The organism is Pseudomonas sp. TH31 (genome assembly GCF_016650815.1).
Taxonomy (GTDB): Bacteria; Pseudomonadota; Gammaproteobacteria; order Pseudomonadales; family Pseudomonadaceae; genus Aquipseudomonas.
Genome location: NZ_JAEKEZ010000009.1, coordinates 1 through 57,671 on the forward strand (window position 1 = coordinate 1; position 57,671 = coordinate 57,671).

Annotated in this window: 40 protein-coding genes and 9 pseudogenes (1 of these 49 running past the window's edge); 30 read left to right on the top strand and 19 right to left on the bottom strand. The window is 60.3% G+C overall.

Translation table 11 applies throughout. From position 1 onward, the window contains the following. Positions 1–89 precede the first annotated feature (89 nt). From recC to JFV26_RS06545, 6 genes and pseudogenes are all read left to right on the top strand, one after another. Positions 90–3,542 carry an exodeoxyribonuclease V subunit gamma gene (recC, locus tag JFV26_RS06520; protein WP_201190766.1) on the top strand — a complete coding sequence of 1,151 codons (3,453 nt, stop codon included), beginning with the start codon at positions 90–92 and terminating at the stop codon, positions 3,540–3,542. Beyond that, positions 3,539–7,227, top strand: a pseudogene (gene recB, locus JFV26_RS06525) (exodeoxyribonuclease V subunit beta). Before recC ends, recB begins: the two are co-directional and overlap by 4 nt. Next, positions 7,224–9,331, top strand: a pseudogene (recD, locus tag JFV26_RS06530) (exodeoxyribonuclease V subunit alpha). Before recB ends, recD begins: the two co-directional pseudogenes overlap by 4 nt. A gap of 120 nt (positions 9,332–9,451) precedes the next feature. Next, positions 9,452–10,027, top strand: a complete 576-nt coding sequence (locus JFV26_RS06535) for a YfiR family protein (protein ID WP_201190768.1) — start codon at positions 9,452–9,454, stop codon at positions 10,025–10,027. Beyond that, on the top strand, positions 10,024–11,292 hold the full coding sequence (locus JFV26_RS06540) for a diguanylate cyclase domain-containing protein (RefSeq protein WP_201190772.1): 1,269 nt from the start codon (positions 10,024–10,026) through the stop codon (positions 11,290–11,292). Before JFV26_RS06535 ends, JFV26_RS06540 begins: the two co-directional genes overlap by 4 nt. Positions 11,293–11,348: 56 nt before the next feature. Next, entirely contained in the window at positions 11,349–11,801 is a 453-nt protein-coding gene (locus JFV26_RS06545; protein WP_201190855.1) for an OmpA family protein, read from the top strand. On the opposite strand, the gene JFV26_RS06550 is transcribed toward JFV26_RS06545, so the two are convergent. Beyond that, positions 11,798–12,733, bottom strand: a complete 936-nt coding sequence (locus tag JFV26_RS06550) for a LysR substrate-binding domain-containing protein (protein ID WP_201190857.1) — start codon at positions 12,731–12,733, stop codon at positions 11,798–11,800. The genes JFV26_RS06545 and JFV26_RS06550 overlap by 4 nt on opposite strands. A 160-nt stretch (positions 12,734–12,893) precedes the next feature. Between JFV26_RS06550 and JFV26_RS06555 the strand changes: the two genes are divergently transcribed. Both JFV26_RS06555 and mmsB read left to right on the top strand, forming a co-directional pair. After that, entirely contained in the window at positions 12,894–14,420 is a 1,527-nt protein-coding gene (locus JFV26_RS06555) for a CoA-acylating methylmalonate-semialdehyde dehydrogenase (protein WP_201190773.1), read from the top strand. Positions 14,421–14,430: 10 nt separating this feature from the next. Continuing rightward, positions 14,431–15,318: a 3-hydroxyisobutyrate dehydrogenase gene (mmsB, locus tag JFV26_RS06560; RefSeq protein WP_201190774.1), complete on the top strand. Its 888-nt coding sequence runs from the start codon at positions 14,431–14,433 to the stop codon at positions 15,316–15,318. 211 nt (positions 15,319–15,529) lie between these two features. Here the strand turns inward: mmsB and JFV26_RS06565 are convergent, their stop codons facing one another. Continuing rightward, the gene (locus tag JFV26_RS06565) at positions 15,530–15,874 is read right to left on the bottom strand and encodes a cupin domain-containing protein (RefSeq protein WP_201190776.1); all 345 of its coding nucleotides are present in this window, start codon (positions 15,872–15,874) and stop codon (positions 15,530–15,532) included. Between the two features lie 300 nt (positions 15,875–16,174). Here JFV26_RS06565 and kynB point away from each other — a divergent pair, with 300 nt between their 5' ends. Further along, positions 16,175–16,840: an arylformamidase gene (gene kynB, locus JFV26_RS06570; protein WP_201190778.1), complete on the top strand. Its 666-nt coding sequence runs from the start codon at positions 16,175–16,177 to the stop codon at positions 16,838–16,840. Next, the gene (gene kynA / locus JFV26_RS06575; protein ID WP_201190780.1) at positions 16,837–17,691 is read left to right on the top strand and encodes a tryptophan 2,3-dioxygenase; all 855 of its coding nucleotides are present in this window, start codon (positions 16,837–16,839) and stop codon (positions 17,689–17,691) included. The genes kynB and kynA overlap by 4 nt, the downstream gene beginning before the upstream one ends. A 131-nt stretch (positions 17,692–17,822) precedes the next feature. Here the strand turns inward: kynA and JFV26_RS06580 are convergent. The 4 genes and pseudogenes from JFV26_RS06580 to antA form a co-directional block, all read right to left on the bottom strand. Further along, a pseudogene (locus tag JFV26_RS06580) lies at positions 17,823–19,225 on the bottom strand (amino acid permease). A gap of 43 nt (positions 19,226–19,268) precedes the next feature. Next, entirely contained in the window at positions 19,269–20,288 is a 1,020-nt protein-coding gene (antC, locus tag JFV26_RS06585; RefSeq protein ID WP_201190782.1) for an anthranilate 1,2-dioxygenase electron transfer component AntC, read from the bottom strand. 18 nt (positions 20,289–20,306) lie between these two features. Next, on the bottom strand, positions 20,307–20,798 hold the full coding sequence (antB, locus tag JFV26_RS06590; protein WP_201190783.1) for an anthranilate 1,2-dioxygenase small subunit: 492 nt from the start codon (positions 20,796–20,798) through the stop codon (positions 20,307–20,309). A 2-nt stretch (positions 20,799–20,800) separates the two neighbouring features. Then, the gene (gene antA, locus JFV26_RS06595) at positions 20,801–22,216 is read right to left on the bottom strand and encodes an anthranilate 1,2-dioxygenase large subunit (RefSeq protein ID WP_201190785.1); all 1,416 of its coding nucleotides are present in this window, start codon (positions 22,214–22,216) and stop codon (positions 20,801–20,803) included. Positions 22,217–22,825: 609 nt separating this feature from the next. Between antA and JFV26_RS06600 the strand changes: the two genes are divergently transcribed. Next, positions 22,826–23,839 carry an AraC family transcriptional regulator gene (locus tag JFV26_RS06600; RefSeq protein ID WP_201190787.1) on the top strand — a complete coding sequence of 338 codons (1,014 nt, stop codon included), beginning with the start codon at positions 22,826–22,828 and terminating at the stop codon, positions 23,837–23,839. A gap of 188 nt (positions 23,840–24,027) precedes the next feature. On the opposite strand, the gene JFV26_RS06605 is transcribed toward JFV26_RS06600, so the two are convergent. Continuing rightward, positions 24,028–24,501 (bottom strand): Lrp/AsnC family transcriptional regulator, encoded by a 474-nt coding sequence (locus JFV26_RS06605; RefSeq protein WP_201190789.1) that lies wholly within the window; start codon positions 24,499–24,501, stop codon positions 24,028–24,030. A 220-nt stretch (positions 24,502–24,721) separates the two neighbouring features. Here JFV26_RS06605 and kynU point away from each other — a divergent pair, with 220 nt between their 5' ends. Next, entirely contained in the window at positions 24,722–25,972 is a 1,251-nt protein-coding gene (gene kynU / locus JFV26_RS06610) for a kynureninase (protein WP_201190791.1), read from the top strand. A 65-nt stretch (positions 25,973–26,037) separates the two neighbouring features. Then, a complete protein-coding gene (locus tag JFV26_RS06615; RefSeq protein WP_201190793.1) occupies positions 26,038–27,477 on the top strand; it encodes an amino acid permease in 1,440 nt (479 codons plus the stop codon). Here JFV26_RS06615 and JFV26_RS06620 read toward each other — a convergent pair. Continuing rightward, positions 27,418–28,302, bottom strand: coding sequence for a LysR family transcriptional regulator (locus JFV26_RS06620; RefSeq protein ID WP_201190795.1), 885 nt, complete (start codon positions 28,300–28,302; stop codon positions 27,418–27,420). The genes JFV26_RS06615 and JFV26_RS06620 overlap by 60 nt on opposite strands. 218 nt (positions 28,303–28,520) lie before the next feature. On the opposite strand from JFV26_RS06620, the gene JFV26_RS06625 reads away from it, so the two are divergent. Continuing rightward, entirely contained in the window at positions 28,521–29,285 is a 765-nt protein-coding gene (locus JFV26_RS06625; RefSeq protein WP_201190797.1) for a sulfite exporter TauE/SafE family protein, read from the top strand. On the opposite strand, the pseudogene JFV26_RS06630 reads toward JFV26_RS06625, so the two are convergent. Next, positions 29,275–29,588: pseudogene (locus tag JFV26_RS06630) on the bottom strand (putative quinol monooxygenase). The gene JFV26_RS06625 and the pseudogene JFV26_RS06630 overlap by 11 nt on opposite strands. 161 nt (positions 29,589–29,749) lie before the next feature. On the opposite strand from JFV26_RS06630, the gene JFV26_RS06635 reads away from it, so the two are divergent. The 7 genes and pseudogenes from JFV26_RS06635 (at position 29,750) to JFV26_RS06665 (ending at position 34,969) form a co-directional block, all read left to right on the top strand. Next, positions 29,750–30,340 carry an NAD(P)H-dependent oxidoreductase gene (locus JFV26_RS06635; protein WP_201190799.1) on the top strand — a complete coding sequence of 197 codons (591 nt, stop codon included), beginning with the start codon at positions 29,750–29,752 and terminating at the stop codon, positions 30,338–30,340. Positions 30,341–30,493: 153 nt separating this feature from the next. Continuing rightward, on the top strand, positions 30,494–31,405 hold the full coding sequence (locus JFV26_RS06640) for a LysR substrate-binding domain-containing protein (protein ID WP_201190801.1): 912 nt from the start codon (positions 30,494–30,496) through the stop codon (positions 31,403–31,405). A 103-nt stretch (positions 31,406–31,508) separates the two neighbouring features. Continuing rightward, positions 31,509–32,402 carry an NAD-dependent epimerase/dehydratase family protein gene (locus tag JFV26_RS06645; RefSeq protein WP_201190803.1) on the top strand — a complete coding sequence of 298 codons (894 nt, stop codon included), beginning with the start codon at positions 31,509–31,511 and terminating at the stop codon, positions 32,400–32,402. A 30-nt stretch (positions 32,403–32,432) separates the two neighbouring features. Beyond that, positions 32,433–32,591, top strand: coding sequence for an MFS transporter (locus JFV26_RS06650; RefSeq protein ID WP_242487751.1), 159 nt, complete (start codon positions 32,433–32,435; stop codon positions 32,589–32,591). 8 nt (positions 32,592–32,599) lie between these two features. Then, positions 32,600–32,854 carry a hypothetical protein gene (locus tag JFV26_RS06655; protein WP_201190805.1) on the top strand — a complete coding sequence of 85 codons (255 nt, stop codon included), beginning with the start codon at positions 32,600–32,602 and terminating at the stop codon, positions 32,852–32,854. Further along, positions 32,851–33,488, top strand: a pseudogene (locus tag JFV26_RS06660) (YdcF family protein). The gene JFV26_RS06655 and the pseudogene JFV26_RS06660 overlap by 4 nt, the downstream one beginning before the upstream one ends. Positions 33,489–33,514: 26 nt before the next feature. Then, on the top strand, positions 33,515–34,969 hold the full coding sequence (locus JFV26_RS06665) for an N-acyl-D-amino-acid deacylase family protein (protein WP_201190807.1): 1,455 nt from the start codon (positions 33,515–33,517) through the stop codon (positions 34,967–34,969). A gap of 107 nt (positions 34,970–35,076) precedes the next feature. Here the strand turns inward: JFV26_RS06665 and JFV26_RS06670 are convergent, their stop codons facing one another. Then, positions 35,077–35,535 (bottom strand): REP-associated tyrosine transposase, encoded by a 459-nt coding sequence (locus JFV26_RS06670; protein WP_201190809.1) that lies wholly within the window; start codon positions 35,533–35,535, stop codon positions 35,077–35,079. Positions 35,536–36,499: 964 nt separating this feature from the next. Here JFV26_RS06670 and JFV26_RS06675 point away from each other — a divergent pair. Continuing rightward, positions 36,500–36,867: pseudogene (locus tag JFV26_RS06675) on the top strand (glyoxalase superfamily protein). 3 nt (positions 36,868–36,870) lie between these two features. Here the strand turns inward: JFV26_RS06675 and gliR are convergent. After that, positions 36,871–37,899: an AraC family transcriptional regulator GliR gene (gliR, locus tag JFV26_RS06680; RefSeq protein WP_201190810.1), complete on the bottom strand. Its 1,029-nt coding sequence runs from the start codon at positions 37,897–37,899 to the stop codon at positions 36,871–36,873. 211 nt (positions 37,900–38,110) lie between these two features. Here gliR and JFV26_RS06685 point away from each other — a divergent pair, with 211 nt between their 5' ends. From JFV26_RS06685 to JFV26_RS06695, 3 genes and pseudogenes are all read left to right on the top strand, one after another. Next, positions 38,111–39,706 (top strand): FAD-binding oxidoreductase, encoded by a 1,596-nt coding sequence (locus tag JFV26_RS06685; RefSeq protein WP_201190817.1) that lies wholly within the window; start codon positions 38,111–38,113, stop codon positions 39,704–39,706. A 5-nt stretch (positions 39,707–39,711) separates the two neighbouring features. Beyond that, the gene (locus JFV26_RS06690; protein ID WP_201190819.1) at positions 39,712–41,310 is read left to right on the top strand and encodes a glycerol-3-phosphate dehydrogenase/oxidase; all 1,599 of its coding nucleotides are present in this window, start codon (positions 39,712–39,714) and stop codon (positions 41,308–41,310) included. A 369-nt stretch (positions 41,311–41,679) separates the two neighbouring features. Beyond that, positions 41,680–43,246, top strand: a pseudogene (locus JFV26_RS06695) (FGGY-family carbohydrate kinase). Positions 43,247–44,657: 1,411 nt separating this feature from the next. On the opposite strand, the gene JFV26_RS06700 reads toward JFV26_RS06695, so the two are convergent. Next, positions 44,658–46,577, bottom strand: a complete 1,920-nt coding sequence (locus tag JFV26_RS06700; protein ID WP_201190821.1) for a HAMP domain-containing methyl-accepting chemotaxis protein — start codon at positions 46,575–46,577, stop codon at positions 44,658–44,660. Between the two features lie 260 nt (positions 46,578–46,837). Here JFV26_RS06700 and pmrG point away from each other — a divergent pair, with 260 nt between their 5' ends. Both pmrG and JFV26_RS06710 read left to right on the top strand, forming a co-directional pair. Next, positions 46,838–47,509 (top strand): lipopolysaccharide core heptose(II)-phosphate phosphatase PmrG, encoded by a 672-nt coding sequence (gene pmrG, locus JFV26_RS06705; protein ID WP_201190822.1) that lies wholly within the window; start codon positions 46,838–46,840, stop codon positions 47,507–47,509. Between the two features lie 183 nt (positions 47,510–47,692). After that, on the top strand, positions 47,693–48,526 hold the full coding sequence (locus JFV26_RS06710; protein WP_201190824.1) for a phosphatase PAP2 family protein: 834 nt from the start codon (positions 47,693–47,695) through the stop codon (positions 48,524–48,526). 60 nt (positions 48,527–48,586) lie between these two features. On the opposite strand, the pseudogene JFV26_RS06715 reads toward JFV26_RS06710, so the two are convergent. Both JFV26_RS06715 and JFV26_RS06720 read right to left on the bottom strand, forming a co-directional pair. Next, a pseudogene (locus JFV26_RS06715) lies at positions 48,587–48,721 on the bottom strand (DUF6124 family protein); the annotation flags it as partial. 90 nt (positions 48,722–48,811) lie between these two features. Then, positions 48,812–50,249 (bottom strand): annotated as a pseudogene (locus tag JFV26_RS06720) (ArnT family glycosyltransferase). Between the two features lie 165 nt (positions 50,250–50,414). Between JFV26_RS06720 and JFV26_RS06725 the strand changes: the two are divergent. Continuing rightward, positions 50,415–51,467 (top strand): metallophosphoesterase, encoded by a 1,053-nt coding sequence (locus tag JFV26_RS06725; RefSeq protein WP_242487753.1) that lies wholly within the window; start codon positions 50,415–50,417, stop codon positions 51,465–51,467. Between the two features lie 12 nt (positions 51,468–51,479). Here the strand turns inward: JFV26_RS06725 and JFV26_RS06730 are convergent, their stop codons facing one another. The 4 genes from JFV26_RS06730 to JFV26_RS06745 are packed head-to-tail and all read right to left on the bottom strand — an operon-like array spanning position 51,480 to position 55,027. Next, complete coding sequence (locus tag JFV26_RS06730) at positions 51,480–52,046, bottom strand: GNAT family N-acetyltransferase (RefSeq protein ID WP_201190826.1); 567 nt, start codon at positions 52,044–52,046, stop codon at positions 51,480–51,482. A 57-nt stretch (positions 52,047–52,103) separates the two neighbouring features. Beyond that, positions 52,104–53,093 (bottom strand): sensor histidine kinase, encoded by a 990-nt coding sequence (locus JFV26_RS06735; protein WP_242487754.1) that lies wholly within the window; start codon positions 53,091–53,093, stop codon positions 52,104–52,106. A gap of 42 nt (positions 53,094–53,135) precedes the next feature. Beyond that, complete coding sequence (locus JFV26_RS06740) at positions 53,136–54,596, bottom strand: ATPase domain-containing protein (protein ID WP_201190830.1); 1,461 nt, start codon at positions 54,594–54,596, stop codon at positions 53,136–53,138. Further along, a complete protein-coding gene (locus JFV26_RS06745) occupies positions 54,593–55,027 on the bottom strand; it encodes a hypothetical protein (RefSeq protein WP_242487755.1) in 435 nt (144 codons plus the stop codon). Before JFV26_RS06745 ends, JFV26_RS06740 begins: the two co-directional genes overlap by 4 nt. Positions 55,028–55,191: 164 nt before the next feature. On the opposite strand from JFV26_RS06745, the gene JFV26_RS06750 reads away from it, so the two are divergent. Together JFV26_RS06750 and JFV26_RS06755 are read left to right on the top strand one after the other, a co-directional pair. After that, the gene (locus tag JFV26_RS06750; RefSeq protein WP_207203870.1) at positions 55,192–55,587 is read left to right on the top strand and encodes a hypothetical protein; all 396 of its coding nucleotides are present in this window, start codon (positions 55,192–55,194) and stop codon (positions 55,585–55,587) included. A gap of 48 nt (positions 55,588–55,635) precedes the next feature. After that, complete coding sequence (locus tag JFV26_RS06755) at positions 55,636–56,079, top strand: GNAT family N-acetyltransferase (protein ID WP_242487756.1); 444 nt, start codon at positions 55,636–55,638, stop codon at positions 56,077–56,079. Between the two features lie 610 nt (positions 56,080–56,689). Here JFV26_RS06755 and JFV26_RS06760 read toward each other — a convergent pair. Beyond that, a protein-coding gene (locus JFV26_RS06760; RefSeq protein WP_201190833.1) for a DUF2252 domain-containing protein crosses the window boundary here: on the bottom strand, positions 56,690–57,671 show its 3' portion. 425 nt of this gene lie beyond the right edge of the window; the window shows 982 of its 1,407 coding nt (coding positions 426–1,407); its start codon lies beyond the right edge, outside the window — the gene reads right to left on this strand; it ends in the stop codon at positions 56,690–56,692.

Below are 57,671 nucleotides of genomic sequence, written 5' to 3' on the forward strand. Positions count from 1 at the left end.
ACCGCATCTTCAGACGGCTCCCGGCTGTCACAGTCTCCCGACAGTGCTAAGGTTCGGCCCTAGCTTTTGTATTTTCCAAAGGAAGCCTTATGCCGGACGCCGCGTCCCTCAATGCTGGTTTTATGGTGGTTCAAAGCAACAGTTTGGATGAACTGCGTAGCCTTGTGATCAGCGTAATGCGGCACTACCCGCTGGCTCCCCTGGAAAATGAAATCGCCTTGGTGCAGAGCAATGGCATCGCCCAATGGCTGAAGCTTGCACTGGCCGAAGACCCTGAAGATGACGATCTGGGCGGTTGTGGCATTGCGGCGGCCATCGATGTGCAATTGCCGGGCAGCTTCATGTGGCAGCTCTATCGCATGGTCCTGGGTCGTGACGAAATCCCGGTAAAATCCCTGCTCGATAAAGCGCCGCTGACCTGGCGTCTGATGCGTCTGCTACCGCAGTTAATCGACCAACCTCATTTCGAACCCCTGCAACGTTTCCTCACCCACGATACCGATTTGCGCAAACGCTATCAGTTGTCCGAGCGTCTGGCGGATCTGTTCGATCAATACCAGGTGTACCGTGCCGACTGGCTGGAGGATTGGGCAGAAGGCCGACATCAACTACGTAATGGCAGAGGGGAAGCCAAGGCACTAACCCCGGCCAATTGCTGGCAGGCAGAGCTGTGGCGTGCGCTGCTGTTGGATGTAGGGGAACAAGGCATGGCGCAAAGTCGTGCCGGCGTTCACCAACGGTTTATCGAACGCATCAACCGTCTCGACTCGGCGCCAGGTGGATTACCGTCCCGGGTGATCGTTTTCGGGATCTCTTCGCTGCCCGCTCAAGCACTGGAAGCACTTGCTGGACTGGCTCGATTCAGCCAGGTCTTGCTGTGTGTTCATAACCCATGTCGTTACCATTGGGCAGACATCGTCGCCGATAAAGACTTGTTGCGGCATCAATACAAGCGTCAGGCGCGCAAAAGCGGCATGCCGGTTGTACTCGACCCGCAAACCCTTCACCAACACGCTCACCCCCTATTGGCCGCGTGGGGCAAGCAGGGACGGGACTACATCAATCTGCTCGACAGCTACGACGATCCCGGCAGCTATCGTGCGGCATTTCGTGATGGTCGCATCGACCTGTTCAGCGACAGTCAGCCGCAAAACATGCTCAATCAGTTGCAAGACGACATCCTTGAGCTACGTCCCTTGAGCGAGACTCGCGACCACTGGCCGGCTGTCGATTTACACAGCGATCAGTCGATCCGTTTTCACATCGCCCATAGCGCCCAGCGAGAAGTGGAAATCCTTCACGATCAACTGCTCGAGCGTTTCAGTGCCCATCCGGATTTAAGACCTCGCGACGTGATCGTGATGGTTCCGGACATCGACAGCTACGCCCCGCACATCCGCGCGGTGTTTGGTCAGCTGGAGCGCAGCGATCAGCGTTTCATTCCCTTCACGTTGGCGGATCAGGGCCAGCGTGGCCGTGATCCGTTACTGATTGCTGTCGAACACCTGCTCAAACTCCCGGACAGTCGTTTTCCGGTCAGCGAGATTCTCGATCTGCTGGACGTCCCCGCACTCCGTGCCCGGTTCGGCGTCGAAGAGCGTGACCTGCCAACGCTGCACCGCTGGATCGAAGGTGCCGGCATCCGCTGGGGAATGAATGCCGAGCAACGTGCGGGCCTAGGTCTGCCCGAGGCGCTGGAGCAAAACAGTTGGCGTTTTGGTCTGCGACGAATGCTGCTCGGTTATGCGGTCGGTAGCGCCAGTGCCTGCGAAGGCATAGAACCCTACGACGAAATTGGCGGGCTGGATGCTGCACTCATCGGTCCGTTGGTGGCGCTGCTCGACGCGCTGGAGATTGCGCACCAGCAGCTCACGCAGCCGGCGCCTCCAAGAGAGTGGGGCGTACGTTTGCAAGGGCTGGTTCAGCTGTTTTTCAAGGCCAGTAACGAGCATGACGACTACTTGCTGGCTCAACTCGAAGAGCTGCGTGAAACCTGGCTCGATACCTGCGAATCAGTGGGGTTGCAGGACGAGTTGCCGCTCACGGTCGTCCGTGAAGCCTGGCTCGCTGGTCTCGACCAGGGCCGCTTGTCCCAACGCTTTCTGGCCGGTGCAGTCAACTTCTGCACGCTGATGCCGATGCGAGCGATCCCGTTCAAACTGGTTTGCCTGCTCGGTATGAATGATGGGGATTATCCTCGAGCGCAACCGCCGCTGGACTTTGACCTGATGGGCAGTGATTACCGTCCCGGTGATCGCTCCCGGCGTGAAGATGACCGCTATCTCCTGTTGGAAGCGCTGCTGTCCGCCCGTAGTCAGCTTTATATCAGCTGGGTAGGCCGCAGCATTCGCGATAACAGCGAGCGGCCGGCCTCGGTGCTGATTGGCCAATTACGCGATCATCTCGCCAGCGGTTGGCGGCTGGCGCGGGACGCCGATGATTTGCTTGAGGCGATGACACAGGAGCATCCCCTGCAACCGTTCAGCGCCCGTTATTTCCACGAAGGCGATGCTCTGTTCAGCTACGCCAGTGAGTGGCACGTGCTTCATCAAGCCAGTGAGCAAGCCACTGATGTCGAGGTTCTCGAACCCTACATCCAGGAGGAGCCGCTGGGCTTGGGACAATTGCAGGACTTCCTGCGCAATCCCGTACGACATTTCTTCAGCCAGCGGCTCAAGGTGTTCTTTGAAGCGGCCGAAGTCCCTTTGGCCGATGAAGAACCCTTCGTGCTCGACGCGCTGCAACGCTACAGCCTCAGCGACAGCTTGCTCGAGGCCGCACTGAGTCAGCTGGATCACTGCGATTGCGCGTTGCAAGCCCAGGCCATACGCCTGCAAAACAGCGGCCTGCTGCCCATGGCCGGTTTCGGCGAATGTCTTCAACGAGAGTTGATCGAACCACTGCCGGATCTGCTGCAGCGTTATCAGCAGCTCCTGAGGTTATGGCCGACAGCGCTCACCAGTGCCGTGCCGGTAAGTCCGGAACTGCACGGCTTGCGCCTTGAAGGCTGGCTCAGTGGCCTGCATCAGCGCGCAGACGGAGGGTTGCTGTCGGTCACCACGATTCCCAACAGTATCGGCTCAATCAAGACTCGAAAATGGCATCGCCTGACGCGGCCCTGGGTCAATCACCTGGTTGCCTGCGCCAGTGGTCTATCGATGACCACAGCGCTGGTCGCCAGCGACGACAGCTTGTTGCTGGAACCGCTGGAAAAGGGTGCCGCGTTGCAGATCCTCGGTAACCTGCTGCTGGCCTGGCAATCGGGCATGCGCCAACCGTTGCCGATCGCGGTGAAAACCGCCTTCGCCTGGCTCAGTCAAACCGACCCGGTCAAAGCCCGGGCCGCCGCGCGAAAAGCCTACGAAGGCGACGGTCAGACGACCGATGGCGAGCGACGCGAAAGCCCCGCACTCGCCCGGCAATTCGCCGACTACGACAGCCTGATTGCCGATCAGACCTTCCCCGATTGGTGCGACGCCTTGTACAAGCCACTGCTTGAAGCCCCCTGGCGTTCACTGACCGGCGAGGGCGCACGCTCATGAGCACGAAGACACCGCTGGCCCTGGCTTTCCCCCTGCGCGGCAGCCAACTGATCGAGGCCAGCGCCGGGACCGGCAAGACCTTCACCATCTCCGCGCTTTATCTGCGTCTGGTCCTCGGGCATGGCGGCGAGTCGAGTGGTTTCGGGCGTGAGCTGTTACCGCCACAAATCCTCGTCGTGACCTTCACCGATGCAGCCACCAAAGAGTTGCGTGAACGTATTCGCACTCGTTTGGCCGAAGCCGCGCGTTTTTCCGGGACGAGACACCGGCACCGGACAGTCTGATTGCCGAGTTGCGCGAGCAATACCTTCCCGAGCAATGGTCCGGTTGCGCCAACCGCCTCGACATCGCCGCGCAATGGATGGACGAAGCAGCCGTCTCGACCATCCACAGTTGGTGCCAGCGCATGCTGCGTGAGCACGCCTTCGACAGTGGCAGTCTGTTCACCCAGACCCTGGAAACCGATCACAGCGATCTGCTGGGCGAAGTCCTGCGCGATTACTGGCGGCTGTTCTGCTACCCGATGCAGGGCGATGCGCTGAACTGGGTTCGCGGTAACTGGGGTGGACCCGCCGCGTTGCTGCCGCGAGTACGTGGGCTATTCGCCAGCGAACGTGAGAGCGTCGAAGCAAAGGCGCCCGCCGAACTCATTGCCCAGTGCCTCCACGAACGCCGCACCGCCTTGCTCGAACTCAAGCTGCCCTGGCGCCAATGGGCGGACGAACTGCTTGCGATCTGTCACCAGGGCGTGGCGAGTAAAAGCGTCGACGGACGCAAGATGCAGGCGCGCTACTTCGAGCCCTGGTTCGAAAAGATCAAGGCCTGGGCCGAAGACGAAGCCCTCGAGCAACTGGACATCGGCACGGGCTTCACTCGCCTGACCCCCGATGGCATGGCCGAAGCCTGGAAGGGCGATGCTCCCCATCATCCCGGGCTGGATGCCATGCCTGGCCTCAAGGTCAGTCTCGACAGTTTGCCGACGCCTGATGCCGCGGTTCTGCAACACGCTGCTCATTGGGTGGGGGCGCGGTTCGAAGAGGAAAAACGCCGCCGTGCCGAGATGGGCTTCGACGACATGTTGCTGCGTCTCGATGCTGCCTTGCAGTCCGACGGTGGTGAGCGCCTGGCCAGCCTGATCCGTGAACAGTTTCCGGTGGCGTTGATCGACGAATTCCAGGACACCGACCCGGTGCAGTACCGCATCTTCGAAAGCATCTATCGCATCGAAGACAACAACCCCGAGTGCGGTCTGTTCCTGATCGGCGACCCGAAGCAGGCGATCTACGCCTTCCGCGGCGCCGATATCTACACCTATCTGCGCGCCCGTCAGGCCACCACCGGCCGTCTGCATACATTGGGCACCAACTTCCGTTCAAGCCATGGCATGGTCGATGCCGTAAACCATGTTTTTGAACGCGCGGAGTCTCGTGAGACCGGGCGCGGTGCATTCCTCTTTCGCGAGAAAAGCGGCGAGAACCCGGTACCTTTCCTGCCTGTCGAATCCCAGGGTCGCAAAGAAGTCCTGCACCTTGATGGGCAGAGCGTACCGGCGCTGAATATCTGGCATCTGTCCGCAGATCAGCCGCTATCCGGCGTGGTGTACCGACAACAACTGGCTGGCGCTTGCGCCAGTGAAATCACGGCCCTGCTCAATGGCGGGCAACAAGGTCGTGCCGGGTTCACACAGGACGGCAAGGATTTTCGAGGTCTGTTGCCAGCGGATATCGCGATTCTGGTACGCGATGGTAAAGAGGCCCAGGCCGTGCGTGGCGAACTTTCTGCCCGCGGTGTGCGCAGCGTTTATCTGTCGGACAAGGATTCGGTGTTCGCCGCCCAGGAAGCGCACGACCTGCTGACCTGGCTCAAGGCCTGCGCCGAACCGGATGTCGAGCGTCCACTGCGGGCGGCGTTGGCCTGCATCACGCTGAACCTCTCGCTGGCCGAACTCGAGCGACTGAATCAGGACGAACTGGCCTGGGAAGCACGGGTCATGCAGTTCCGCCGCTATCGCGAGACTTGGCGCAAGCAGGGCGTGCTGCCGATGCTTCGACGTTTGCTGCATGACTTCAAACTGCCCCAGGCGTTGATCACTCGCAGCGACGGCGAGCGCGTGCTGACCAACCTGCTGCACCTGTCCGAGCTACTGCAACAAGCCGCCGCCGAACTCGATGGCGAGCAAGCCTTGATCCGTCATTTGTCCGAGCACCTGGCACTGTCCGGTCAGGCGGGTGAGGAGCAAATACTGCGCCTGGAAAGCGACGAACAACTGGTCAAGGTTGTCACTATTCACAAGTCGAAGGGGCTTGAGTATCCCTTGGTGTTTTTGCCTTTCATCTGCTCGGCGAAACCGGTGGATGGCAGCCGCCTGCCGTTGCACTACCACGATGCCGCGGGCACGGCTCAGGTAACCCTGAGGCCCACTGCCGAGTTGATCGCCCAGGCCGATGACGAGCGGCTGGCCGAGGATTTGCGCTTGCTCTATGTGGCGCTGACCCGCGCGCAGCATGCCTGCTGGCTTGGTGTGACTGACCTCAAGCGCGGCAATAACAACAGCTCGGTACTGCACCTGTCGGCATTGGGTTATTTACTGGGCGGTGGTGCGGCATTGGCCGAGTCGACAGGCCTGAGGCGCTGGCTGGAAGACTTGCAACAGGACTGCCCTGCGCTCAATTGCAGCGAGATGCCCGAGGCGACCGGCGAGCATTACCATCCACCGCGTAACGAAGCGACTTTACTCGCGCCGTTGATTCCCAAACGCAAGGCCAGCGAAAACTGGTGGATTGCCTCCTATAGCGCCTTGCGCATCGGCGACATCTTGAGCGTGGGCACTGACGAAGCGCCGGAAAGCCCGCAAGCGCAAAAGCTCTTCGACGACGAACGTCTCGATCCCGAAGCACCACGGGAAGTGCTCACCGGCGGTGCAGACATTCACCGCTTTCCCCGAGGCCCGAACCCCGGCACCTTTCTCCATGGTTTGTTGGAATGGGCCGGTGAAGAAGGGTTCAGCGCGACGCCCAAAGCCGTCGAAGACGCCGTTGGCCGTCGCTGTAATCGCCGCGGCTGGGAAGGCTGGATCGTCACGTTGAGTGACTGGTTGCAGCACCTGCTCAGATCGCCGTTGCACATCGGCGGCGGACAGCCTCCAGTGGTCTTCGAGCAACTCAACCAATACCGGGTCGAGATGGAATTCTGGTTCGCCAGTCACAAAGTCGATGTGCTCAAACTCGATGAACTGGTGCGCCAATACACCCACAACGGCGTGGCCCGAGTGGCCGCTGAGCCGGTAATGCTCAATGGTATGTTCAAAGGCTTTATCGACCTGACGTTCGAGCATGAAGGTCGTTACTACGTCGCCGACTACAAATCCAACTGGCTCGGCGTCGATGATTCGGCTTATACCGAGCAAGCCATGGAACAGTCGATCCTCGATAACCGCTACGACCTGCAATACGTGTTGTACCTGTTGGCCCTGCATCGTCAGCTCAAGGCGCGGCTGCCCGATTACGATTACGACCGACATGTCGGTGGCGCGTTGTACCTGTTCCTGCGCGGAACGCGAGCGGCCAGCCAGGGCGTTTATTTCGCCCGTCCGCCACGGGAATTGATCGAGCGCCTGGATCGTCTGTTCCAGGGCAAGCCGCAACCCAGGGCCGAGCCCGCCTGGGAACAGGGAGTACTGCTATGAGCCGCACCTTCGCCGATTTGTTGCCCACGCCATTGGCGGCCGACAGTCTGGCAGACCTGGCGCCATTGACTCGTGCGGACGACCTTTTGCTGCTGCTCACCCGCTGGGTCGAACGTGGTTGGCTGCGTGCGCTGGACAAGGCATTCGTCGCCTTCCTCCATGAGCTCGCCCCCGATGATGATCCGCTGGTGTTGCTCGCGGCAGCGTTGACCAGTCACCAGCTCGGTCACGGTCATGTCTGCCTGGACGTGTTCGAGACGCTCAAGGCGCCGGATTTCGCCCTGTCGCTGCCACCCGAAGGCGATCTGCAAAGTGGCGCGATGTTGCTGCCATCGCAATTGCTTGAAGCGCTGGACGGCGCTCACTGGTGCAAGGTGCTGGCCGCCAGCAGTCTGGTGGCACTGGCGGTAGACGGTCGTGAAGAAGCCCGGCACAGGCCCCTGGTGTTGTCGGGCAAACGCCTGTACCTGCGCCGCTACTGGGCTTATGAACGGCGCATCGACAATGCCCTGCGTCAACGCCTGGCGGAACATGAAGCAACGCCGGCGGACTTGCTCCAGCGCCTGACCGGTTTGTTCGGCCCCGCCAGGGCCGGTGAGGTGATCGACTGGCAAAAACTCGCTTGCGCCCTGGCCACTCGCGGCGCGTTCAGTATCGTCACCGGCGGTCCGGGTACCGGCAAGACCACCACCGTGGTGCGATTGCTGGCACTGCTCCAGGCGCCTGCCGTGGAGGCCGGCAAACCATTGCGTATTCGTCTGGCCGCTCCCACCGGCAAGGCGGCAGCGCGGCTGACGGAATCCATCAGCCAGCAAGTCCAGACCCTGACGGTAGCCGAGGCGGTACGGGACAAGATTCCGTCCGACGTCACCACTGTGCACCGTTTGCTGGGCAGTCGGCCCGGCACCCGACATTTCCGCCACCACGCCGGTAATCGCTTGCCACTGGATGTGCTGGTCGTCGATGAAGCATCGATGATTGACCTGGAGATGATGGCCAATTTGCTCGACGCGTTGCCGGCCCATGCGCGTCTGGTGCTGCTCGGTGACAAGGACCAACTGGCTTCCGTGGAGGCCGGTGCCGTGTTGGGCGATTTGTGTCGCGACGCCGAGGCCGGGTGGTACAGCCCGCAGACTCGCCAGTGGCTGGAGGCGGTCAGCGGCGAAAGTCTCGAAACCAGCGGTTTGCATGAGGATATGGAGGGTACTCATCCCTTGGCCCAGCAAGTGGTGATGTTGCGACACTCACGTCGATTCGGCGAGGGCAGTGGCATTGGTCAGCTGGCGCGTCGGGTCAATCAGCAACAGCCCGATGAAGCTCGCAAGCTGCTGGCCGAACGTAACTACCAAGACGTGTTTTCCATGCCGCTCAAAGGTGAACAGGATAAAGCGCTGGAGCGTTTGCTGCTGGACGGCCATCACGACGGACCACCCGGTTATCGGCATTACCTGAGTCTGCTGCGCAACCGGCGACCACCCGTCGACTGCGCCCTTGATGACAAACGCTGGACCGAGTGGGCGCGGCACGTGTTGCAAGCCTTCGATACCTTCCAGTTGTTGTGCGCTGTACGCAAAGGGCCTTGGGGGTCGAAGGCCTGAATCTACGAGTCACCGACGCCCTGCTCAAGGCCCGGCTGATCGACGGCGATCAGCAGTGGTACGAAGGCCGGCCGGTGCTGATGACCCGCAACGACTACGGCCTGGGCTTGATGAACGGCGACATCGGCATTGCGCTCAAATTGCCGGAGCGCGAGGGGCCCGAGGCAGGCAAACAGGTACTGCGTGTCGCCTTCCCGCGCAACGATGGCCAGGGGGGCGTGCGTTTTGTTCTGCCGAGCCGGCTCAACGATGTCGAGACGGTGTACGCAATGACCGTGCATAAATCCCAGGGCTCGGAATTTGCCCACACCGCGTTGATTCTGCCGGACGCCCTGAACCCGGTACTGACCAAAGAACTGATCTACACCGGGATCACCCGGGCCAAGGACTGGTTCACCCTGATCGAGCCGCGTGCCGGCGTGTTTGAGGAGGCCGTGCAACGCAAAGTGAAGCGTTTGAGCGGGTTGATGCTGGAGTTGGAGGAGGGAGATAAGTCCAGCCCTTAAAAGGCCAAGCGGTTAACGACGGAATTCTGTCCGAAGTGCCCTGTCCCGCGGTCTCGCGGGTGTTTCGGCGCTGTGCTATCGTTACGGCATCATTCCGTTAAGATCGAAGAGAATCCCTGCATGAAGGTGGCTGTCCGAGCGACAGGGTGCGTGATTGGCTGCAAGCGCGTATTGCTTGTCGGCGTACTCTGTTTGCTGACTGGCGTCGCGTCCGCTCAACCTGAAACCACCGTCAGCATGGCCGATCAACGTGCCAAAGCGGTCACCCAGGTGGTGCTCGGGATTCTCAGTTATGCCCGCTGGCCCGTGGAGCCTGCGCAGTTGCGACTGTGTGTGGTCGGCCCGACCGAATACACCGACGATCTGGTCAAGGGCTCGACCCAGGCCTCCGGTCGACCTGTCACCGTAACCAGACTGCTGGCCGACAACCCGGCAATTGCCAGTGAGTGCGATGCCGTCTATATCGGCAAGCTGACCGTCGATGAGCGCAGTCGCTTGTTCACCTCGTTGACCGGTCGCCCGGTGCTGAGCATCAGCGAAGGCAGCGATCAATGCACCGTCGGCAGCCTTTTCTGCCTGCGGGTCAGCGACGATCAGGTGTCCTTCGAGGTCAACCTCGACTCCGTCGCCCGCAGTGGCGTGCGGATTCACCCCAGTGTGTTGCAACTGTCGCGCCGCAAACCGGCGGCTCCATGAATCTATTCAAATCGGGTAAGCGCCCAACCTTGCGTTCGGTCATCGGTCGCGGTCATTTGATCGTCGCGCTGGTCGGCGTGGCCATGGCCAGCGTCTCGCTGACCCTGCTCGGGGTTCTGGCGTTGCGGGTCTATGCCGACCACAACCTGCACCTGATCGCGCGCTCGATCAACTACACCGTCGAAGCCGCAGTGGTGTTCAACGACAAGGTCGCCGCCACCGAAGCGTTGGCCTTGATCGCGTCCACCGAAGAAGTCGCCGATGCCCAGGTGCTCGACGAGCAGGGTGTGCTGCTGGCCCGTTGGCAGCGACCGGAAACCGGGTTGTTCTCCGATCTCGAAATGCAGATCGCCAAGGCCTTCCTGGAAAAACCCATCAGCATGCCCATTCTTCATCAGGGCCGGGAGATCGGCAGCATTCAGCTCACCGGCCACGGTGGCAGCCTGATGCGCTTCCTGCTCAGCGGGCTGATCGGGATCGTCGTGTGTACGGCCGTCAGTGCCTGGGTCGCGCTGTATCTGGCGCGCCGGCAGCTTCGTGGAATCACCGGACCGCTGCGCAGCCTGGCCTCTGTGGCTCACGCGGCCCGCAGCGAACGTGCCTTCGACCAACGCGTGCCGCCGGCCGACATCGCCGAGCTGGATAACCTGGGCAACGACTTCAATGCTTTGCTCGACGAGCTCGAATCCTGGCAAACCCACCTGCAAAGCGAGAACGAAACCCTCGCTCACCAGGCCAGCCATGACAGCCTCACCGGATTACCGAACCGGGCGTTTTTCGAAGGTCGATTGATTCGAGCATTGCGCAATGCCAACAAGCTCAACGAGCGGGTAGCCGTGTTGTTTCTCGACAGCGACCGGTTTAAAGAGATCAACGACAACTTCGGTCATGCCGCTGGCGATGCCGTGCTGGTGGCCGTGGCCAAGCGGGTCCGTGCGCAATTGCGCGAAGAGGATCTGGTGGCGCGTCTGGGCGGCGATGAGTTTGCTGTCCTGCTGACGCCGTTGCACAAGACTGAAGACGCCGAGCGCATTGCCGACAAGATCATTGCCAGCATGGCGGCGCCCATTTCGTTGCCTGGCAATACCTCGGTGTTGACCTCACTCAGTATTGGCATAGCCGTCTATCCCGATCATGGCGCCACTCCGGGGGCCTTGCTCGACGCCGCCGACGCGGCGATGTACCAAGCCAAGCGCCTGTCCCGAGGCGCACAGCACACGGCCGGGTCGGAGCACCCTGTCGTCCATATTCAAACCAGGAGCTAATTTCTGTGTTCTCAATCCCTCAGCGTTCCCTGCAATTTTTCACGCTCATTCTGTTCATGGGCTTATTGGCATTGACCGGTTGCCAGACCGCGCCACAAAAAGGCCTGACCCCGGTGCAGATCGCCGTACTCAAGCAACAAGGTTTCGAGTTGACCGACGAAGGCTGGGCGTTTGGCCTGTCTGGCAAAGTGCTGTTCGGCAGCGACGTTGAAAGCCTGAATGCGCAGAGTACCGAGATCGTCCAGCGCATCGGCAAGGCCCTGCTGGGTGTCGGCATCGAGCGGGTGCGGGTCGACGGTCACACCGATGCGTCGGGCAAAGAGACCTACAACCAGCAGTTGTCCCTGCGCCGGGCGAAAAGCGTCGGCAAGGTGCTGACGGCTGCCGGGATGAAAGAACAGAACATCAAGCTTCAGGGGCTCGGCAGCAAGGAGCCGGTTGCCTCCAACGACACACCGGCCGGGCGTACCGAGAATCGCCGGGTGTCCATTGTGGTGATCGCCGACTAATCGGCGAACAACATCTCTCCGGTTTTCCCCATCAACAGGCCCTGATTCTGCTCTGTAACCTGACGGATGTAATCCCACAACAGGGTGATCCGCTTGAGCTTGCGCAGGTCCTCGCGGCAGTACATCCAGAACTGCCGGGTGATGTTGATCTCTGCCGGCAACACCGGCAGCAGCCGTGGATCCTGCGCCGCCAGGAAGCACGGCAGAATCGCCAGGGATCGCCCTTGCTGCGCCGCCACGAACTGCGCGATCACGCTGGTGCTGCGCAGGTTGGCGCTGGCGCCGGGCAGCACGTTCGCCAGGTACAGCAGCTCCGAGCTGAACGCCAGGTCGTCGACATAACTGATAAATGAATGTTTACCCAAGTCGGCCGGGCGGCGGATCGGTGGGTGTTTGTCGAGGTAATCCTGGGTCGCGTACAGCTGCAATTTGTAGTCGCAGAGTTTGCAGCAGACGTACGGGCCATGCTCCGGGCGCTCCAGGGCGATGACGATGTCCGCCTCGCGCTTGGACAGGCTGATGAAGTGCGGCAGCGGCAGGATGTCCACCGAGATCGCCGGGTAGGCGTCGACGAAGTGGCTCAACTGCGGGGTGATGAAAAAACTGCCGAAGCCTTCGGTGCAGCCCATGCGCACATGCCCGGACAACGCCACGCCGGAACCGGAAACCTGCTCACAGGCCATGTGCAGCGTGCTTTCAATCGACTCGGCATAACCGAGCAAGCGCAGGCCTTCGGCGGTCAGGACGAAACCGCTGGTCCGGGACTTTTCGAACAGCAACGTGCCCAATGCCGCTTCCAGCGAATTGATGCGCCGGGACACGGTGGTGTAGTCCACCGCCAGGCGCTTGGCCGCGGTGCTGGCCTTGCGGGTGCGGGCGACTTCGAGGAAAAACTTGAGGTCATCCCAGTTCAGCGAACCTAAAGACGTGATGTTTTTTGCATATTGGACCGGCTTTTATGTGCGTTCTTATTAGAAGTTTGCACATCTATACTCCAAAAACAGTCCGACAACCAATTCGCGACACACGCCTCATCTCAAGGCGACTTACCCGCCTTGGCTCCCTGCATAACAATAAGTATTGGAGACCAGCATGAACGCATCGCTCACGCCAAACGAAACCACCGTCCAGACCGTAAAGCTGTTGATCAACGGCGAGTGGGTCGAGTCCCAGACCACCGAGTGGCACGACATCGTCAACCCGGCGACCCAGCAAGTGCTGGCCAAGGTCCCGTTTGCTACCGCGCAGGAAGTCGACGCCGCCATCAATGCTGCCCATCGCGCCTTCCAGACCTGGAAGCTGACGCCCATCGGCGCGCGGATGCGCATCATGCTCAAGCTTCAGGCGTTGATTCGCGAACACTCCAAACGCATCGCCGTGGTGTTGAGTGCCGAACAAGGTAAAACCATCGCTGACGCTGAAGGCGACATTTTCCGTGGCCTGGAAGTGGTCGAGCATGCCTGCTCCATCGGCACCCTGCAAATGGGCGAGTTCGCCGAGAACGTTGCCGGTGGCGTTGATACCTACACCCTGCGTCAGCCGATCGGCGTCTGCGCCGGCATCACCCCGTTCAACTTCCCGGCGATGATTCCGTTGTGGATGTTCCCGATGGCCATCGCCTGCGGCAACACCTTCGTGCTCAAGCCGTCCGAACAGGATCCGCTGTCGACCGTACTGCTGGTGGAACTGGCCATCGAGGCCGGTGTTCCGGCGGGCGTGCTCAACGTGGTTCACGGTGGCAAGGACGTGGTGGACGCACTTTGCACGCACAAGGACATCAAGGCGGTTTCCTTCGTCGGCTCGACCGCCGTCGGGACGCACGTCTACGACCTGGCCGGCAAACACGGCAAACGCGTGCAATCGATGATGGGCGCCAAGAACCACGCCGTGGTGCTGCCGGATGCCAATCGCGAACAAACCCTTAATGCGTTGGTCGGCGCCGGTTTCGGTGCCGCCGGTCAGCGTTGCATGGCGACGTCGGTGGTGGTGCTGGTGGGCGCGGCCAGGCAATGGCTGCCGGACCTCAAGGCACTGGCGCAGAAACTCAAAGTGAACGCGGGTAGCGAGGCGGGCACCGACGTCGGTCCGGTGATTTCCAAAAAGGCCAAGGCGCGGATTCTGGATCTGATCGAAAGCGGCATCAAGGAAGGCGCCAAGCTGGAACTCGACGGTCGCGAGATCAGCGTTCCGGGCTTCGAGAAGGGCAACTTTGTGGGGCCGACCCTGTTCTCCGGCGTAACCACCGAGATGCAGATCTACACCCAGGAAATCTTCGGCCCGGTGCTGGTGGTACTGGAAGTCGACACCCTCGACCAGGCGATTGCGCTGGTCAACGCCAACCCGTTCGGCAACGGCACCGGCCTGTTCACCCAGAGCGGTGCGGCGGCGCGTAAATTCCAGAGCGAAATCGACGTCGGCCAGGTCGGGATCAACATCCCGATTCCGGTGCCGGTCCCGTTCTTCAGCTTCACCGGTTCCCGTGGTTCGAAACTCGGCGACCTCGGCCCGTATGGCAAGCAAGTGGTGCAGTTCTACACTCAGACCAAGACTGTCACCAGTCGCTGGTTCGATGACGACAGCGTCAACGACGGTGTGAACACCACCATCAACTTGCGTTAAGGAGCCGGACATGAAAATCGCTTTTATCGGTCTCGGCAACATGGGCGCGCCGATGGCGCGCAACCTGATCAAGGCTGGCCATTCGCTGAACCTGGTCGATCTGAACAAAACCGTGCTGGCCGAGCTGGCACAACTGGGTGGCAGCATCAGCGCCTCGGCCCGCGAGGCCGCAGAAGGCGCAGAGCTGGTGATCACCATGCTCCCCGCCGCTGTGCATGTGCGCAGCGTCTGGCTGGGTGAGGATGGCGTGCTCGCCGGTATCGGCAAAGGCGTGCCGGCGGTGGATTGCAGCACCATTGATCCGCAGACCGCGCGCGAGGTGGCTGCCGCAGCGGCCAAGCAAGGCGTGGCCATGGCCGATGCACCGGTTTCCGGCGGCACCGGCGGTGCCACGGCCGGGACGCTGACCTTCATGGTCGGCGCCACCCCTGAACTGTTCGCCACCCTGCAACCTGTGCTGGCGCAGATGGGCCGCAACATCGTCCATTGCGGCGAAGTCGGCACCGGGCAAATTGCCAAGATCTGCAACAACCTGTTGCTGGCGATCTCCATGGTCGGCGTCAGTGAAGCCATGGCCCTGGGCGATGCGCTGGGGATCGACACCGGTGTGTTGGCCGGGATCATCAACAGCTCGACCGGGCGTTGCTGGAGTTCGGAAATGTACAACCCGTGGCCGGGCATCGTCGAAACGGCGCCGGCCTCGCGCGGCTATACCGGCGGTTTCGGTGCCGAACTGATGCTCAAGGATCTGGGGCTGGCCACGGAGGCGGCACGTCAGGCGCACCAACCGGTGGTGCTTGGCGCAGTGGCGCAGCAGTTGTATCAGGCGATGAGCCAGCGCGGGGAGGGTGGCAAGGACTTCTCGGCGATCATCAACAGCTATCGCAAACCCCTGTAGGCGCTGCCGAAGGCTCGGGCCGCGTTCGGACGATCTTTTGACAGGCAACACAATACGATTTTTCTCCGGGAATCCGCGTCGGTCGGCTTCCCGGTTTTTTATTCAGGCGAAATGAAAAGATCGTCCGAACGCGGCCCGAACCTTCGGCAGCTCCTACATGGGAATGTGTACACCCTGTAGGAGCTGCCGCAGGCTGCGATCTTTTGCTTTATCAGGCAAACACAAAATACTTACGCACGGTCTCAACCACTTCCCACGTGCCTTTCATCCCCGGCTCGATGACAAAGATGTCCCCGGCGCGCAGATGAATCGGCGCTTTCCCTTCCGGGGTGATGATGCAGTAGCCCTCGCGGAAATCGCAGTATTCCCACTTCACGTATTCCACGTACCACTTGCCTGGCGTGCAGATCCAGGTGCCCATGATCTTGCTGCCGTCTTCGCTGGTGTAGGCGTTGAGGTTGACGGTGTGCGGGTCGCCTTCGAGTTTTTCCCATTTGCAGGCGTCGAGCACCGGCAGCGGGTGGGTGTCGCGAAGAACGGTGATAGGTGTGGACATGTGAACTCCAGACATAAGCAGAAGAACGAAGTCGCCACCCTATAGGGCTTGGCCCGGTATCAGTTGTCTGTACTCGACACTGAGCTATCCAGAAACGCAGCGACCCTTATCAGTCCACGCAACGCTCGGCGGATGAGAGTGGCGTTTGAGCGATCTGTTTTTTCCCGTTGAAATGTCCTCTCGATAAAGCCCTGGATCCTGGCAGTTCCTGCGAAATAACCCGGCGTTTTCGAAGGTTTTCGCAAGAATATTCACCGGTATCACTCGTATCATTCATTTCGGACATGCCGAGAGTTTGCAATGAAAAAAACAAGATCGTGGTGGGACATCAGCCCGCCCTTGAGCGCGGCAACACCGACCTGGCCGGGTGATACGCCGTTTCAGGAAGCGCGCGTCTGGACCTTCGGGCCCGAGTGCCCGGTGAATGTCGGGCGCATTACCCTGTCGCCTCACACGGGCGCCCATGTCGACGCACCGCTGCACTACAGCGCTGATGGTGCGCCGATTGGCGAGGTGTCGCTGGACGTTTACATGGGGCCTTGCCGGGTATTGCATTGCCTGGACAGCGGCCCACTGGTGCATCCTGAACAACTGACGGGGCGTTTGGACGATCTGCCCGAACGTGTCCTGTTGCGCACCTATCGCCAGGCGCCGCAGACGACCTGGGATGCGGATTTCACCGCGGTCGCCAGGGAAACCGTCGACTTGCTGGCCAGCCTCGGAGTGCGCTTGATCGGCATCGATACGCCTTCGCTGGACCCGCAGCAATCCAAGACCATGGATTCGCACAATGCGGTGGCCCGCCATGGCATGGCGATCCTGGAAGGCATCGTGCTCGATGAGGTACCGGAAGGGGACTACGAACTGATTGCCCTGCCGCTGCGCTTTGCCCATCTCGACGCCAGCCCGGTCCGGGCCATTTTGCGTCCACTCAATACACCGCCATGTGAGGAGCCTGCACAATGAGCCAATGTCCGTATTCATCAGGTCACCCGCCAGAAGAATGGCATGACGCCGAGCTGAATTTTTCCGATTCCATGAGCTATGGCGACTACCTGGATCTTGGGCGCATTCTCAGTGCCCAGCACCCGTTGTCGCCGGACCATAACGAGATGCTGTTCATCATCCAGCACCAGACTTCCGAGCTGTGGATGAAGCTGATGTTGCACGAGCTCAAGGCTGCCCGCGAACACCTGCGCCTGGGCGAATTGCCGCCGGCCTTCAAGATGCTGGCGCGGGTTTCGCGGATTTTTGATCAACTGGTGCATGCCTGGACGGTGCTGGCCACCATGACCCCGACCGAGTACCACTCGATTCGGCCATTTTTGGGGCAGTCCTCGGGCTTTCAATCGTTTCAGTACCGTGAGATCGAGTTCATTCTGGGCAACAAAAGCGCGACCCTGTTACGCCCCCATGCCCATCGTCCGGAGCTGTTGCAGGAACTCGAAAAGGCGATCGCCACCCCGTCGCTGTATGACGAAGCGATTCGTTTGATGGCCAGCGCCGGCCTGCAGATTGACCCGCAGCGCTTCGAGCGTGACCCGAGCAGCGCGACGCAGCATGACGCCTCGGTCGAGGCTGCCTGGCGCGAGGTCTACACCGACCCGTCGCGTTACTGGGATCTCTATCAACTGGCCGAAAAGCTCATCGACCTCGAGGACTCGTTCCGCCAATGGCGCTTCCGGCATGTCACCACCGTTGAGCGGATCATCGGTTTCCAGCCGGGCACCGGCGGCACGGAAGGGGTGGGTTACTTGCGCAAGATGCTCGATACCGTGCTGTTCCCGGAGTTGTGGCGCGTACGCTCGACGCTCTGATCCGACACAGACAAAAAAGCCCCGGCATTCATTGAATCCGGGGCATTTTTTTGGGTGATCGCCAAAGATTTTCGGTGCAGACCCGATCCCCGTAGGAGCTGCCGCAGGCTGCGATCTTTTCGGGCCTGACGCTACTGAACGGCTGGCAACCCACGCTCCCGCGCCACCCGCACCCGGTAGAAAACGTAGATGATCAACACCCACACCGGTATCGCGAAGACCGAGGCGCGTATGCCAGGGATCATCCACATCACGCAGATGATCATGGCCATGAACGCCAGGCACAGGTAGTTGCTGAAGGGAAACCAGAACGACTTGAAGCCCGGCACGATGCCTTGCTGGCCCATGACCTTGCGAAACTTCAGGTGGGTCAGGCTGATCAGTGTCCAGTTGATCATCAGCGAGGCGACCACCAGGGCGAACAGCAGCTCCAGCGCTTCATGCGGGGCGAGATAGTTGACCAGCACCGACAACATCGTGATCAGCGCCGATAGGCCCAGCGCGCGCAACGGCACGCCCTGTTTGTTCAGCTTCATCAGCGACTTCGGTGCATCGCCCTGTTCGGCCAGGCCGTAGAGCATACGGCTGTTGCAGTAGACGCCGCTGTTGTAGACCGACAGCGCCGCTGTGAGCACCACGAAGTTGAGGATTTGTGCCGCCGTATCACTGCCGATCAGCGAGAAAATCTGCACGAACGGGCTGCCGCTGTAAGTATCGCCGGACGCGCCGAGGGTCTGCAGCAGTTGATCCCATGGGTACAGCGAAAGCAGTACGGTGAGAGCGCCGACGTAGAAGATCAACACCCGATAAACCACCTGGTTGATCGCTTTGGGGATGACTTTCCTCGGTTCGCTGGCTTCCGCCGCGGTGATGCCGACCAGTTCCAGGCCACCGAAGGAGAACATGATGAACGCCATCGACATCAGCAAGCCGGTGGTGCCATTGGGGAAAAACCGCCGTGGCTCCATAGATTGCTGACCGAAGCCTGGGGGCCGCCCGAGCCGCTGAACAGCATGTAGCAACCCAGAACGATCATGCCGATGATGGCCACGACCTTGATGATCGCAAACCAGAACTCCATCTCGCCGAAGACTTTGACGTTCAGCGTATTGATCAGGTTGACCAGCACGAAGAACACCGCCGCGCTGACCCAGGTGGGAATTTCCGGCCACCAGAACTGCACGTATTTGCCGACGGCCGTCAGCTCTGCCATGCCGACCAGCACATACAGCACCCAGTAGTTCCAGCCGGACAGGAATCCGGCATAACCGCCCCAGTATTTGTGGGCGAAGTGACTGAAAGAACCGGCAACCGGCTCCTCGACGATCATCTCCCCCAGCTGGCGCATGATCAGGAAGGCGATGAACCCGGCAATCGCGTAGCCAAGAATCATTGACGGCCCTGCGGACTTGAGTACGCCGGCCGAACCGAGGAACAGCCCGGTACCAATCGCTCCGCCCAGGGCGATCAGTTGAATATGGCGATTTTTCAATCCTCGTTTGAGCTCGCCCTGTTGCAAGATTTCATCCGCCATCTCGTTCCCTTTTGATTATTGTTGTCAGGTCTGATGTGAAGCGTCAGATATTACTCTCGGTGAACTTTTCGTAATACAGATGAACGCTGTCCAGGGCCTGGGATTGCAGCCAGCTCTTGATCGATTCGACCATCGGCGGTGGTCCGCAGACATACATATCGGCAGGTGCGTCGTGGAGTTCACTGATATCGAAATGTTCGGCAATGTAGCCGCGTTTTCCTGTCCACTGCGGCGACGGATCACTCACCACTTCAGTGTAGCGAAACCCTGGAATGCGCTCGGCATAGGCCTCGATGCGTGCTCGTTCGCACAGGTCGGCAGCGTCCCGCACGCCGTAGTACAAATGCACCGGTTGCGGGCACCCACGCTCGGCCAATTCGTCGAGCATGCCCAGCAGCGCGGAAAGCCCGGTACCGCCCGCCACCAGGATCAGGGGCTTGGCAACGTGACGAAGATAGAAGGCGCCCAGCGGTGCCTCCAGCCCGATTTTGTCGCCCACCTGGCAGCGTTCACGGATGTAGTTGCTCATCATGCCGTCGGGTAACAGTCGAATCAGGAATTGCAGTTGATTGCTGCTGCTCGGTCGGTTGGCGAACGAATAGGAACGCTTGCTTTGAGTGCCCGGGATCAGCAGCCTGGCGTATTGCCCCGGCAGGAAATCCAGTTGGCCTGTCGGGCCAAGGTCCAGATGCAGGATCGCGGTACTGGCCGACACCTGTCGGACTTCAGTGACTGTGCCGCTGAGAGGCTCAGGACCCGATGCGTTGCACAGGCTTGAAGCAAAGTCGAAATAGAACGCTGCGTCGGATTTGACCCGGGTCTGGCAGGAAAGCATTTTGCGTTGCAGCAAGTCTTGGGCGCAGAGGGCTTCCTCGTCGACGTAATCCTGGCTGTAGTCACCCGAGTCGCAGCGACCCTGGCAGGTTCCGCAGACACCTTCGCGGCAATCCAGGGGAATGTTGATGCCATTGCGCAGGGCGGCGTCGAGCAGTATTTCGTTGGCTTGTACGGGAAAGAACAGCGTTTTGCCGTCGGCAAAGCTGAACGCGACCTTATGGTTCATGCCCCGGTCTCCATGGTTTCAGAGGTGATAGAAATCGAGCACCGAATTGATGGTGTCGTTGAGCAGCAGCACATGCTTGCGAGTGATCAGCCAGCTGTCTGCGTGGGGCTTGAGGTGATAGGTCGCGCGGCCGTAAAACTGTTCGGACGTGGCCAGGCGATAGAACAGGGTGTGCCAGTTCAGGCGCACTTCCAGCTCTGCGCCGTCGAGTTCGCTGATCCGCACGTTGTTGATCAGGTGCGAGGTGCGCGGCATCGGCGTCGATGAGGCGGATTTACCGGTACGCAGGCGGAATACCCGGTCTTCCAGCCCCGAACGGTTGGGGTAGTAGATCAGCGACATTTCGCGTTTCGGGTCGCGGGTGTAGACGTGTTCCGAGTCCCATTGCGGCAGGTGAAATTCACTCTGCTCGTCGAACAGGTTGATATAGGCGTCCCACTCCCGGGCATCGCACAGTTCGGATTTGCGGTAGAAAAACTGCTCGATCTGGTACTGCAATTGCGCATTCATGTTCACACCTCACGCAGTTTCAGGGATTTCGCTTCCAGGCCATCGAGCAGGAATTTCTGCCAGTTGCTGTGCTGGTTGACGTAAAGCCCTTCGTGGGTGAATTCGGTGCCGGTCATGGCCGGTGCGATGCCGATGGACTCGCTGTTGGGCGTGGCACCGGTTTCCCAGCGGTGGCTGCCGCGGGAAATATCGCTCCAGCGTTCCAGGCGTGCCTGGAAACCGCGCTGGGCTTCGCGAAACTCCACCAGGTCATCCGGTGTGCCCAGGCCCGAGACGTTGAAGAAGTCTTCGAACTGACGAATGCGGTTTTCCCGATCGGCGTCCGACTCGTTTTTAACCCCCAGGCACTGGCTGATGATCTCGGTTTTGTTCCAGGCCAGCGGGCGGATGATGCGCAATTGCGAGCTGATCTGATCGAGGAAAAACAGGCTCGGATAGATGTTCAGGTTGCGCAGCCGATGCATCATCCATTCGGCTTTTTCCTGGCCGTGCTCTTCGATCAGGCGCGGCATGATCGTGGCGTAGCCGGAGCGCACCGCAGGGTTCGGCATGTCACTGAATAACAGGCTGTGACCATTGTTGAACGCGAACCAGCCGTCATCGGTGTTGGCGTCGCCGGCGCCGAGCTTGCTGTAGTCCAGCGTGCCGCTGGAGCGGGTGCCATTCTCGGTGTCGACCTGCTGGCGGTGCTGCACGGTGGCCACGTAGTTATAGTGGACGGTGCTGACGTGATAGCCGTCCAGGCCGTTTTCATTCTGCAGTTTCCAGTTGCCGTCGTAGGTGTACGCCGACTTGCCGGGCAACACCTCCAGCTCACCGGTCGGCGACTGGGCAACCATCATGTCGAAGAACACCTTGGCGTCGCCGAGGAAGTCTTCGAGGCTGTTATCGGCGTGTACATCCAGGCTGATAAACACAAAACCCCTGTAGCTCTGGATGCGCGCTTTTTTCAGGCCGCGGGTGGCCTTGTCGAAACCTTCGGGGTATTCGCCGGGCGCCTTGACCTTCACCAGGCGGCCGTCGCTTTTGTAGCACCACGCATGGAACGGGCAGGTGAAGGTCGACTGGTTGCCCTTGCCGACGCGGGTCAGCGTCGTGCCACGATGTTGGCAGGCGTTGATCAGGGCATTGAGCTGGCCGTCGCCGTCGCGGGTAATGATCATGGGCTGGCGGCCGGCGCGCATCGTCACGAAGTCGTGATTGTTGGCCAGCTCGCTTTCATGGCAGGCGTAAATCCAGTTCTTTTCGAAGATCAGCTCCATCTCCAGGTCGAACAACTGCGGCTCGGTGAAAATATCCCGGGCGATCCGGAATACGCCGTCTATCGGACGGAAGTCCAGGCAGCCTTCAATAAACGCTTTCCACTGCTCGAGGTTTTTTCGCCACTCATGGGTCTGTACCTTTTTTGTTCGGGGCAATCGGTTGTGCTCATTAGAGGGAGTGGGGAGGGGCGGGGTCTATCCGGTTTGTCGGCGAAGGCAGTCCATAAAATTGGCGGGCAGTGGCGGGTAATGCCGATCAGTTAAGCCGACACTCGATTCTGTAGCAGCTGGCGAAGCCTGCGTTCGGCTGCGAAGCAGTCGTGAAATCCGGCCACGCGGTGTTCCAGAAAGACCGCATGCTCAGGGTTTACGACTGCTTCGCAGCCGAACGCAGGCTCCGCCAGCTGCTACAAAAGTGCGCATTTCGCCCGAAATCTTCTTAACTGATCGGCATTAGGCAGTGGCGGGCCTAAAAGATCGTGCGCGCCGGGTAACAGGCCGGCGTATCAATCGTGCAGCGCCTACCCAAATCCCGCACCAAGCGATAAACGGCCGCACCTGTTTGCAGCATTCAGGTACTGTTTTGTGGGGCGGGTGTGCTGTACGAGGATGCGCCCAAGGTTTAACGCGACTGCTCTATCCACTTAGTCGGTGATTGCTATCCACTGGGTTGGACGGGCGGTTTTGTGGCTTGGAACTTGCTGTTTTCAAGCCGACTACGCGCCGTTAGAGCGCGCTGAAGAAAATGGCCGTGAGTGCACCGTGATGAATAGCAAAACTGATCCGCAGTTTCGCGACATTCGTATTGATCGTTTTGACCTTGAGGGTGCGAGGAACTGGATGTCCGGCATCTGTGGGCCGCATCGTCTCGTGACTGCGACCCCCGAGCGCATTCGCTTTCATCACAGCGCCAATGTATTCAAGTCGATGGCCACCACGTTGGGCACGATCGAATACGGCACCGATGTCACCGTCGACATCGAAGACGCCGAACACTTCAGCAGCTACAGCTTGAGTTTGCCGCTGGTGGGCGAGCAGGAGTTGAGCAAGAACGGCAGCGTATTGAAGTCCAACCGCGATCAAGGCGTGATCATTTCACCGAATGAAAACCAGGTACTGGCGATCTCCGGCGATTGCCGCAAAGTCCAGGTGGTCATCACTCGCGCCGCCATGAGTGAGTCGCTGGAGGGCCTGTTGCAGCGACCGCTGGAGGCGCCGTTGCGGTTCGAGTCGGTGATGGACGCGGTCGACGGCGCATCGGCCTCGTGGTGGCGGATGGCGCGGTATTTCATCGCCGAGCTGGAGCGCAGCAGCGAGCTGTATGAGCAGGTGGCGTTCACCCGGGATATCGAGAGTTCATTGATCAAAGGCTTGATCCTCGCTCAGCCGAACAATTACTCCGAAGAACTGAGGAGCGTGTTGGGCGTGAAGTTGCCGCACTATCTGATCATTGCCCGGCAATACATCCACGCCAACGCCCGGGAAGCGCTGCACCTTGAGGACATCGAAGCCGCGACCGGGGTTTCACGCTTCAAGTTGTTCGAGGCCTTCAAGAAGTACTTCGCACTGTCGCCAATGGTTTACCTGAAAAAATACCGCTTGAACGCCGTGCGCCAGGACATTCTTGAGCATGGTTCGGCGCGCAATATTTCCGAGATCGCCCTGAGCTGGGGCTTCACGCACCTCGGGCGTTTTTCTGTCGAGTACCGCAAGTTGTTCGACGAATCCCCGAGCATGACCTTGCAGCGTAATGAAGCCCGCCGCATGCGCGGTTTCTAGGGCGCAGCAGTTAAGAAGATCCCGAGCGAATGCGCTCTTTTGTAGCAGCTGGCGAAGCCTGCGTTCGACTGCGAAGCAGTCGTAAACCCTGAATGCAAGGTCTTCCTGATGCACCGCGCCGTCTGATTTAACGACTGCTGCGCAGCCGAACGCAGGCTACGCCAGCTGCTACGCATCGCGTGTGGACCTTATTTGCGCACCACCAAATCCAGCAACTCCTCACGTTCCTTGATTTTCTGCAGGACGATTTCAGAGCGGATATCGGTGACGCCGGCGGTGCGGTTCAACTGATTGACGATGAAATCAGAGAAGTGTTTGAGGTTGCGTGCCTGGACCCGCAACACATAGTTGCTCGCCCCGGTAATCACATAAGCGGTGACGACTTCGGGCCACAACTGGACCTTCTTGATGAAGGTCTCATGCCAGTCCTCGACGTCCTGTCGCAACGACACATGGACGATGGCTTCGAGCTCGATTCCCAGCCGTTCGGCACTCAGTACCGCGCGATAACCGGTGATGATTCCCTCACTTTCCAGCAGGCGCAAACGGCGTAAACAGGCCGACGGCGAGAGGGCTACTTTCTCCGCCAATTCCTGGTTACTGATACGGCCATCCTGTTGCAGGTAATGCAGGATTCGCAGGTCTGTCGCGTCGAGAATCATGATTGAATAAATCCGCGTTTATTGGGGTTTGATTCGAATTTCCTGCGAGATAACTACTATATGGCTGGTTACTTTGCACGAAAATTCTCCAAAGCTTCGTTCATTATTTCTCCACCGAGAAGGAGCAGAACCCCCCTGAAAAATGGCACTGGGCACCTTCCCCGACTCGATTATCGCGATCTGCCCGGACGGCACATCCTTGAAAAAAACAGGACACCCGATGACGACAAGAAACGATTGCCTGGCGCTTGATGCCCAGGACGCTCTCGCACCACTGCGTCAGCGATTTGCACTGCCCGAAGGGGTGATTTATCTCGACGGCAACTCGCTGGGGGCACGGCCGGTCGCCGCTTTGGCGCGTGCTCAAGAGGTGATCGCCGAGGAATGGGGCAATGGCCTGATTCGCAGCTGGAACAGCGCTGGCTGGCGCGACCTCAGCGAACATCTGGGCAATCGATTGGCCGGGCTGATTGGTGCGCGTGAGGGTGAAGTGGTGGTCACCGACACGACCTCGATCAACCTGTTCAAGGTGCTCAGCGCCGCTTTGCGGGTGCAGGCCAGCCGGTCGCCGACGCGGCGGGTGATCGTTACCGAAACCGGCAATTTCCCCACCGACCTGTACATCGCCGAAGGTCTGGCAGACATGCTGCAGCAGGGTTACACCTTGCGCCTGGTCGATAGCCCGGAAGAGTTGCCGCAAGCGATTGACCAGGACACCGCCGTGGTCATGCTCACCCACGTCAACTACAAAACCGGCTACATGCACGACATGCAGGCCTTGACCACGCTGACCCACGAATGTGGCGCGCTGGCCATTTGGGACCTGGCGCATTCGGCTGGCGCGGTCCCGGTCGACCTGCATCAGGCGCGTGCCGATTACGCAATCGGCTGCACCTACAAGTACCTCAATGGCGGTCCCGGTTCGCAGGCCTTTGTCTGGGTCTCGCCTGACTTGTGTGATCTGGTGGCGCAGCCGTTGTCTGGCTGGTTCGGGCATTCGCGACAGTTCGCCATGGAGCCGGGCTACGAGCCGAGCAGCGGTATCGCTCGCTACTTGTGCGGCACGCAACCGATCACCTCATTGGCGATGGTCGAATGCGGTCTGGATATTTTCGCCCAGACCGACATGGCCAGCCTGCGCCGCAAATCCCTGGCCCTGACCGACCTGTTTATCGAACGGGTCGAGCAGCGCTGCGCCGCCCACGAACTGACCCTGATCACCCCGCGCGAACATGCCAGGCGTGGCAGCCATGTCAGCTTCGAACATCCCGAAGGTTATGCGGTTATTCAGGCCCTGATCGCCCGTGGTGTGATCGGTGACTACCGTGAGCCGCAGATCATGCGCTTCGGTTTTACCCCGCTGTACACAACCTTTACCGAGGTCTGGGAGGCGGTGCAGATCCTCGGCGAAATCCTTGATCAGAAAACCTGGTCGCAAGCGCAATTCCAGGTCCGCCACAGCGTGACCTGATACATCCGGCCTGCTTTCGCGCGACGTGCTCTCCTCAAGAAAAACAATATTAAGAGGCTGGAAAAATGACCGACAACACCGGTTTTGAAAGCATATCCAAACGTGAACAGGGCCTGCGGCGCCAACTGACTTCGGGCCAGATGAGCATGATCGCCATCGGTGGTGCGATTGGCACCGGGCTGTTTATGGGCAGTGCCTACGCCATTGGTTATGCCGGGCCGAGCGTGCTGCTGAGCTACGCCATTGGTGCCGTCATCACCTTGCTGTTGATGGGGTGCCTGGCTGAAATGACCGTGGCCCATTCGACCTCGGGTTCGTTTGGTGCCTATGCCGAATTCTATGTCAGCCCGTTGGCCGGGTTTCTGGTGCGCTATGCCTATTGGGCCGCGATTGTGCTGGCGGTCGGCACGGAAGTGACGGCGGTGGCGATGTACATGAAGTACTGGTTTGCCAACGTGCCGGAATGGATCTGGATCGTCTCGTTCTCCAGCATCCTGATCGTACTCAACGCGATCAGCGTGAAGACCTTCGGCACCTTCGAGTATTGGTTCTCGACCATCAAGATCGGCGCGATTGTCGGCTTTATCATTCTCGCGGTGTATGTGGTATTCGGGTCTGGCAACCCGGCGTACGGCGTCCACAACTACACCACCCACGGCGGCTTCTTCCCCAATGGCCTGCAAGGCATGTGGATCGCGGTGATCGTTTCCATCTTCAGCTACCTGAGCGTGGAAATGATCGCGGTGGCGGCGGGTGAAGCGCAGGATCCGGAGCAGGCGGTGAAGAAGGCTTTTCGCGCGACCATCGTGCGCCTGGTGGTGTTTTACCTGCTGACGCTGGCGCTGATGTTGGCCATCGTGCCGTGGGTTCAGGCCGGTCACGCTCAAAGCCCGTTCGTGACGGTTATGCAAACCATCGGTATTCCCGGCGCTACCGGGGTGATGAATTTTGTGATTCTGATCGCGGCATTGTCGGCGATGAACAGCCAGCTCTACATCACCACGCGCATGATGTTCAGCCTCTCGCGCGGCGGTTATGCGCCAAAGTCGATGGGCGTGTTGAGCAAAAGCGGGATCCCGCTGAATGCCTTGTTGCTGTCGAGTTCGGGCATCGCCCTGGCCACCTTGCTCAACCTCCTGTACCCGGAAAGCGCCTTCACCTTGATGATGGCGATCTCGATGTTCGGCGCCATTTTCACCTGGTTCATGATCTTCCTGACCCACTACTGCTTCCGTCGCTATCACGAGCGCAACGGTGAGCGAAAACTGTCGTTTCGCATGCGCCTGTTCCCCTACACCACCTTGTTGGGGCTGGTGCTGATGGGGGCGGTGATGATCACCACCTACTTCACCGAAGCGTTCAAGATGACGCTGGTGTTCGGTGTGCCGTTCCTGCTGATTCTCTCGCTGGTCTATGGCCTCTTTTTCAGAAAAGCCAAGCCTGCCTCACACCGAGAGCAAGGCCTCGAGCAAGGCGCTGGCATAACCGGGCAGGCTGCTGAATGAGCGGGCGCACAGCAGCAGCTTTCGCTGTGCCCAGTCGTCTGTCAGGGCAACGCTTCTGAACGATTGATCGACGCCCCGGCGCTGGATCGCGGCCAGCGGCACAATCGCCAGCCCTGCGCCGCGAGCGACCATGCGAATCACCCCGTCGAAACCTTGCGCGCGGATGCGGATTTGCATGCGGATACCGCTGTGTAACGCCTGTTCTTCGAGGTACACCGCCAATGCGCTGTTGGCGGGTAGCCCGACGTAATCGTGAAACAAGGTGTCGCTCAAACCGGGTGTCTGGACGTCGGCCAGGGGATGGTCGCGGGGCATGATCAGCACCAGCGGGTCATCGCGAAAGGGCAGGGTTTCCAGGGTGTGGGTGTCTACCGCATCGGAGACGATACCGAGGTCCGCCGCGCCCTGGCGCAAGGCGTGAGTGATACGGGCGCTGGGCAGTTCCTGCAGGTCGATGTCGAGGTTGGGGTGCTCGCGCAGAAAGTCCGCGAGCAGCTCCGGCAGGTATTCGGTGATCGCGGTGGTGTTGCACAACAACCGCACCTGGCCTTTGACGCCCTTGGCGTAGTCGGCGAGGTCCTGTTGCATGCGTTCGGCCTGTTGCAGCAGAACCCTGGCGTGCTGCGCCAGGGCTTTGCCGGCCGGTGTTGGCGTGACACCACGGCGATTGCGTTGTAGAAACTCGATGCCCAGCGAAGCTTCCATGGCGCGGATGCGTGCGCTGGCGGCGGCCAGGGACAGGTGACTGCGGCCGGCGCCGGCGGTGATGTTGCCGGTGTCGAGGATGTTCAAGTAGAGGCGCAGGTCGGTCAGGTCGAAGTGCATCGCTACACCTTCAGGTTTTTTGTTGTTCCGGCAGGCCTCTTCGCGAGCAAGCCCGTTTCCACATTGGATTTGCGCCAGGCAGAGATCCCCTGTGGGAGCGGGCTTGCTCGCGAAGGCGCCAGTGGCCGTGACGAACTCTTCAAGTCTCTCGTAAAACAAGAGGCACCCTCAGTATATGGCAGATTTCCAACCCAGCCATCCGGGCCCACCATAGCCCCATGAAGACACTCGCCACGTTCTACCAAAACCTCGGCCTGGCCCTGTCCATGCTGGTCATCGCCACCTTCCTGCTCGCCGGGATGATCAAAGGTGTAATAGGCCTCGGCCTGCCGACGATTGCCATGGGCCTGCTCGGTCTGGCTATGGCGCCGTCGCAGGCTGCGGCGTTGTTGATCATCCCCGCGACCCTGACCAACATCTGGCAACTGGCATTCGGCGGGCACCTGCAAGGGCTGATCAAACGCTTGTGGCCGATGCTGCTGGCGATCTTCATCGGCACCGGCGCCGGCACCGTGTGGGTCGGCATGGCTGGCGGTCATTGGGTGGTACGAGGATTGGGCGCGGCGTTGTTGATCTACGCCTTGAGCGGCCTGTTTCTACCGACGATGCGCGTCGGCAGTCGCACCGAGCGTTGGCTCGGACCCTTGTGCGGCGTACTGACCGGTGTCATCACCTCGGCGACCGGCGTTTTCGTGATGCCGGCGGTGCCCTATCTGCAGGCACTGCCGCTAAACAAAGATCAACTGGTGCAGGCGCTGGGGCTGTCGTTCACCGTCTCGACCCTGGCGCTCGCCGCCGGCCTGTTCTGGCGCGGCGCCCTCGGCGGTGGCGAGTTGAGCGCTTCGTTGCTGGCGCTGATCCCGGCGGTGCTCGGCATGTTGCTCGGGCAATGGTTGCGTCAGCGGATCAGCGCCGTGTTGTTCAAGCGAGTGTTCTTTATCGGCCTCGGCTTACTCGGCGGCCACTTGCTGGTCAGCGGCTAGCCGATGACGGGCTGAGCATGTCGATCGGGCGGATGTCGAAATCCTGCTCCAGGTAGTCCATGCGCTGATCACGGAACTGCTGCATGTGCGGCAGGTTCGAGTGCACGTCCAGGTGGGCCCGGACTGCCAGATCTCGTAGAAGATAAACAGCGTCGGGTCCTGCTGGTCGCGCAGCATGTGGTACTCGATGCAACCGGGTTCGGCGCGGCTCGGTTCGACGTAGGCGCGAAACAGCGCTTCAAAGGCCTCGGCTTTTTCCGGGCGGGTCTTGGCGTGCAGGATGAAGCCTTGGACATCATTCATCGAAAATCTTCCTCAAGTTAAGAATCGGCGAAAGTCTATGGCAACAATCGCCTGTTGATTCGTGCGTTTTGGTCAAATGAATTTTGTGAATCCGGCGCTTATTCCGCGCGAGGCGGGTCGTTACTCTGCCGCCATCGAATTCCAGCCTTCCGAGACCTCTCATGAAAAAAGTCCTCCTGCTCAACGGCGGCAAAAAGTTCGCCCACTCCGATGGTCGCTATAACGCCACCCTGCACGACACCGCGCTCGGCGTGCTGGATCGCGGCGGCGTGGATGTGAAGAGCACCTTCATCGACGAGGGCTACGACCTCGCTGAAGAAGTCGCCAAGTTTGTCTGGGCCGACGTGATCATTTACCAGATGCCGGGCTGGTGGATGGGCGCGCCGTGGACCGTGAAGAAGTACATCGACGAAGTCTTCACCGAAGGCCACGGCAGCCTCTACGCCAGTGACGGCCGCACCCGTTCCGATGCGTCGCAAAAGTACGGCAGCGGTGGTTTGTTGCAGGGCAAGCAATACATGTTGTCCCTGACCTGGAACGCACCGCAGCAAGCGTTTGACGACCCGACCGACTTCTTTGAAGCCAAGGGCGTGGACGCGGTGTACTTCCCGTTCCACAAGGCCAATACCTTCCTTGGCATGACCGGGTTGCCGACGTTTCTGTGCGTGGACGTGATGAAACGCCCGGACATCGAGCGGGATATGGCGCGGTATGAGCAGCATTTGACTGAGGTGTTTGGTCTGTCTGTATAAGTTTTCCGGCTGGTAGCCGTCGTAATGGCCGAAAAGATCGCAGCCTGCGGCAGCTCCTACAGATTGCGTACACCCGATGGTTCTCCTTGTAGGCGCTGCCGAAGGCTGCGATCTTGGCGATCCATGCCACGCCGATTCGCAAAGAGGACCCACGTGAAAGCCAGATCCGATGAATTGCAGATTTTCGTCTGCGTGATTGAATGCGGGTCGATTTCGGCTGCGGCCGAGCAGGTCGGGCAAACGCCGTCGGCAGTCAGTCGCACGCTGTCGCGGCTCGAAGCCAAGCTCGACACTACGCTGATCAACCGTACCACCCGGCGCATGGACCTGACCGAGGAGGGCAAGTATTTCTTCGAACACGCCAAGCTGATTCTCGATCAGATGGACGAGCTCGAAGAGCGCCTCAATTCCCGCCAGCAAACCCCCTCCGGGCGCCTGCGCATCAACGCCGCCTCGCCCTTCATGCTGCACGCCATCGTGCCGTACATCGACGAGTTCCGCCGGCTCTACCCGGACATCCAGCTCGAACTCAACAGCAACGACCTGATCATTGACCTGCTGGAACAAAGCACCGACATCGCGATCCGTATCGGCACGTTGGCCGACTCGACCTTGCACGCCCGCTCACTCGGTTGCAGCCCGCTGCACATTGTCGCCAGCCCGGCGTACCTCGAGCAACACGGCACACCCGCCGCCGTCGCCGACCTCAACGGCCACGCGCTGCTCGGTTTTACCCAGAACGAAGGCCTCAACCAATGGCCGCTGCGCCATGTACACGGTGACCGCTGGCCGATCAACGCGGCCATCAACGCCTCCAGTGGCGAGACCGTGCGGCAACTGGCGCTGGAAGGCCAGGGCATTGCCTGCCTGTCGCACTTCATGACCATTGAAGACATTCGCGCCGGGCGCCTGAAGGTGGTGCTGGCGGATTTCAACAGCGGCTATCGCCAGCCGATCAACGCGGTGTACTACCGTAACTCGCAACTGGCCCTACGGATTCAGTGCTTCCTGGACTTCATCCAAAGCAAGTTGGCGGTTTACGCGAACGCAGAGTTCAAAGGCTGATTCGTGACCCCTGCGCAAGAGTGAATTGGGCCAGCGGGACTGTTTCGACCGGGATCGGTCCTTGATACTCGTGGCATCACTTATTCACGCAGGGAGTTTCTCCATGAACGTATTCGTTACCGGCGCCGCCGGTTTTATCGGCGGCTCCATCGCCACCGGTCTGGTCCGCGCCGGCCATAAAGTGACCGGCCTGGTGCGTAGCGCCGAGCAAGCCAAAGAACTGACCGCGCTGGGCATCACCCCGGTGATCGGCACGCTGGATGACAGCGCCCTGCTGGCCGAACAGGCCCGCGCCGCCGACGCCGTGATCAACGCCGCTAGCAGCGACCATCGTCCGGCGGTAGAAGCACTGCTCAATGCGCTGCGCGGTTCCAACAAAGTGTTCCTGCACACCAGCGGTTCGAGCATCGTCGGTGATGCGTCGGGCGGTAAGTCCAGCGACGTCATCTATTACGAAGACAACCTGCCGGAGCCGACTGTCGACAAAGCCGCACGCGTGGCCATCGACAACCTGATCCTCGCCGCCGCGAAGGACGGAGTGAACTGCGCCGTCATCTGCAACACCCTGATCTACGGCCACAGCCTGGGCGTCAAGCGCGACAGCGTGCAATTGCCGCGCCTGCTCAAACAGGCACGCAAAAGTGGGGTGGTCCGCCACGTCGGCACGGGCCAGAACATCTGGTCCAACGTGCACATTGAAGACGTGGTTGCCCTGTACCTGCTGGCGCTGAGCAAAAACGTAGCGGGCACGTTCTACTTCGTCGAAAGCGGTGAATCCTCGTTCGTCGACATGACCACCGCAATGGCGCAGGCCTTGAAGCTCGGCGAGCCGCAAGACTGGCCGCTCAAGGACGCCGAAGCCGAGTGGGGTTATGAAATGACCAACTATGGCCTGGGTTCGAACAGCCGGGTTCGCGGCAAGCATGCGCGTGAACTGCTGGGCTGGGCGCCGAAGCGTACTTCGGTGACCGAGTGGATCCTGCACGAAATGGTGTGAGGTGACCGACGGTATTCCAACAGTGACGCGATGTCGGTGATCCTGTTGGGGCAGTGCCTGCATGCCTTCAGTTTTGCCGCGTATTACTCGGCAATCATGCGGTTTATTCGCGATCAGGCACCGCAGGATATTCAGGTCTTTACTCAGGGCATTTATTGCACACCTGAGGATGCGAAGTTCAACTCATGACACAACGAATGTTTACCGCCGTCTGCTTTGATATGGATGGTGTGCTTATCCAGTCTCGCGAAGTGATTGAGTTCGCCTGGACCACCGTCGCGCGACACCACGGTATTGGCGATGATCAATCGTTGACCACTCACGGCGCCGCGCAGTTGTGTGCCGATTTCTTTGCGCTACCGGTTTCGCTGACCGAGTCAGGTACACACACTTATGCTGACGGCGGCCTGTTCATCGGTCGGCACGCGGCGCAACGGATGGCTTGCTCATGACGCCCACACTGCAACACGCCACCGTCCTCTGGGACTTCCTCGGCGCAGGGCGTCAACAGCGCGATTGTGAGTTGATTGTCGTCTGCGGGTCATACGATTTGCGGGTGTGTGATTACGCCTGTGAGTTGCTGAAAAAGGCGTCGCCCCGCATCTGCTGTTTACCGGCAATACCGGCAACTGGACGAAGCATTTGTGGGAAAGGACCGAAGCCGATATTTTCGCGCAACGGGCCATGGCGCTGGGGGTCTCGGCGGATCAATTCACCCTGGAATCGCGCGCCACCAACTTTGCCGAGAACATCGCGTTTGCCAGGGCGCTGTTTCCCTACGTGCGCCGGGCGACATTCCTGACCAAGCCGAACTCGATCCGGCGCGTGGCGTTGACCTTGCCCGTTCAGTGGCCCGGGATTGAGGCTTGCGTGGATGCGCCGTCGTTCAGCTTTCCCGGCGAGGTCAGCAACCTGATCGGAGTCCTGGGGCTGATCGACGAAATGGTCGGCGATGTGCACCGCATCATGGTTTACCCTTCGCTGGGCTTTCAGGCCGAGCAGGTGATTCCCGAGGATGTCCAGCTAGCCTGGCGCTACCTGGTGGAGCAAGGATTCGATCACCATTTGATCAAGGGCAGGAGCTGACGCCGAGCCGCTGCCGGGAGACTGACATGTTGTACGACACGCTAATCCGCAACGCTCTGATTATCGACGGCAGCAACCGCCCCGGTTATCCCGCTGACGTGGCGATTGTAAACGGGCGCATCGAGCGCATCGGCGACTTGCACGACGCTCGCGCCACTGAACAAATCGACGCCGCCGGCCGGGTGCTGGCGCCGGGTTTCATCGACGTCCACACCCACGACGACACGGTGGTCATCCGCCAGCCGCAGATGCTGCCCAAGCTCAGCCAGGGTGTGACCACGGTGATCGTCGGCAACTGCGGGATCAGCGCTTCACCGGTCAGTTTGCGCGGCGATCCGCCGGATCCGATGAACCTGCTCGGTCCGGCGACGGCGTTTGTTTATCCACGCTTCAGCGATTACCGCGCCGCTGTCGAAGCGGCCAACACCACGCTGAACGTGGCGGCGCTGATCGGCCATACGGCGTTGCGCAGCAATCACCTCGACGACCTGTTTCGCAGCGCCACGCCGGAGGAAATCAGCGCGATGCGCGAGCAATTGCGCGACAGTCTGGCGGCGGGCGCGTTGGGTTTATCCACAGGCCTGGCCTACGCCAGTGCCTTCTCTGCATCCACCGATGAAGTGATGCAACTGACTGAAGAGCTGAGCGCATTCGGCGCGGTCTACACCACCCATTTGCGCAGTGAGTTCGAACCGGTGCTGGAGGCCATGGACGAAGCCTTCCAGATCGCTCGTCATGCCAAAGCCCCGGTGATTATTTCCCACCTCAAGTGTGCCGGCGTCGGTAACTGGGGCCGCAGTCCGCAGCTGTTGGCGTCCCTTGAACACGCCGCGAAAACCCATCCGGTGGGCTGCGATTGTTATCCCTACGCCGCGAGTTCTTCGACCCTCGACCTCAAGCAAGTCACCGACGCGCATCGCATCACCATCACCTGGTCGACGCCGCATCCGGAGCTGGGCGGCCGTGACTTGATCGACATCGCCGCCGAGTGGGGCGTGCCGTTGCTCGACGCCGCCCGGCGCCTGCAACCGGCCGGTGCGGTGTACTACGGGATGGACGAGGCGGATGTGCGGCGAATCCTCGCGCATCCGTTGTCGATGGTCGGCTCCGACGGTTTGCCGGAAGACCCGTTTCCGCATCCACGCTTGTGGGGCGCGTTCCCACGGGTGCTCGGACATTTCAGCCGTGACGTCGGGCTTTTTCCGCTGCACACCGCCGTGCACAAGATGACCGGGTTGTCGGCGGCGCGTTTTGGCTTGAAGGAACGCGGTGTAATTGGCGAAGGGCATTGGGCGGACCTGGTGTTGTTTGATCCGCTGACCATTCGCGACGTGGCGGATTTCCATGATCCGCAACGGGCGGCGGAAGGGATTGACGGGGTTTGGGTCAACGGTGTTTTGAGCTATGTCGATGGGCAGGCGAATGGCAGGAGGGAAGGGCGGTTTTTGGCGCGGGAAGGGGATTTGCGTGTGGGGTTTTAAGATCAAAAGATCGTCCGAACGCGGCCCGAACCTTCGGCAGCTCCTACAGGGGGCGTACACCCGAAATTTAGTGTTGTACGCAGCTGTGATTTTTTGATCTTGACCTTTCAAATCCAAATGGCGTCCCACAAAGGGTAATCACCCACTCGCGTTACTAGCCCCGCACGCAGCGGATTCATGACGATGTAACGTGCCGCATCCTTGATATCTTCATCACGACGTAACGCGCGATCGTAATACCCTCGTTGCCATAACCGGCCTTGACTGCGTCGCACAAGATTGATTGATCGACTGCTTCTGGACTTGATGCGGCACATCAGCTCGGCCAACGTGCCGTGATGCAATTCCACCAACCAATGCAGGTGATCCGGCATCACGACCCAGGCCATGGACGTGATCAACGAGGCTTGATCAGCATGGCGCAGTTGATCGACCAGAAGCCGCCCCAACCGCCAATCAGCGAACACGGGTTGACGTTGTTCCGTGACGGCAGTCAATAGGTAGATACGACCGGATTCAGAAAAACGAGCTTTGCGCAGGTGACATCCATTTGCTGCAACAGGCATTCCTTTGCCCTCCTTGAGGTGTGTTTGCAAATGAACGTTAGTCGATACAGTTCCCGTCGTTGGACGAAGCATTTTCGGAATATTTCCGGCCTTCCCAAAAGATCGCAGCCTTCGGCAGCTCCTACGTGGGGTTGTGTACATCCGCAAATATCATGTTGTACGCGTTCACTGTAGGAGCTGCCGAAGGCTGCGATCTTTAGGCGCCCCCGAATATTCCGAAAATGAAAGGCCAAGATCAAAAGACCGCAGCTGCGTACAACATGAAAACTTCGGGTGTACACAACCCCCGTAGGAGCTGCCGAAGGCTGCGATCTTTAGGCGCACCCGAATATTCCGAAAATGAAAGGCCAAGATCAAAAGACCGCAGCTGCGTACAACATGAAAACTTCGGGTGTACACAACCCCCGTAGGAGCTGCCGAAGGCTGCGATCTTTAGGCGCACCCGAATATTCCGAAAATGAAAGGCCAAGATCAAAAGACCGCAGCTGCGTACAACATGAACATTTCGGGTCTACACAACCCCCGTAGGAGCTGCCGAAGGCTGCGATCTTTAGGCGCCCCCGAATATTCCGAAAATGAAAGGCCAAGATCAAAAGACCGCAGCTGCGTACAACATGAAAACTTCGGGTGTACACAACCCCCGTAGGAGCTGCCGAAGGCTGCGATCTTTAGGCGCCCCCGAATATTCCGAAAATGAAAGGCCAAGATCAAAAGACCGCAGCTGCGTACAACATGAAAACTTCGGGTGTACACAACCCCCGTAGGAGCTGCCGAAGGCTGCGATCTTTAGGCGCACCCGAATATTCCGAAAATGAAAGGCCAAGATCAAAAGACCGCAGCTGCGTACAACATGAAAACTTCGGGTGTACACAACCCCCGTAGGAGCTGCCGAAGGCTGCGATCTTTAGGCGCCCCCGAATAATCCAGCCCAGCTACACTGGGTCTTTTCAATCAGGAGCAACCCATGCGCTTCGGCAAAACCACCCCGATCCTGCGGATCTTCGATGAAAGCAAAGCCGTGGAGTTTTACGTCGACTTCCTGGGCTTCAAGGTCGACTGGCAGCACCGTTTCGAAGCCAACTTCCCGTTGTACCTGCAAGTCTCCGGGGCGAATGCGTGCTGCACCTGTCCGAACACCACGGCGACGCCACGCCGGGTTCGGCCCTGCGGATCGAGACCGATGAACTGGAAGCCTTCCAGCAGCAATTGACCGCCAAGGATTACACCTACGCCAAGCCACAGATCCAGGCCATGCCATGGGGCAGCCAGGACCTGACCGTGACCGACCCGTTCGGCAATCGGTTGGTATTTACCAATGCGATTTGCGTTTGAGTTTCAGCCTGCGTCTGGCGCGCGATGGGTCTGGCGAAACTCGCCGGGCGGCATGCCGCGGCGGCTTTTGAACGTACGGTGAAACGAACGGGGTTCGGTGAAACCCAGGTACTGGGCAATGTCCTGAATCGGCAAAGTGCTGTTGAGCAAGTAATGCTCGGCCAGTTCCTGGCGCAGGTCATCGAGGATCTGCTGGTATGAAGTGCCTGCCTGATGCAGTTGGCGTTGCAGCGTGCGCACCGACACGGCGCACTGCTCGGCCACCTGTTCTTTGCGCGGCAACCCTTCCTTGAGCAACTGGCGCAGGATGTTTTTGACCCGCTGCTGCAGTGACGCGTCCTCCAGCGTGGCCATTAAGCCCAGGGCATGTTCTTCCAGGGTGCGCAGCAATTGCGGATCGGCCTGGCGCAAGGGCATCTGCAAATAGGGCAACGGCACCAGCAGTGCCGAATAAGGCTGGTCGAACAGCACCGGGCAGTCGAAGAACTGTTCGTACTGCGCCAGCGTCGTGTCGGCCGGGCGTGGATGTTCGAGCCAGACGGCGGCCGGCGAGAGCTGGGTATCGGCGATCCAGCGCGCGTATTGCAGCCAGGAACCGAGCACGTTTTCCACCAGGTGCCGGCGGATTCGCGGCCGTTGATGGCGGCAGGTCCAGATCAGGTGCACGTGACTGTCCTGCACCTCGGCGCGGCTGACCCCCATGTCCCCCACCAGCTTTTCGAACGGCATGATGCGGTTCATGGCATCGCCCAGCGTCGCGCAGTTCATGGTGATGTAACCCAGCACGCTCCAGGAGTTGGGCAACACAAAACGCGCGGCGTTGAGGCCGAACAGCGGATCGCCCGAATGTTCGCAGAAATAATCGAGCAACCGTTCATGGGCTTCGCCCGGCAATCGCAGGCTGTTGTCACTCAACTGCCGGGCCTGCAACCCGGCCGCCGCCAACGCCGGCTCGATGGCCACGCCCAGTTGTTCGGCATGGCGCAAGTATTTGAGCAGCACAGGGACCGAGGTGAAGCCCAGGGATTGCATGATCGATGATCCTTTGATCAAGGCCCGCACGTGCGGATGAATGCCCTGAAAGGTAAGTTGAAACCACCGCTAAAGTAAATGGGCGACGTTTGCGCGACATTTGACTCAATTGGCTACTCGAACTGGCCGGATGCGACCGTGACACTTTTCGACAGCTGACTAGTATGGAGTTCTGAAACATCACTGATCAGAACCGCTGAAGGACACACGCATGCGACGCTGGAACGGCTGGGGAGATGCAACCACGGTGGTCGAGCTGCCGGCTCAGGGCGCGGGATTTCTCGCTGAACGGCTCGGTGCCGGTCGAGCGCTGCCCGATGCAACGCTCGAGACGGCCTTGGCCCGCGTGCCGGTCTCGCGATTGCAGGAACATCCTTTGTACAGCGTGGCTGCGCATGAGCGTCTGCTGCATGCGCGCGGTCAGAGCCTTCCGGACTGGCTGGCGTTACGCGAAGGGGCCCCGGGGATTTATCCCGACGCCGTGGCCTTCCCCGAGAGTGCCGCACAGATTCGCCAGCTACTGGCGCTCGCCCAGTCGCAGGACTTGTGCCTGATTCCTTATGGCGGCGGCACCTCGGTGGCCGGGCACATCAATCCGCCGAACTCCGCGCGGCCGGTGGTGACGGTGTCCCTGGCCCGCATGAATCGCCTGCTGGACCTTGACGAACAGAGCCTGCTGGCCACCTTTGGTCCCGGCGCGACGGGGCCGCAGGTGGAAAGTCAGTTGCGCGCCCGTGGTTACACCCTGGGGCATTTTCCGCAGTCGTGGGAACTGTCGACCCTGGGCGGTTGGGTCGCCAGCCGATCCAGTGGCCAGCAGTCGCTGCGCTACGGGCGAATCGAGCAATTGTTCGCCGGTGGCACCCTGGAAACCTTTGCCGGTCCTTTGCACATCGCCACCTTCCCGGCCTCGGCCGCCGGTCCCGATCTGCGCGAGGTGGTGCTGGGCTGTGAAGGCCGTTTCGGGATTATTTCCGAGGTCAACGTGCGGGTCAGCGCGCTACCGGCCGATGAGCGTTTCTACGGAGTGTTTCTGCCCGATTGGCCACAGGCGCTGCGAGCCATTCGCCAATTGGCCCAGGCCCGCGTGCCGCTGTCGATGCTGCGCTTGTCCAACGCGGTGGAAACCGAAACCCAGCTGGCGCTGGCCGGTCATCCGCAGCAAATTGCCTGGCTGGAAAAGTACCTGGCCCTGCGTGGCGCCGGTGTGGGCAAATGCCTGCTGACGTTCGGTGTGACCGGCAATCGCCGGCAAAATGCCCTGTCCCTGAGTCAGGCCCGGCAGCACCTGAAAGCCTTCGGCGGCGTCTTCACCGGCACCTTGCTCGGCAAGAAGTGGGCGCAGAACCGCTTCCGGTTTCCCTACCTGCGCGAGAACCTGTGGAACGCCGGTTATGTGGTCGACACCCTGGAAACCGCCACCGACTGGAGCAACGTCGACAACCTGCTCGGCCTGGTCGAAAACAGCCTGCGCGACGCCCTGGCCGCTGAAGGCGAGCGGGTGCATGTGTTCACGCACCTGTCCCATGTCTATGGCGAAGGTTCGAGCATCTACACCACCTATGTGTTTCGCCCGGCAGCGGACTACGCGGCCACCCTCGCTCGCTGGCAGGCGCTCAAGCAGGCCGCCAGCCAGACCATCGTCGACAACCACGGCACCATCAGTCATCAGCATGGCGTGGGCAAGGATCATGCGCCCTATCTGCTGCGGGAGAAGGGCGCGCTGGCGATGGACACCTTGCAGGCACTGAGTCGGCATTTCGATCCGGCCGGGCGACTGAACCCTGGCACGCTGTTGCAGGAGTGACCGGCATGAGCCTCGACTGGAATGCGGCGTGGCGCCAGCACGTGCTGCCGACGCTGGCGGCTGAAACCTGGGACCTGATCGTCATCGGCGGCGGCATCAGCGGCGCCGGCATCCTGCGCGAAGCCGCACGGCGTGGCTGGCGCTGCCTGCTGCTGGAACAGCGCGATTTCGCCTGGGGCACGTCCAGCCGTTCCTCGAAAATGGTTCATGGCGGTTTGCGTTATATCGCCAAGGGCCAGTGGCGCCTGACCCGCGATTCGGTCCGCGAGCGCCAGCGCCTGCTCGACGAAGCGCCGGGGCTGGTGGAACCGATGAGTTTCCTGATGCCGCATTACCGTGGCGGCTTTCCCGGCCCGCGGCTGCTGGGTGGTTTGTTGAGCGTCTATGACGCACTGGCCGGGCGGCGTAGTCATCGCTTCCATGATGCGCAGCAACTGGGCTATCTCGCGCCGGGGGTGAAGCAAAATGACCTGCTGGGCGGCACCTGTTTTGTCGATGCACTGACCGATGACGCCCGCCTGGTGATGCGCGTTTTGGGCGAGGCGCGGGCCGACGGCGCCGTGGCGCTCAACGGCGTGCGTGTGCAGCAGTTGCTGCGTGAAGAGGGGCGGGTGTGCGGGGTTCAGGTCGAGGACTGCGAGGTGGGTTCGTCACTGCAATTGCGTTGTCGTGTGTTGGCCGTGGCCACCGGCGCCTGGGCCGAACGCTTGCGGCCGTCCGATGCCCCGCATCAGTTGCGCCCGTTGCGTGGCAGTCATTTGTTGCTGCCGGGCTGGCGGCTACCCGTGGCGCAGGCGTTCACCTTCCTGCACGAGCGCGACCGTCGACCGGTGTTTGTTTTCCCTTGGGAAGGCGCCACGGTGGTCGGCACCACGGACCTCGATCATCAAGAGGATCTGGACCTGAGCGCGAGCATCAGCGCCGAGGAACTCGACTATTTGCTGGCCGCCTGTGCCCAGCAGTTTCCCCAGGCTGAAGTGGTCGCCGCCGATGTGTTATCGACCTGGTCGGGCGTGCGCCCGGTGGTGGGCAGCGCGGCGGGTGAGCAGCAGGGCAAACCGTCCAGTGAAACCCGCGAGCATGTGCTGTGGCTGGAGCCTGGTTGCGTGACCCTGGCCGGCGGCAAGCTGACCACCTTTCGCCCGCAGGCCATCGAAGTACTCAAGGCCTGCGCGACCATGCTCGGGCGCGCCTTCAGTGATGACGGCGCGCCGGTGTTTACCGGCGTGCCGCCGCTGGCGATTGCCGGGCTCAGTGGCCGTCAATGGCGGCGCCTGGCCGGACGGCATGGCCGTGACCTGCCGAGGCTGGCGCAACTGATCGCCGAGTTGGGCCATGACAGCGTCGGCGCCACTGACACCTTGTGGGCGGAACTGGCCTTTGCCTGCGACACGGAAATGGTCCTGCACCTGGATGACCTGCTGCTGCGTCGGACCCGTCTGGGCCTGTTACTGCCGCAGGGTGGCGAGGATTACTTGGCGGCCATTCGTCAGCTCTGCCAGCCGCGACTGGGCTGGGACGATGAGCATTGGCAGCAGGAGCTGCAGCGTTACCGGGCGCTGTGGCAGCGCCATCATGGTTTGCCCGTAGCAGCTGTCGAGTGAAACGAGGCAGCGTTCGAGGACGAAGTCCTCGCAATCACGAATTCACGACTGCTTCGCAGCCGAACGCTGCCTCGCTCCGCTCGACAGCTGCTACAGGGTCTACCGTTTTTCAAGATCAGCGCATGCCCATTGAAGAGAGCTCCATGGATAACCACCCGAACAAGCGTTACCTGCTGGCCATCGACAATGGGACCCAGCCTGTAGCAGCTGTCGAGTGAAACGAGGCAGCGTCCGAGGACGAAGTCCTCGCAATCACGCAATCACGCATTCACGACTGCTTCGCAGCCGAACGCTGCCTCGCTCCGCTCGACAGCTGCTACAGGGACTACCGTTTTTCAAGATCAGCGCATGCCCATTGAAGAGAGCTCCATGGATAACCACCCGAACAAGCGTTACCTGCTGGCCATCGACAATGGGACCCAGAGCGTGCGCGCGCTGCTCTTCGACTTGCAGGGCAATCTGCTGGGCAAAGGCAAGGTCGAGTTGCAGGCCTATTACTCGACACAACCTGGCTGGGCCGAGCAGGACCCGGAGTATTACTGGGCGAAGCTGGGGAGGCCTGCCAGCAGTTATGGCAGCAAACCGGCATCGACCGTGCACAGATTGCCGGCGTATCCCTGACTACCCAGCGCGGCACCGTGATCAACGTCGATGCCCAAGGCAAGCCGCTGCGCCCGGCGATCCTGTGGCTCGATCAACGCCAGGCCGAAGTCGAAGGCCGGATCAAGGGGCCGTGGGGCTGGCTGTTCAAACTGGTCGGTGCGCAAGCCACCGTGGATTATTTTCGTGCTCAGGCCGAGGCCAACTGGATCGCGCGCCACCAGCCTGAAGTGTGGGCGGCGACCGACAAGTTTTTGCTGCTCTCGGGGTTTCTCACCCATCGGCTGTGCGGGCGCTTTGTCGACTCGGTGGGCTGTTGCGTCGGCTACCTGCCCTTCGACTTCAAGCGCCTGCGCTGGGCCGCGCCCGCCGACTGGAAGTGGCAGGCACTGGCGGTGCGTCCCGGGCAATTGCCTACGCTGCACAAACCCGGTGAAACCCTGGGCTACATCAGCGCCGAGGCCAGCCGCCACACCGGCATTCCCGAGGGCTTGCCGCTGATTGCTGCCGGTGCCGACAAGGCCTGCGAAGTCGTGGGTTCCGGCGTGGTCGACGCAGACACGGTGTGCCTGTCCTACGGCACCACGGCGACCATCACCAGCACCCGCTCGCGCTACCTGGAAATCGTCCCGTTGATTCCGCCTTACCCGTCTGCGGTGCCGGATCAATACAACTGCGAGGTGATGATTTATCGCGGCTACTGGATGGTCAGCTGGTTCAAGAACGAGTTCGGCCTGCGGGAAATGCAGCAGGCCAAAGCGCAGGGCGTGGAGCCCGAACAACTCTTCGACGCGCTGGTCAACGCCGTGCCGCCGGGCTCCATGGGCCTGATGCTGCAACCCTACTGGTCGCCCGGCATTCGCGAGCCGGGTGTGGAGGCCAAAGGCGCGATGATCGGCTTCGGCGACGTGCATACCCGTGCGCATATTTATCGGGCGATCCTCGAAGGCTTGGCGTATGCCTTGCGTCAGGGCATGGAGAATATCGAGAGGCGTTCGAAGGTCTCGATCAAGCGCTTGCGAGTCGCCGGTGGTGGCTCCCAGAGTGATGCCGCGATGCAGCTCACCGCTGACATTTTCGGCCTGCCGGCCGAGCGTCCGCATGTCTACGAAGCGTCCGGTCTGGGAGCGGCCATTTGCTGCGCGGTCGGGCTTGGGTTGCACGCGGACTTCCCCACGGCGATGGCGGCCATGACCGGGTTGGCGAGGTGTTCATGCCGCAGCCCGAGGCACAGCAGGTTTATGAACGACTGTACAAGGAGGTCTACCTGCGTATGTACCGACAGCTCAAGCCGTTGTACCAAAGCATTCGCAAGATCACCGGCTACCCGGCCTGACGTTTGCTTCGCGCACGACGCAATCCCTTTTGTGCACAACGCACTCCTCTTCGCGTACGACGCAATCCCTTTTGTGCACAACGCACTCCTCTTCACGTACGACGCAATCCCTGTAGGAGCTGCCGAAGGCTGCGATCTTTTGATCTTCGAGACTGTCAGGATCAAAAGATCGCAGCCTTCGGCAGCTCCTACAGGGGGCGGTGTACAGCCGTGAGTGAATACACAAGGAAGCCATCTCGGCGTGGCGCTTTCGGAGAACTTTTCTGGTGAGTGCACAACGCATTCCTCTTCACATACGGCGCCATCCCTTTTGTGCACGACGCACTCCTCTTCACGTACGGCGCCATCCCTTTTGTGCACAACGCATTCCTCTTCGCGCACGACGCAATCCCTTTTGTGCACAACGCACTCCTCTTCACGTACGGCGCAATCCCTGTAGGAGCTGCCGAAGGCTGCGATCTTTTGATCTTCGAGACTGTCAGGATCAAAAGATCGCAGCCTTCGGCAGCTCCTACAGGGGGCGGTGTACAGCCGTGAGTGAATACACAAGGAAGCCATCTCGGCGTGGCGCTTTCGGAGAACTTTTCTGGTGAGTGCACAACGCATTCCTCTTCGCGTACGGCGCAATCCCTGTAGGAGCTGCCGAAGGCTGCGATCTTTTGATCTTCGAGACCGCCAGGATCAAAAGATCGCAGCCTTCGGCAGCTCCTACAGGGGCGGTGTACAGCCGTGAGTGAATACACAAGGAAGCCATCTCGGCGTGGCGCTTTCGGAGAACTTTTCTGGTGAGTGCACAACGCACTCCTCTTCACGCACGACGCAATCCCTGTAGGAGCTGCCGAAGGCTGCGATCTTTTGATCTTCGAGACTGTCAGGATCAAAAGATCGCAGCCTTCGGCAGCTCCTACAGGGGCGGTGTACAGCCGTGAGTGAATACACAAGGAAGCCATCTCGGCGTGGCGCTTTCGGAGAACTTTTCTGGTGAGTGCACAACGCACTCCTCTTCGCGTACGACGCAATCCCTGTAGGAGCTGCCGAAGGCTGCGATCTTTTGATCTTCGAGACCGCCAGGATCAAAAGATCGCAGCCTTCGGCAGCTCCTACAGGGGGCGGTGTACAGCCGTGAGTGAATACACAAGGAAGCCATCTCGGCGTGGCGCTTTCGGAGAACTTTTCTGGTGAGTGCACAACGCATTCCTCTTCGCGTACGGCGCAATCCCTGTAGGAGCTGCCGAAGGCTGCGATCTTTTGATCTTCGAGACTGTCAGGATCAAAAGATCGCAGCCTTCGGCAGCTCCTACAGGATTTATGTTGTGCCGATATCTGCGGCACACCTAAAGCCTGTAGGAGCGAGCGATGCGGCGACCCGACTTGCCCGCGAATGGTTCTGTCATTCACCGCAAAGTGAATATCAGACCCTGAAGTGGCTGACCATCTGCTGCAACTGACCACCCAGCCGTGCCAGTTCAACACTGGATTTAGCCGTTTCGTCGCTGGCGGCGGCGGTCTGTTCGGAGACGTCGCGCACGTTGATGATGCTGCGGCTGATCTCTTCGGCCACGGCGCTTTGCTGTTCGGCAGCGGCGGCGATTTGCTGGTTCATCGACTGGATGTTCGACACCGTGCGGGTGATGTTTTCCAGTGATACACCGGCCTTGCGGGTCAGCGCCACGCTGCTGTCGGTCAGGGCGCGGCTGTTGTTCATCACCGCCGACACTTGTTGGGTGCCGTTCTGCAGACCGGCCACCAGGCCTTCGATTTCTTCGGTGGATTTCTGCGTGCGCTGGGCCAGCCCACGGACTTCGTCGGCCACCACGGCAAAACCACGACCGGCTTCACCGGCACGGGCGGCTTCAATCGCGGCATTGAGGGCCAGCAGGTTGGTCTGTTCGGCCACGGCCTTGATCACGTCCATGACGCTGCCGATCTTGTCGCTTTCCTGTTGCAGCACACTCATGGCTTGCGTGGAGCGCGCGACTTCGGTGGCCAGGCGTTCGATCTGGGCGATGGCTTCGTTGACCACCTTGTCGCCTTCGCGAGCTTCGCCATCCGCAGCGGCGGCTGCCTGGGAGGCTTCTTCGGCGTTGCGCGCGACTTCCTGCACCGTGGCGGTCATCTCGTGCATCGCGGTGGCCACCTGATCGGTTTCGATCTTCTGGCTGTTGACCCCGGCGCTGGTTTGCTCGGTCACGGCCGACAACTCTTCGGCTGCGCTGGCGATCTGGGTGACCCCGTCGCGGATGCCGCTGATCAGGTCCCGCAGGGTCACGCCCATGCGACCAATACCTTGCTGCAACACGCCGAGTTCATCGCGGCGGGTGACGTTGACGTCCTGGGACAGGTCGCCGCTGGCGATACGCTCGACCACGGTCATGGTTTCGCGCAGCGGGCCGGTGATCTGACGGGTGATGACCACGGCGGCAATCACGCCCACCAGCAACGCCAGCAAGGTGCTGATCAACTGCAGGGTGCGGGCCTGGGCGCTTTCGGCGTCACGACGGTCGAGCTGGAATTGATAGAGCTTGTCGCTCAGGTCGACGATGGCATTGCCTTGGTCGGTCATTTCCTTACGCGCCTGCACGGCATCGTTGCTGGCAGCCTTGTAAGCCTGCAAGGCGCCGCGGTAGTTGCTCAGCGCGGTGCCCAGCTGAGTCAGGGCATCTTGCTGGGTGTCGGCGAAATGCACGTTCAGTGGCTTGAGGCTGGCGATGGCCGCGTCCAGTTGGCCGACGGCTTTTTGCTCGGTCTCGGCGTTGGTGCTGGCGGTGTAGCCGCGCACTTCGTAGCGGGCCAGCATGAACGCTTCCTTGGCCGCCGTGATGGCCTGGAATTGTTCGAAGCGCTGATCGCTCATCGGCATTTCCCGCACGCGAGTATCGATCGTATTGATCAGTGTGTTGGCGGCCTCGGCGTTGACACTCATGGCGTCGCGAGCACTGTTGCCGGTGCGGTAGGCGCTGCGCATTTTGTTCAGGGACGTCTGATAGGCGGCAATGGTCGCGGCCTGCTCTTTGAGCATTTTGACGTTTTCAGGGTTTTTGAAGCTGCCCAGCAACGCGGTTTGCTGAGCCACAAAACTGTCGAGGGTGGTCTGTACATTTTGCGCGGCGGTTTCGTCGCCGTTGGTCAGCATGTATTGCAGACGAACCACACGCAGCTTGGTCAGACCGGCGTTGAGCTGGGTGATGTCGCTCATCCAGTTGCTGCGGTCAATCAACCCGCCCAGGCTGGTCCAGCCGGTCAGGGCCAGGACGCAGGTCAGTGCCAGGACCAGGCCGAATCCCAGGCCCAGTTTCAGGTTCACGCTGATATTGCCGAACCAGCTATTCATCACAATTGCTCCAGGAACGTTGTGTTTCTTGATCGTCAGTTGGCTGGAAGATTGTTGTTTTTAGGTGCCAGCAAGGTGTGTTGCAGACCTGTATCGGCAGCAATTGCGAGAGCTGAAAGGTTTTTGTAGGACAGATTCTGTAACAAGATTTTTAGAGGCTTAAGCTTTTTTTCACAATTGTTTCACTTGTCGCTGACGCACGCCTCCCTACCCTCATCGCCTTGAATGGCAGGTGCGGCATGCCGGCGAGGCGGCTTGAGGTGGAATTGAGACTGAGTCTGTTCGGGGTAAAACGCTCGATTAACCTGAGCCGTTTGGCTCGTTATCGAAACACCATCGTCGTGCTGGCAGCTTCGCTATTGGTTATTCCGCTGACCCTCTGGCTGTTGCGGCCCGCCGCCGTGCCGGATCTGGCCCATGGCAATGTGGCCGGCGCCAAGGCGTTGTTATCCGGCTGGGCCAAGGGCGACATGATCGTGCTGGTGCGCCACGTCGAGCGTTGCGATCACTCCACAGCCGCCTGCCTGGGCGGCAACGATGGCATCACCGACCGCTCCCGCGGTGTCGCGGTGGCTGTCGGTTCACACTTCGAACGCCTGGGCCTGGCCAAGGCCGATATCTACAACAGCCCGATGTTGCGTACGGCGCAGACCGCCGGCTATATGTTCAACTCGGTAGGCGTGGGCGAAGACTGGTTGATCAGTTGCAAGGGCACCATGTTGCGCGACGCGCTGGCGCACAAAGTGCCCGGCAGGAACCTGATTCTGGTGACCCACAGCGAATGCATGTCGGAACTTGAAAAAAGCATGAATGTTTCGACGTCCACATTGGGTTACGGTGCCTCGCTGTTCGTTTCCACCGAAACACCTCAAGCGCCGTCCATTCTCGGCTACATCGAGGCCTCTGACTGGCGCTCGGTGACGACCCGATAGGTTGTGCCGATCATGTAAGGTGTTGAGCAGCACATTCCTTGCTCGCGATAGCGGTTTAACATTCAGCAGGTGTGTTGCCTATCAGTGCGCCATCGCGAGCAAGCTCGCTCCCACAGGGTTTTGTGCCTTAACTGATCGGTATTTTCGGTAGGCGGCCTTTATATTTTTGACTCAGGATGAATGATGCAGACGGCTTCTCCATACCGCTTTTACTGGGTGAACTTCGGTATTCCACTGGCCTGCGCGGCCGTGGTTTTCCTGATGTTCGACATGACAAAAATCGACATCACCTTCAGCAACCTGCTGTTTGATCCGCTCTCCCAGTCCTTCCCGCTGGACAAGGTTCACTTCTTCGAAAAGCTGACCCACAAGTGGGCGCGCATCATTCCGAACTGGACGGCTGAAATCGCCTTGATCGGCGCGATCCTGTCGTTTGTCTGGCCGCTGATCAACACGCAAAGGCACCCGCGACTCGGTGGTTTTCTGGAACGCAGCAACGTCGCCCCGGTACTGCGGTTTGCCAACGGGCATCGTCGGGATTTCCTGTTCGTGGTGTTTGCGTTTGCCATTTGCACCGGCGTGATCCATTTCCTCAAGGCGCACACCAGCGTGTACTGCCCGATTGAAACGACCCTGTATGGCGGAAAACTCGCCCACGTGGAGTGGTACAACAACTTCCAGTTGTTCAAGGAAGCCGGCGACGGACGCTGCTGGCCGGGCGGACATGCTTCGGGCGGCTTCACCATGCTCGCGTTGTATTTCGTGGCCCGTCGTTACCGCTGGCGCTTCTCGAAAGCGCTGATGTGGGGTTCGTTGTTGCTCGGCTTCATCTACGGCACTACACGGGTCCTGCAAGGTTGGCACTATATGTCCCACACCTTCTGGGCCGGGATCTTCGTGTGGCTGGCGTGTTTGCTGACGGCACTGGCGTTCTACGGACGAGCGCGGCTGGAGCAGCCGGCGCTGCAAAAGCATGAGCAGTTCGAGCGGGTTGCGCAGCCGCAGACGGCTGGCTGATTCAGACAGCCTGGAACGACAAAACCCGCCATCCTTGCGAGGGATGGCGGGTTTTTAACATCAAAAGATCTTCTGTTGCTGGAGGTTATCCAGCACTCGATTCACCGCCAGTTCTCCCAGCATGATGATCTGTTGAATCTCCAGCATAGTACTGCGCTGCGGACCTTCCAGAAGCCACGCAAAGTCACTCGCCAGCAACTCCCACACGGCTATGCATTCCTATGTGGGAGCGAGCCTGCTCGCGAAGAACGATAACGCGGTATGACTGACAACCGCCGGGAGGACTTACTCCCCTACGAAGTAGTAAGCCTGGCGCCCCACCATCATCACCTTGAGCACCTTCAATGGCGCTGCCGGTTCGCTTTCGCCGGACATCACGGCCACGTTGGTCGGTGATGCCTTCAGAAACGCATGCAACTGTTGCTCGGTGTCCAGCCCCTTGAGCACATGCCGGGTGTAGAACACGGTGGCGCCGCCAAGCCGTTCATTGGCCTGGAACAGGGCGACTTCCTGCCCATTGGTCTGCAGCGTCTGAATCTGCTCGGTCAGCGGCAGGAAGGACAGCTCGACGTCGGCCCGGGGCATGGCCCACTGGGCAGCGGCCAGGTAGCTGGCGATCACCACCGTGAGCAAACCGGCGGCCAACGCTTGCCGGTGTCGGGCGATGCGGCCGAGCAAGGTTGAGGCGCCTTCACGGGCCTTCAGCCGCTCGAACAGGACGCGTGCATACTCCGCCGCAATCACCGCCGCGGCGGGCGTCATCGACATCAGGTACACCGTGCGCTTGCTCGACGCCAACGACAGCATGACGAACTGCGCCAGGATCCACAGGGTGAAAAACAGCAAGTAACGGTTGGCCATCAGGCTTTTGCGAAAGTGCCACAGCCCCAGGTACACCAGAATGTTCCAGGGCAGGAACGCTTCCGGCAGCTTGGCCAGGTAGTAGTAGAAGGGTTCGTAATGCCCGGCTTCGACGAAGGAGCCGCTGAAGCGTCCGACGCTGTTGGTCAACAGCACTTCGCCCAGGGCATGCGCGCCGCCGCGTTGATACAGCACGGCGAGCCAGATCAGCAGCGGAATCAACCCCATCAGCGTCAACAGGCCGGGGCGCAGCCAGTCGGCGATTTTCAGGCGTTTGTCCATCAGGCTCTCGGCCAGCAGAAACGCGAAGATCACCACCCCCGGCATCGCCAGGCCGAGCACGCCTTTGCTCAGCGTCGCAATGGCAATCCCCGCGACGAACAGCAGCGCGTTACCGACCGTGGAGTGTCGTTGCCCCTGGAAAAACGCCAACAGCGCCATGGTCACGCCGAGGGCGAGCAAGGCGTCTTCACCGACACCGCGCACGTTGCTCCAGTAGCTGGCCATGGTCGCCAGCAGGATCCCGGCGGTCCAGGCAATCGCCTTTGGCCGGCCAAACCGGCGCAGCATCGCATACAGCACCATCACGCTGAACAACCCGGCAAACGCCGACGCCAGCCGCACTGCCCACGGCGTGCCGCCGAATACGCGGATTGCCCCGGCATCGAGCCACAGGCTCAGGGGCGGTTTCTCCAGAAACGGTTCGCCGAACAGACGGGGGTCACCCAGTCGTCATCCAGGTGCATTTCCATGGCGATCCCGGCAACCCGGCTTCGGTAGAACCTTGCAATTGATGATTGCCAAGTGCGAAGAAAAACAGCAGACAGCCAAGCAGGAAAAGCAGCGGGGCAGGACGCGACATAAGGTTCTGGCTACCGAAGAAAGAGGGCCGTAAAAAAACGGGCTGGAAAAAGTATACGGGGCGATTTCTTAACAAAGTGTGAACAACCGGTGTGATCTATTAACGCTACACGTTAGCCCGCGCTTTCCCCTTATACCTGGCTGGCCATGCCAAGTGAGCCCTTGATTGAAACGTACCAAGACTTCATCGCCTGCCGCCAGACGTTTTGTTCCCGGCAAAGCCGCTCGCCGGTCAGGCATTGCCGGGGGCATCCTGCTGATCGCCGTGGCGATTGTCGGTTACTGGATGTTCACCCCGCCATCGCCGTATGTTCCGTTGAGTGGCCTGGACCCTTCGGCCGTGTCGATGATCGCCTTGGGTGACCAGGGCAGCGGCAACCTGCAACAGTGGCGAGTCGGGCAGGCCATGGAACGGGTCGCGGCCCGAGACGGGCGGTTGGATATGGTGGTGTTGTTGGGCGACAACTTTTATGGCAAATCGCTGACCAGTACCCACGACCTGAGCTGGCAGATGAAATTCGAGCGCGTCTATTGGGGGAAATGGTTGAGTCATGTGCCGTTCTACGCGGTGCTGGGCAATCACGATTACCCGGTGTCGCAGAAGGTCGAACTCGAATATGGCCAACGGCACAAGGGTTCGGGTCGTTGGCAGATGCCGAGCAATTTCTACGTCAAGGATTTTGGCAACGTCAATGGACGCCCGTTGGTGCGCATGGTGTTCCTCGACACCTCGGCGCCCCGTGAAGCCTTTCAGCAGCAGATCGACCTGCTTGATCAGGCCTTCCAGCAACCTGGGCCGCAGCCGGTGTGGAGAATTGCCGCCGCCCATCACCCGGTGCGCAATCATGGCGAACACGGTGAAGACTCGGACCTGGTCACCACGCTCTTGCCCGCGCTGCAACGCAACAAGGTCGACGTCTTCCTCGCTGGCCACGATCACAATCAGCAACTGCTGTTACGTGCTGCCGAGCCGGCCTGGGTGGTTTCCGGGGCCGGCGGGCAGAAGCTCTACGCCGTTGGCGCCGGCGCGCAGGACACCTCGTTTGCCACTGGCCGCGCCGGTTTTGCCAAACTTGACATGAGCGCCAGCCAACTGCGGTTGACCTACTACGACGACCGCGGCACCCCGGAAACCGGGTATCTCTGGGCCAGGGAGTGCCAGTGGATGGCCAAGGGGTGTTTGTTGCCCGACGTCGCGCAACAAGTCGTCGCGCAATGACACCACGAGCGCTTAGCGGTAGTCGACATTGGTCGACGGATTGACCAGCGCCGTCAGCACATGGTCCTGCCAGCGCCCGGCGATGCTCAGATAGGCCCTGGCATAGCCTTCGCGTTCAAATCCCAGGCGCTCCAGCAGCCGCGCACTGCGTGCATTGCCAGGAATGTAATTGGCCATGATCCGGTGCAGGCTTTGCTGTTCGAACATGTAGCGAATGCCCGCTTCCAGGGCTTCCTGCATCAAGCCCTGGCCTTGATGAGCTTCGTCGATGTGGTAACCGAGGTAGCAGGCCTGAAACGCCCCGCGAGTGATACCGCTGAAGTTGCACGCGCCGATCATCTGGCCGCTGTCCGGGGCCAGCAACGCAAAATGCACCGCCAGGCCGGCCTGGAACGCGCTGGCTTGTACCTCAAGACGCGGGCGGATGTTTTCCGTGCTGTGGTAGTCGGCGGGGCGAATCGGCGACCAGCGGGCGAGATGCCTCAGGTTGCGCCGGTAGAAGTCGCTTTCCAGCGCCGCCTGTTCAGGGTCGAGCACCGCCAGGGTCAGGCGATGGCAGGGCAGGGTCAGCAGCGGCATTGAGGCGCTCCGGGTCGCGGGGTCGAAGCGCAAGCATTGCGTGGCCGGCGGGAAAACTCAAACCGCCAGCGGCAACGTCACGATAAAGGTACTGCCTTGGCCATCGCCGTCGCTCATGCCGACCACGGTGCCGCCATGGGCCTCCACCAACTCACGAACCACCGTCAGGCCTATGCCCAGGCCGGCGCCGTTGAAGCCGACAGCATGAACGTCCTGCACAAACGGTTCGAAGATAAACGGCAGCGCCTGGTCGGAAATGCCAATGCCGTCATCGCAGATGCTCATTTCCAGCACCTGGTCCCTGGCCGTGACCGACAGCGTGACATGGCCGCCCGGTGGCGTGTACTTGGCTGCGTTACCGAGCAAGTTACCGAGAATCTGTGTGAGCCGCACCGGGTCACCGTCCACCGAGAGTGCACAGCTCGGCAGGTCGGCAGTGAAGTGCAGGTGGCGGGTGTTCATCAACGGGCTGCACACGTCGATCGCCCCGTGGATGATCTGCACCATGTCGACGATACGGCGATCGAGGCGCAGTTTGCCGGTGCTGGCGCGGGACACATCGAGCAAGTCGTCCACCAGCCGCGACATGTGCTGCACCTGGCTTTCGATCAACGCCTGCATGCGCGGCAGCTCTTCGCTGGGCACTCGCACCAGCCGCCCGGCGATCATGCTGATGGGCGTCAGCGGATTGCGCAGTTCATGGGCGACCAGCGTGAGGATGTTGCGCTGCTGCGCCAGCGTGTGTTCGGCCGAGGCCTGCAGGTTTTGCGCGCTGAGGGCCGCGACCACCAATTGCGCGTTGGCCTCGCGCATCTCCATGAAGAGTTTTTGTTCTGCTTGTGTGCGCAGGGGTTTTTCCGCATCCGATTGCGCCGTCAGAATCGCCATCACCAATTGCTCATTGGCTTCGACCAGCAGTTCGATTTGCTGGACGCCGACCAGTCGGGTGTTGGTGTCGCGCAATTCTTTTTGCAGGGCCGCCAGCACCGCGCGGGCCTCGACGGTTTTTTGGCCGAGCAGGAACAACTCACGAGCGGCTGTAGCCATCGTTTGTGCGTTCGTGCCATTGGCCTCCGTCATGATCTGTGCTTATGCCTCCTCTTTGCCGAGACGCCGCCGGGTTGGCCGGCCCCCGAGTAACCCTTCCTGATCCGGTAACATCTCGCCGATCTGCAAGCCTTTATCGTCGATGCGGTACAGGCGCAATTCATCGGAGTGAGCGCTGGCCCGCACCTTGACCACGGCCATGATCCGCAACAAGCGGCTCTGCACTTCAATGTAGCGCTGAACGATGATCGCGTCGGTCAGAAACGCGGTGCCGTAAGGGCTGAAACGCAGGTCGGTGTAGCGGTCTTCCAGCTCCGAGGTCATCAAGACGCTGACCCCTGCACCGGTCAGCGCGGTGACCATGCGCGACAGCGACTCGCGAAAGTCCTCGCGAAAGGTCGGTGCCAGCGCCAGTTCGAAGCCCGACAGCGAATCGATCACCACACGAGTGGCTTTCAGTCGGCTGATCTCGCTGAGCAGCAACTGGACGATCTCGTCGATGGACAGATCCGGCGCCCGGCTATCGACCAAACTGACCTGGCCGCTGCGGATCAAACCGGCCAATGTGGCATTTTGTGAGTGGTTAGGCCGTTGCTCGAACACCGCGATCACGCCGGTTTCGCCATTGCGCGCGCCTTCGGCCAGGAAGGTCGACGCCAGAATGCTTTTGCCCGAACCCGACGGCCCGGCCACCAGCAACGAGTAACCCCGAGGCAGGCCGCCGCCGAGCATCTCGTCGAGCTGCGGTACGCCCATTTTCAGGCGTTTGATCGGGAACTCCAGCGGCGCGTCAACCAGGTTGCGTGGCGCCGGCGCGAAGACCTTGATCCCCGACGTGGCGATACGGAAGGTGTGCAGCCCCGGCAATGTCGGCTGGCCGCGCATCTTCATGATTTCCATCTTGCGCACCATCGAGTTGCGCTCGACGCTTTGGCGCAGCCAGATCAGGCCGTCGGCGACGGTGAAAATCGGGTTGGTATCGGTTTCGGTGAAATATTCGCCGATCAGGAAGGTTGTTGCCTGCCAGGTGGTCATCAACATGCCCAGTTGCTGAACGAACTGCGGCAGGTTGTTGTTCGGGTTGTCCTGGGTCTGGCTGGCCAGCACCACGGAGCGGAACGAATCGACAAACACCAGCGACGGGGAGTGCGCCTCCACCTCGCTGACGATGCGCCGCAGCACCTCGTCCAGGTTCCCGGCCAGGGTATCGTCGGCCAGGTTGATATAGCGAATCGACTGATTGATCGCTTCGCTGTCGAAAAAGTCGAATTGCTGCTGATAACGCAGCATCTTCAGCGGCGGTTCGCCGAGTACGGTAAAGAACAGCGCCGGGCGTTCAGGGGTCGCCAGGGCAAACATCATCTGATGCGCCAGGGTGGTTTTGCCGCAGCCAGGCGGGCCGGCGATCAGGTTGAACGAAAACTCCGGCAAACCTCCGCCCAGCACCTCGTCCAGTCCTGGCACGCCGGTGGCCAGGCGGTTGATAGTCACTTTGGTGCTCATGGCGAAATTTCCTGCGAAGGGGTGTCGCTCAAAAAAGGTTCCCACATGCCACGAAGCAAACGTGCGGTGAGCGAAGGCCCGATCAACGTAGTCAGCAACTCGTAAAACGTGGTCAACAGCACTTCACCGAAAAACAGTGCATCGACTTCGCTTTGTTCGACGAGTACGGAGTTGAGGGCAATCAGATCCAGCGCAGCCTGCACACTGTCATAGGTGCCGGCCAGACGCGGATGAGTGGAGGCGCACAGGAGGAGACTGCGGCGGTACAGCGCGACGACCCCTTGCTGGCCGATGATGGGCGTAAGGGCGGCGTCCATATCGTGCAAGGTTGAAACGATCGCTTGTGCAATCCTTGCGGTGTCAGCGTTGGGACCAACACGGTGCGCCAGAGAAGCTACGATCTGGCGGCTCTCTTCGCTTAGCGTGGACATGGCTAACTGATATCCGATTGACAGATATTGATGGTACACCCTATGGAGGATGGGGGAGTGATTTGCATCAGCGATAGCCCAAGGACTCGCACATCGGCATGGCGTCCAGGACACCCGTCTATATCGACTCAACCCCCGTAGGAGCTGCCGAAGGCTGCGATCTTTTGATCTTTACCGATTTCAGCATCGTCGAAAATCAAGATCAAAAGATCAAAAGATCGCAGCCTTCGGCAGCTCCTACAGGGGTCAGCGTCTGGCGGTTGCGGCGGGATTTCAATGGGGCAGGATTTTTCCAGGAGCGCGTCAGACAAAGCAGCACGGCGTCCAGGACACCTGCCTATATCGACTCAACCCCCGTAGGAGCTGCCGAAGGCTGCGATCTTTTGATCTTTACCGATTTCAGCATCGTCGAAAATCAAGATCAAAAGATCGCAGCCTTCGGCAGCTCTACAGGGGTCAGCGGCTGGCGGTTGCGGCGGGATTTCAATGGGTCAGGATTTTTCCACGAGCGCGTCAGACAAAACAGCACGGCGTCCAGGACACCTGCCTATATCGACTAAAACCCCCGTAGGAGCTGCCGAAGGCTCGGGCCGCGTTCGGACGATCTTTTGATCTTTGCGATTTCAGCATCGTCGAAAATCAAGATCAAAAGATCGCAGCCTTCGGCAGCTCCTACGGGGGGCGAGGGAATCAGTGGGCAAAAAAAGCCCGCGGGAGGGCGGGCAAACCGTAGTTTCTTGAATGCGTTAAATGCACGTTTTGCGGCGCATTGCGAGTTTCTGCCTTGGGCCAGGCCTTACATCAGCGAGGATGAAGCGCGGGCTTTCATGTTGCGATCGGTCGATGAGTTCGCCAGCGAAACCGGTGAGCGGCGGTTTTTTATCGTTGCGGATGAAGGGCGGGCGATTATTGGCTGTATTGGCCTCAAGCCTGGCGGTCGCAATCGCTATGTCGTGGGTTATTGGGCCAACACCGAGTATTCGGGGAAAGGCCTCATGCGACGGCGCTGGAGGTATTGCTCGAAAGCCTGCCTGGCAATACGTTTTACCTGACGACAGCTTCGGCCAACGAGCCCAGTCAGCGTCTGGCGGTTGCGGCGGGATTTCAATGGGGCAGGATTTCTCCACGAGCGCGTCAGACAAAACAGCACGGCATCCAGGACACTTGCCTATATCAACTAAAACCCCCGTAGGAGCTGCCGAAGGCTGCGATCTTTTGATCTTTGCGATTTCAGCATCGTCGAAAATCAAGATCAAAAGATCGCAGCCTTCGGCAGCTCCTACAGGGAGCAGCGGCTGGCGGTTGCGGCGGGATTTCAATGGGTCAGGATTTTTCTAGGAGCGCGTCAGACAAAGCAGCACGGCGTCCAGGACACCTGCCTATATCGACTAAACCCCCGTAGGAGCTGCCGAAGGCTGCGATCTTTTGATCTTTACCGATTTCAGCATCGTCGAAAATCAAGATCAAAAGATCGTCCGAACGCGGCCCGAGCCTTCGGCAGCTCCTACGGGGGGCGAGGGAATTAGTGGGCAAAAAAAAGCCCGCGGGAGGGCGGGCAAACCGTAGTTTCTTGAATGAGCGAGGGCAATGTACCGTTTGATAAGGGCGCGTGGGGTGAAGAAAAATTTATCTGCCTCAACGCCCAGCGTTCCATCGCGCTGCCTATGGCAAATGATCCGCCGCAAAGTCGGCCTCCGAACGCGCTCGCAAACGGCCCTTGCGGCAAGCCTGCTGGAAGCGCTCGAAATCCTGCTCATTCTGCCTGGTGTAGCCTTCGGCATACTTGAAGAGCGCATCGGCCAGCGCCGCGCTTTTGCCGATGTAACCGCTGATTTGCGCGGCTTGCCCTGACGATTTGGCGTGGGCACGGGCCAGGGCGCGGCCGCAGGTTCGTCCATAGGCGGCGAAGGTTTGGGCGTCGAATGTCTCGATTTCCGCCGAGACTTTCATATCGCGCAACTGACGTACATAAAACTGGCGACCGCCGGGGCCGGTCGTCCAGCCGAGAAACAGGTCACTGGCCGATTGCATCAACCGTTGGCCGTTCACCACCCGCTGACCGTTGTGCTGCACCCGCGACTTGCTCTTGACGTAACCGGCGAGCACCGAGCACCGCGCCTCCTTGAATTGCAGGAACAGCGGATTTTCCTGGTCGTCGGTCAACAGCGCCACCAGGCAACGCGTGCCGACACTGCCGACGCCGACCACTTTGAACGCCATGTCGTGGGCATGAAACCGCGACAACAGCTCACGCCGGTCAGCTTGCAGCGTGGTTCGATAGTCGCCCATGAACGTGTCGTAAAGCGGCTTCCAGTCCGAGAGTCGCAGCCAGTCATCGTCGGCATCCAGCAGCGTCGTGGCGGTGTGCAGGTGAAAAATTTCCGGCAAGTCATCGCGAATGGTCAGACGGCCATCGGCGTCACGTTCGCAGATTTTCGGCAGCAACTCGGCATGCGTGCGCCGCTCGGCTTTCTCGATGGCCCGCTCCACGTGTTCCAGCGTGGCTTTGCTCGCTTGCTCCAGCAAATCGTCGTAACTGATGGACCCGTACCAGGTGTCCAGCGCGCTCTGTTGGGCGCACTCGGCCATGGTCTTCTGATAGGCCGCGACCACCTGGCGGCAAACGTCTTCCTCAACCGTCTCG

Coding starts and splice junctions, on each gene's coding strand:
- JFV26_RS06655 (WP_201190805.1), top strand. CDS start 32,600: ATGTTTACCGCCGTCTGCTTTGATATGGATGGTGTGCTTATCCAGTCT.
- kynA (WP_201190780.1), top strand. CDS start 16,837: ATGAGCCAATGTCCGTATTCATCAGGTCACCCGCCAGAAGAATGGCAT.
- JFV26_RS06600 (WP_201190787.1), top strand. CDS start 22,826: ATGAATAGCAAAACTGATCCGCAGTTTCGCGACATTCGTATTGATCGT.
- mmsB (WP_201190774.1), top strand. CDS start 14,431: ATGAAAATCGCTTTTATCGGTCTCGGCAACATGGGCGCGCCGATGGCG.
- JFV26_RS06615 (WP_201190793.1), top strand. CDS start 26,038: ATGACCGACAACACCGGTTTTGAAAGCATATCCAAACGTGAACAGGGC.
- JFV26_RS06730 (WP_201190826.1), bottom strand. CDS start 52,046: ATGCCGCTGCTGACCCTGCCCTGCCATCGCCTGACCCTGGCGGTGCTC.
- JFV26_RS06740 (WP_201190830.1), bottom strand. CDS start 54,596: ATGAGCACCAAAGTGACTATCAACCGCCTGGCCACCGGCGTGCCAGGA.
- JFV26_RS06620 (WP_201190795.1), bottom strand. CDS start 28,302: ATGCACTTCGACCTGACCGACCTGCGCCTCTACTTGAACATCCTCGAC.
- JFV26_RS06645 (WP_201190803.1), top strand. CDS start 31,509: ATGAACGTATTCGTTACCGGCGCCGCCGGTTTTATCGGCGGCTCCATC.
- kynB (WP_201190778.1), top strand. CDS start 16,175: ATGAAAAAAACAAGATCGTGGTGGGACATCAGCCCGCCCTTGAGCGCG.
- JFV26_RS06605 (WP_201190789.1), bottom strand. CDS start 24,501: ATGATTCTCGACGCGACAGACCTGCGAATCCTGCATTACCTGCAACAG.
- JFV26_RS06635 (WP_201190799.1), top strand. CDS start 29,750: ATGAAAAAAGTCCTCCTGCTCAACGGCGGCAAAAAGTTCGCCCACTCC.
- JFV26_RS06690 (WP_201190819.1), top strand. CDS start 39,712: ATGAGCCTCGACTGGAATGCGGCGTGGCGCCAGCACGTGCTGCCGACG.
- JFV26_RS06545 (WP_201190855.1), top strand. CDS start 11,349: ATGGGCTTATTGGCATTGACCGGTTGCCAGACCGCGCCACAAAAAGGC.
- JFV26_RS06540 (WP_201190772.1), top strand. CDS start 10,024: ATGAATCTATTCAAATCGGGTAAGCGCCCAACCTTGCGTTCGGTCATC.
- JFV26_RS06700 (WP_201190821.1), bottom strand. CDS start 46,577: ATGAATAGCTGGTTCGGCAATATCAGCGTGAACCTGAAACTGGGCCTG.
- JFV26_RS06535 (WP_201190768.1), top strand. CDS start 9,452: ATGAAGGTGGCTGTCCGAGCGACAGGGTGCGTGATTGGCTGCAAGCGC.
- JFV26_RS06555 (WP_201190773.1), top strand. CDS start 12,894: ATGAACGCATCGCTCACGCCAAACGAAACCACCGTCCAGACCGTAAAG.
- JFV26_RS06685 (WP_201190817.1), top strand. CDS start 38,111: ATGCGACGCTGGAACGGCTGGGGAGATGCAACCACGGTGGTCGAGCTG.
- kynU (WP_201190791.1), top strand. CDS start 24,722: ATGACGACAAGAAACGATTGCCTGGCGCTTGATGCCCAGGACGCTCTC.
- antC (WP_201190782.1), bottom strand. CDS start 20,288: ATGAACCATAAGGTCGCGTTCAGCTTTGCCGACGGCAAAACGCTGTTC.
- JFV26_RS06665 (WP_201190807.1), top strand. CDS start 33,515: ATGTTGTACGACACGCTAATCCGCAACGCTCTGATTATCGACGGCAGC.
- JFV26_RS06650 (WP_242487751.1), top strand. CDS start 32,433: ATGTCGGTGATCCTGTTGGGGCAGTGCCTGCATGCCTTCAGTTTTGCC.
- JFV26_RS06565 (WP_201190776.1), bottom strand. CDS start 15,874: ATGTCCACACCTATCACCGTTCTTCGCGACACCCACCCGCTGCCGGTG.
- antB (WP_201190783.1), bottom strand. CDS start 20,798: ATGAATGCGCAATTGCAGTACCAGATCGAGCAGTTTTTCTACCGCAAA.
- JFV26_RS06735 (WP_242487754.1), bottom strand. CDS start 53,093: ATGGCTACAGCCGCTCGTGAGTTGTTCCTGCTCGGCCAAAAAACCGTC.
- gliR (WP_201190810.1), bottom strand. CDS start 37,899: ATGCAATCCCTGGGCTTCACCTCGGTCCCTGTGCTGCTCAAATACTTG.
- recC (WP_201190766.1), top strand. CDS start 90: ATGCCGGACGCCGCGTCCCTCAATGCTGGTTTTATGGTGGTTCAAAGC.
- JFV26_RS06625 (WP_201190797.1), top strand. CDS start 28,521: ATGAAGACACTCGCCACGTTCTACCAAAACCTCGGCCTGGCCCTGTCC.
- JFV26_RS06710 (WP_201190824.1), top strand. CDS start 47,693: ATGCAGACGGCTTCTCCATACCGCTTTTACTGGGTGAACTTCGGTATT.
- JFV26_RS06745 (WP_242487755.1), bottom strand. CDS start 55,027: ATGTCCACGCTAAGCGAAGAGAGCCGCCAGATCGTAGCTTCTCTGGCG.
- JFV26_RS06670 (WP_201190809.1), bottom strand. CDS start 35,535: ATGCCTGTTGCAGCAAATGGATGTCACCTGCGCAAAGCTCGTTTTTCT.